Origin of the sequence: Sphingomonas sp. CFBP9019 (assembly GCF_034045155.1) — a bacterium.
Classification (GTDB): Bacteria; Pseudomonadota; Alphaproteobacteria; order Sphingomonadales; family Sphingomonadaceae; genus Sphingomonas; species Sphingomonas aerolata.
In genome coordinates this window covers 1-57030 of sequence record NZ_JAXCWK010000007.1, presented here as the reverse complement: position 1 = coordinate 57030, position 57030 = coordinate 1, and the positions used below count along the sequence as shown (strand labels likewise).

The 57030-nt window shown below is 67.8% G+C and carries 53 protein-coding genes (1 of these 53 only partly in view); 30 read left to right on the top strand and 23 right to left on the bottom strand.

The features are described 5' to 3' along the window. Positions 1-103, top strand: the 3' portion of a protein-coding gene (gene rlmB, locus SOM18_RS18230; protein WP_031440547.1) for a 23S rRNA (guanosine(2251)-2'-O)-methyltransferase RlmB. 644 nt of this gene lie to the left of the window's left edge; the window shows 103 of its 747 coding nt (coding positions 645-747); its start codon lies beyond the left edge, outside the window; the stop codon is at positions 101-103. Between the two features lie 115 nt (positions 104-218). Here the strand turns inward: rlmB and SOM18_RS18225 are convergent, their stop codons facing one another. Beyond that, positions 219-536, bottom strand: coding sequence for a 2Fe-2S iron-sulfur cluster-binding protein (locus SOM18_RS18225; RefSeq protein ID WP_031396278.1), 318 nt, complete (start codon positions 534-536; stop codon positions 219-221). A 72-nt stretch (positions 537-608) separates the two neighbouring features. Between SOM18_RS18225 and SOM18_RS18220 the strand changes: the two genes are divergently transcribed. From SOM18_RS18220 to SOM18_RS18185, 8 genes are all read left to right on the top strand, one after another. Continuing rightward, positions 609-1232: a DNA-3-methyladenine glycosylase family protein gene (locus tag SOM18_RS18220; RefSeq protein WP_031440548.1), complete on the top strand. Its 624-nt coding sequence runs from the start codon at positions 609-611 to the stop codon at positions 1230-1232. A 169-nt stretch (positions 1233-1401) separates the two neighbouring features. Next, a complete protein-coding gene (locus SOM18_RS18215) occupies positions 1402-2709 on the top strand; it encodes an Nramp family divalent metal transporter (RefSeq protein ID WP_031440549.1) in 1308 nt (435 codons plus the stop codon). A gap of 130 nt (positions 2710-2839) precedes the next feature. After that, positions 2840-5266 carry a glycogen/starch/alpha-glucan phosphorylase gene (locus SOM18_RS18210; RefSeq protein ID WP_320482123.1) on the top strand — a complete coding sequence of 809 codons (2427 nt, stop codon included), beginning with the start codon at positions 2840-2842 and terminating at the stop codon, positions 5264-5266. Beyond that, positions 5263-7425: a 1,4-alpha-glucan branching protein GlgB gene (glgB, locus tag SOM18_RS18205; protein ID WP_031440551.1), complete on the top strand. Its 2163-nt coding sequence runs from the start codon at positions 5263-5265 to the stop codon at positions 7423-7425. Before SOM18_RS18210 ends, glgB begins: the two co-directional genes overlap by 4 nt. Before the next feature lie 59 nt (positions 7426-7484). After that, on the top strand, positions 7485-8747 hold the full coding sequence (gene glgC / locus SOM18_RS18200; protein WP_031396272.1) for a glucose-1-phosphate adenylyltransferase: 1263 nt from the start codon (positions 7485-7487) through the stop codon (positions 8745-8747). A gap of 43 nt (positions 8748-8790) precedes the next feature. Further along, positions 8791-10236, top strand: coding sequence for a glycogen synthase GlgA (gene glgA, locus SOM18_RS18195; protein ID WP_031440552.1), 1446 nt, complete (start codon positions 8791-8793; stop codon positions 10234-10236). Next, positions 10233-11852: an alpha-D-glucose phosphate-specific phosphoglucomutase gene (locus tag SOM18_RS18190; protein WP_320482122.1), complete on the top strand. Its 1620-nt coding sequence runs from the start codon at positions 10233-10235 to the stop codon at positions 11850-11852. The genes glgA and SOM18_RS18190 overlap by 4 nt, the downstream gene beginning before the upstream one ends. Positions 11853-11918: 66 nt before the next feature. Then, entirely contained in the window at positions 11919-12773 is an 855-nt protein-coding gene (locus SOM18_RS18185; RefSeq protein ID WP_031440555.1) for an HpcH/HpaI aldolase/citrate lyase family protein, read from the top strand. 7 nt (positions 12774-12780) lie between these two features. On the opposite strand, the gene SOM18_RS18180 is transcribed toward SOM18_RS18185, so the two are convergent. The 4 genes from SOM18_RS18180 to SOM18_RS18165 are packed head-to-tail and all read right to left on the bottom strand — an operon-like array spanning position 12781 to position 16347. Then, positions 12781-13371, bottom strand: a complete 591-nt coding sequence (locus SOM18_RS18180; protein WP_414712142.1) for an ABC-type transport auxiliary lipoprotein family protein — start codon at positions 13369-13371, stop codon at positions 12781-12783. Positions 13372-13379: 8 nt separating this feature from the next. Next, positions 13380-14342: an MlaD family protein gene (locus SOM18_RS18175; RefSeq protein WP_031396265.1), complete on the bottom strand. Its 963-nt coding sequence runs from the start codon at positions 14340-14342 to the stop codon at positions 13380-13382. After that, positions 14342-15238: an ABC transporter ATP-binding protein gene (locus tag SOM18_RS18170; RefSeq protein ID WP_031396264.1), complete on the bottom strand. Its 897-nt coding sequence runs from the start codon at positions 15236-15238 to the stop codon at positions 14342-14344. Before SOM18_RS18170 ends, SOM18_RS18175 begins: the two co-directional genes overlap by 1 nt. Next, on the bottom strand, positions 15238-16347 hold the full coding sequence (locus SOM18_RS18165) for an ABC transporter permease (RefSeq protein ID WP_031440556.1): 1110 nt from the start codon (positions 16345-16347) through the stop codon (positions 15238-15240). The genes SOM18_RS18170 and SOM18_RS18165 overlap by 1 nt, the downstream gene beginning before the upstream one ends. 62 nt (positions 16348-16409) lie before the next feature. On the opposite strand from SOM18_RS18165, the gene SOM18_RS18160 reads away from it, so the two are divergent. Beyond that, positions 16410-17090, top strand: coding sequence for an HAD family hydrolase (locus SOM18_RS18160; RefSeq protein ID WP_031440557.1), 681 nt, complete (start codon positions 16410-16412; stop codon positions 17088-17090). Between the two features lie 9 nt (positions 17091-17099). Here the strand turns inward: SOM18_RS18160 and SOM18_RS18155 are convergent, their stop codons facing one another. From SOM18_RS18155 to SOM18_RS18145, 3 genes are read right to left on the bottom strand one after another with little or no spacing between them, the layout of a single operon-like run. Continuing rightward, the gene (locus SOM18_RS18155; protein WP_031440558.1) at positions 17100-18368 is read right to left on the bottom strand and encodes a DUF445 domain-containing protein; all 1269 of its coding nucleotides are present in this window, start codon (positions 18366-18368) and stop codon (positions 17100-17102) included. 57 nt (positions 18369-18425) lie between these two features. Then, positions 18426-21581 carry an efflux RND transporter permease subunit gene (locus SOM18_RS18150; RefSeq protein ID WP_031440559.1) on the bottom strand — a complete coding sequence of 1052 codons (3156 nt, stop codon included), beginning with the start codon at positions 21579-21581 and terminating at the stop codon, positions 18426-18428. 6 nt (positions 21582-21587) lie between these two features. After that, a complete protein-coding gene (locus tag SOM18_RS18145) occupies positions 21588-22802 on the bottom strand; it encodes an efflux RND transporter periplasmic adaptor subunit (protein WP_031440560.1) in 1215 nt (404 codons plus the stop codon). 217 nt (positions 22803-23019) lie between these two features. On the opposite strand from SOM18_RS18145, the gene SOM18_RS18140 reads away from it, so the two are divergent. Next, positions 23020-23760, top strand: a complete 741-nt coding sequence (locus SOM18_RS18140) for an SIMPL domain-containing protein (protein WP_031440561.1) — start codon at positions 23020-23022, stop codon at positions 23758-23760. 66 nt (positions 23761-23826) lie between these two features. On the opposite strand, the gene SOM18_RS18135 is transcribed toward SOM18_RS18140, so the two are convergent. The 3 genes from SOM18_RS18135 to SOM18_RS18125 all read right to left on the bottom strand — a co-directional run bounded on the left by SOM18_RS18135 (position 23827) and on the right by SOM18_RS18125 (position 24816). After that, on the bottom strand, positions 23827-24084 hold the full coding sequence (locus SOM18_RS18135) for a GlsB/YeaQ/YmgE family stress response membrane protein (protein ID WP_031393003.1): 258 nt from the start codon (positions 24082-24084) through the stop codon (positions 23827-23829). Between the two features lie 102 nt (positions 24085-24186). Further along, positions 24187-24486: a DUF1153 domain-containing protein gene (locus SOM18_RS18130; protein WP_031393004.1), complete on the bottom strand. Its 300-nt coding sequence runs from the start codon at positions 24484-24486 to the stop codon at positions 24187-24189. A gap of 102 nt (positions 24487-24588) precedes the next feature. Continuing rightward, positions 24589-24816, bottom strand: a complete 228-nt coding sequence (locus tag SOM18_RS18125; RefSeq protein ID WP_031393005.1) for a hypothetical protein — start codon at positions 24814-24816, stop codon at positions 24589-24591. A 136-nt stretch (positions 24817-24952) separates the two neighbouring features. Here SOM18_RS18125 and mnmA point away from each other — a divergent pair, with 136 nt between their 5' ends. Next, complete coding sequence (mnmA, locus tag SOM18_RS18120) at positions 24953-26077, top strand: tRNA 2-thiouridine(34) synthase MnmA (protein WP_031440562.1); 1125 nt, start codon at positions 24953-24955, stop codon at positions 26075-26077. 15 nt (positions 26078-26092) lie between these two features. After that, complete coding sequence (locus SOM18_RS18115) at positions 26093-26341, top strand: UvrB/UvrC motif-containing protein (protein WP_031440563.1); 249 nt, start codon at positions 26093-26095, stop codon at positions 26339-26341. A gap of 58 nt (positions 26342-26399) precedes the next feature. Here SOM18_RS18115 and SOM18_RS18110 read toward each other — a convergent pair whose 3' ends face one another. The 3 genes from SOM18_RS18110 to pdxH are packed head-to-tail and all read right to left on the bottom strand — an operon-like array spanning position 26400 to position 28750. After that, the gene (locus SOM18_RS18110; protein WP_031440564.1) at positions 26400-27191 is read right to left on the bottom strand and encodes a PhzF family phenazine biosynthesis protein; all 792 of its coding nucleotides are present in this window, start codon (positions 27189-27191) and stop codon (positions 26400-26402) included. 36 nt (positions 27192-27227) lie between these two features. Continuing rightward, positions 27228-28175 (bottom strand): cation diffusion facilitator family transporter, encoded by a 948-nt coding sequence (locus tag SOM18_RS18105; RefSeq protein ID WP_031440565.1) that lies wholly within the window; start codon positions 28173-28175, stop codon positions 27228-27230. Beyond that, entirely contained in the window at positions 28172-28750 is a 579-nt protein-coding gene (gene pdxH, locus SOM18_RS18100) for a pyridoxamine 5'-phosphate oxidase (protein WP_031440566.1), read from the bottom strand. Before pdxH ends, SOM18_RS18105 begins: the two co-directional genes overlap by 4 nt. Positions 28751-28863: 113 nt before the next feature. Between pdxH and SOM18_RS18095 the strand changes: the two genes are divergently transcribed. The 4 genes from SOM18_RS18095 to SOM18_RS18080 all read left to right on the top strand — a co-directional run bounded on the left by SOM18_RS18095 (position 28864) and on the right by SOM18_RS18080 (position 35978). Then, on the top strand, positions 28864-29751 hold the full coding sequence (locus SOM18_RS18095; RefSeq protein ID WP_320482120.1) for a Ku protein: 888 nt from the start codon (positions 28864-28866) through the stop codon (positions 29749-29751). Between the two features lie 65 nt (positions 29752-29816). Next, complete coding sequence (gene ligD, locus SOM18_RS18090) at positions 29817-32318, top strand: DNA ligase D (RefSeq protein WP_414712140.1); 2502 nt, start codon at positions 29817-29819, stop codon at positions 32316-32318. A gap of 253 nt (positions 32319-32571) precedes the next feature. Further along, positions 32572-35079, top strand: coding sequence for a circularly permuted type 2 ATP-grasp protein (locus tag SOM18_RS18085; protein WP_031440569.1), 2508 nt, complete (start codon positions 32572-32574; stop codon positions 35077-35079). After that, the gene (locus tag SOM18_RS18080) at positions 35076-35978 is read left to right on the top strand and encodes a transglutaminase family protein (protein WP_320482118.1); all 903 of its coding nucleotides are present in this window, start codon (positions 35076-35078) and stop codon (positions 35976-35978) included. Before SOM18_RS18085 ends, SOM18_RS18080 begins: the two co-directional genes overlap by 4 nt. Before the next feature lie 117 nt (positions 35979-36095). On the opposite strand, the gene SOM18_RS18075 is transcribed toward SOM18_RS18080, so the two are convergent. Then, positions 36096-36242, bottom strand: a complete 147-nt coding sequence (locus SOM18_RS18075; RefSeq protein ID WP_160172635.1) for a hypothetical protein — start codon at positions 36240-36242, stop codon at positions 36096-36098. Positions 36243-36337: 95 nt separating this feature from the next. On the opposite strand from SOM18_RS18075, the gene SOM18_RS18070 reads away from it, so the two are divergent. The 6 genes from SOM18_RS18070 (at position 36338) to SOM18_RS18045 (ending at position 41137) form a co-directional block, all read left to right on the top strand. After that, positions 36338-37270 (top strand): DnaJ C-terminal domain-containing protein, encoded by a 933-nt coding sequence (locus SOM18_RS18070; protein WP_031440738.1) that lies wholly within the window; start codon positions 36338-36340, stop codon positions 37268-37270. Between the two features lie 7 nt (positions 37271-37277). Then, a complete protein-coding gene (locus SOM18_RS18065) occupies positions 37278-38243 on the top strand; it encodes a YihY/virulence factor BrkB family protein (RefSeq protein WP_201302627.1) in 966 nt (321 codons plus the stop codon). Then, positions 38240-39043: an enoyl-ACP reductase FabI gene (gene fabI, locus SOM18_RS18060; protein WP_107930438.1), complete on the top strand. Its 804-nt coding sequence runs from the start codon at positions 38240-38242 to the stop codon at positions 39041-39043. The genes SOM18_RS18065 and fabI overlap by 4 nt, the downstream gene beginning before the upstream one ends. Before the next feature lie 62 nt (positions 39044-39105). After that, positions 39106-39519 carry an endonuclease domain-containing protein gene (locus tag SOM18_RS18055; protein WP_042467102.1) on the top strand — a complete coding sequence of 138 codons (414 nt, stop codon included), beginning with the start codon at positions 39106-39108 and terminating at the stop codon, positions 39517-39519. After that, positions 39516-40583: a chorismate synthase gene (gene aroC, locus SOM18_RS18050; protein ID WP_320482117.1), complete on the top strand. Its 1068-nt coding sequence runs from the start codon at positions 39516-39518 to the stop codon at positions 40581-40583. Before SOM18_RS18055 ends, aroC begins: the two co-directional genes overlap by 4 nt. A 56-nt stretch (positions 40584-40639) precedes the next feature. Next, entirely contained in the window at positions 40640-41137 is a 498-nt protein-coding gene (locus tag SOM18_RS18045; RefSeq protein ID WP_052380877.1) for a hypothetical protein, read from the top strand. A gap of 69 nt (positions 41138-41206) precedes the next feature. On the opposite strand, the gene SOM18_RS18040 is transcribed toward SOM18_RS18045, so the two are convergent. From SOM18_RS18040 to SOM18_RS18025, 4 genes are all read right to left on the bottom strand, one after another. Next, positions 41207-42496: an adenylosuccinate synthase gene (locus SOM18_RS18040; protein WP_031440105.1), complete on the bottom strand. Its 1290-nt coding sequence runs from the start codon at positions 42494-42496 to the stop codon at positions 41207-41209. A 30-nt stretch (positions 42497-42526) separates the two neighbouring features. Next, positions 42527-43627: an ATP phosphoribosyltransferase regulatory subunit gene (locus SOM18_RS18035; protein ID WP_056674010.1), complete on the bottom strand. Its 1101-nt coding sequence runs from the start codon at positions 43625-43627 to the stop codon at positions 42527-42529. 39 nt (positions 43628-43666) lie between these two features. Continuing rightward, positions 43667-45244 (bottom strand): phosphoglycerate dehydrogenase, encoded by a 1578-nt coding sequence (gene serA, locus SOM18_RS18030; protein ID WP_031439797.1) that lies wholly within the window; start codon positions 45242-45244, stop codon positions 43667-43669. A 203-nt stretch (positions 45245-45447) separates the two neighbouring features. After that, positions 45448-46602: a phosphoserine transaminase gene (locus SOM18_RS18025; RefSeq protein WP_031439796.1), complete on the bottom strand. Its 1155-nt coding sequence runs from the start codon at positions 46600-46602 to the stop codon at positions 45448-45450. 233 nt (positions 46603-46835) lie between these two features. Here SOM18_RS18025 and SOM18_RS18020 point away from each other — a divergent pair, with 233 nt between their 5' ends. Both SOM18_RS18020 and SOM18_RS18015 read left to right on the top strand, forming a co-directional pair. After that, positions 46836-47501, top strand: a complete 666-nt coding sequence (locus SOM18_RS18020) for an extensin family protein (RefSeq protein ID WP_031439795.1) — start codon at positions 46836-46838, stop codon at positions 47499-47501. Between the two features lie 46 nt (positions 47502-47547). Then, the gene (locus tag SOM18_RS18015) at positions 47548-48432 is read left to right on the top strand and encodes a TIGR00730 family Rossman fold protein (RefSeq protein WP_031439794.1); all 885 of its coding nucleotides are present in this window, start codon (positions 47548-47550) and stop codon (positions 48430-48432) included. A 105-nt stretch (positions 48433-48537) separates the two neighbouring features. Here SOM18_RS18015 and SOM18_RS18010 read toward each other — a convergent pair whose 3' ends face one another. Beyond that, positions 48538-49242 carry a c-type cytochrome gene (locus tag SOM18_RS18010; protein ID WP_031396507.1) on the bottom strand — a complete coding sequence of 235 codons (705 nt, stop codon included), beginning with the start codon at positions 49240-49242 and terminating at the stop codon, positions 48538-48540. Between the two features lie 138 nt (positions 49243-49380). Here SOM18_RS18010 and SOM18_RS18005 point away from each other — a divergent pair, with 138 nt between their 5' ends. Next, a complete protein-coding gene (locus SOM18_RS18005; RefSeq protein ID WP_037529881.1) occupies positions 49381-50283 on the top strand; it encodes a prephenate dehydratase in 903 nt (300 codons plus the stop codon). A 1-nt stretch (position 50284) separates the two neighbouring features. Here the strand turns inward: SOM18_RS18005 and nudC are convergent, their stop codons facing one another. Genes nudC through SOM18_RS17990 form a run of 3 tightly spaced genes read right to left on the bottom strand, consistent with a single transcriptional unit; the run spans position 50285 to position 53596 of the window. After that, complete coding sequence (nudC, locus tag SOM18_RS18000; protein WP_320482116.1) at positions 50285-51190, bottom strand: NAD(+) diphosphatase; 906 nt, start codon at positions 51188-51190, stop codon at positions 50285-50287. Next, the gene (locus SOM18_RS17995) at positions 51187-52554 is read right to left on the bottom strand and encodes a serine hydrolase domain-containing protein (protein WP_031439791.1); all 1368 of its coding nucleotides are present in this window, start codon (positions 52552-52554) and stop codon (positions 51187-51189) included. Before SOM18_RS17995 ends, nudC begins: the two co-directional genes overlap by 4 nt. A gap of 10 nt (positions 52555-52564) precedes the next feature. Further along, the gene (locus tag SOM18_RS17990; protein ID WP_031439790.1) at positions 52565-53596 is read right to left on the bottom strand and encodes an A/G-specific adenine glycosylase; all 1032 of its coding nucleotides are present in this window, start codon (positions 53594-53596) and stop codon (positions 52565-52567) included. A 26-nt stretch (positions 53597-53622) separates the two neighbouring features. Here SOM18_RS17990 and SOM18_RS17985 point away from each other — a divergent pair, with 26 nt between their 5' ends. The 4 genes from SOM18_RS17985 to SOM18_RS17970 all read left to right on the top strand — a co-directional run. Continuing rightward, a complete protein-coding gene (locus SOM18_RS17985; protein WP_031439789.1) occupies positions 53623-54231 on the top strand; it encodes a DUF721 domain-containing protein in 609 nt (202 codons plus the stop codon). Further along, positions 54232-54894: a DsbA family protein gene (locus SOM18_RS17980; RefSeq protein WP_042466643.1), complete on the top strand. Its 663-nt coding sequence runs from the start codon at positions 54232-54234 to the stop codon at positions 54892-54894. Positions 54895-54913: 19 nt separating this feature from the next. Further along, entirely contained in the window at positions 54914-55648 is a 735-nt protein-coding gene (locus tag SOM18_RS17975; RefSeq protein WP_031439788.1) for a thioredoxin domain-containing protein, read from the top strand. Between the two features lie 135 nt (positions 55649-55783). Next, positions 55784-57030: AAA family ATPase (locus SOM18_RS17970; RefSeq protein ID WP_320482115.1), on the top strand; the 1247-nt coding region annotated here is incomplete at its 3' end.

The following is a 57030-nucleotide window of genomic DNA, read 5'->3' as shown; positions in this document are numbered from 1 at the left end:
TCACTGCGACGAACTCGCCAAGCTCCCCATCTCGGAAAAGGTCGAGAGCCTCAACGTCTCGAACGCCGCGGCGATCGCACTCTACGCGGTGACGACGCGCTAACTATCTCCCCCTCTCCCCCGGGGGAGAGGGAAAGGGCCCGCCGCGCAGCGGTGGGAAGGGTGAGGGGCGTGGGGATCGAAACCCCCGCCCCAACCGCCCGTCCCAAGGGACCAGATCAATCCTCGGCGGCGATCCGGACCTTCAGCCCGTCGAGCGCGTCGGTCATGTCGATCTGGCACGACAGTCGCGAATAGTCGTCGCGGTCGCTGGTCGAATCGAGCAGGTCGTTCTCGTCCTCGCTCATCGGCTTGAGTTTGGCCGCAAATTCCGGGTCGACATGGACGTGGCAGGTGGCGCAGGAGCAGCAGCCGCCGCACAAAGCGAGGATCTCGTCGATCCCGGCGTCGCGGATCACTTCCATGACCGAAAGACCCGTTTCGCCCATGAGCTCGCGTTCTTCCCCGTCCCGCGTCACGACGATAAGCTTGGGCATGCTGTCCTCCGAAAAACCGTGCGCGGTCCATGCCGCGCGCCGCCGCCCCGATCAAGCTGCAAGGTTCGCGTCATGGGCCTGAACGCCGACCAGTTGCAGGCTGCCATGACCGCGCTGTGTGCGATCGAACCCGCCTTCGCGGTGGCGGTCGCGAACAAGGGCCACCCTGCCCCGCGGATCAGCGAGCGCGGCTTCGCGACCTTGCTTCGCACGATCCTCGGCCAGCAGGTCAGCGTCGCCTCCGCGCAATCGGTCTGGAACAAGCTCGACGCGCTCGTCGGCGGTGCCGCGGACCCCGCCAACATCGCCGCCGCCAGCGACGAGACGCTGCGCAGCGCGGGGCTGTCGCGGCAGAAACTCGGCTATGCCCGCAGCCTCGCCGACGAGGTGACGAGCGGCCGCCTCGACCTGACGAACCTGCCCGCCGACGACGAGGAGGCGATCGCCGCGCTGGTCCGGGTCAAGGGAATCGGCCGCTGGTCGGCGGAGATCTACCTGCTGTTCGCCGAGGGCCGCACCGACATCTGGCCCGCGGGCGACCTCGCGGTCCAGATCGAGATCGGCCGCATCCTCGGCCACGACGCCCGCCCGAGCGAGAAGATGACTCGCGAACTCGCCGAAGCCTGGCGCCCGCACCGCGGCGCGGCGGCGATCTTCCTCTGGCACCATTACCAGGCTGACATGAAGGTGATCTGAGCGCGGCCGCTCAAGCGAGGCCATGCCCGCGAGACCCCACTCGCCCCTCCCGTCATCCTGACGAAAGTCAGGATGACGGGAGCAAAAAGAGCCATGCGCCGCCCGCCCGATATCCGCCTGCCACCCGAACTGCTTGTCCCCTCCGCTCCCATCCGGCAAAGCACCCGCGATGCCGCCGCCCAGCTCCGCCCTCGCCCATTCGCTGTCCGACAGCTATCGCACCGTCGCGATCCCCGAAGGCGCGCCGTTCTGGCGGCGGCTGTTCGCGTTCGTCGGGCCGGGCTATCTCGTCGCGGTCGGCTATATGGATCCAGGCAACTGGGCGACCGACATCGCCGGCGGCTCGGCGTTTGGCTACACCCTCCTGTCGGTCGTATTGCTGTCCAACCTGATGGCGATGGTCCTCCAGGCCTTGTCCGCACGGCTCGGCATCGTCGCCGGGCTCGACCTCGCCCAGGCCTGCCGCGCGCATTATTCGAAGCGCGTTTCGGTCGTGCTCTGGTTCCTGTGCGAGATCGCGATCATCGCCTGCGATCTGGCCGAAGTGCTCGGCACCGCGATCGCGCTCAAACTGCTGTTCGGGCTGCCGCTGGTCTGGGGTGTCGTGCTGACAGCGCTCGACGTGTTCCTGATCCTCGCGCTGCAACGCTTCGGCTTCCGCAAGCTCGAGGCGTTCATCGTCGCGCTGCTGGTGATCATAGCCGGCTGCTTCATCTTCGAGCTGTTCCTTGCACGGCCCGACATGGCAGGCGTCCTCGGCGGGCTGGTGCCGACGACCGAGATCGTCACCAATCCGGCGATGCTCTACATCGCGATCGGCATCCTCGGCGCGACGGTGATGCCGCACAACCTCTATCTCCACTCGTCGATCGTCCAGACGCGCGCGTTCGCGGCGACCGAGGCGGGCAAGCGCGACGCGGTGACGATGGCGACGATCGACGGCACGATCGCGCTCGGCCTCGCCTTCTTCATCAACGCCGCGATCCTGATCCTCGCGGCTGCGACCTTCCACGTCGCCGGGCGCACCGACGTCGCCGATATCGACCAGGCGCATGCGCTGCTCGCGCCGATGCTCGGCATGGGGGCTGCGAGCGTCGTGTTCGCAGTCGCGCTGCTCGCCTCGGGCCAGAATTCGACGGTGACGGGCACGCTCGCCGGCCAGATCGTGATGGAGGGCTTCCTCGACCTGCGCATGCCCGTTTGGTTACGCCGGCTGGTGACGCGGCTGCTCGCGATTATCCCCGCGGTGTTCGTGGTCGGCGCCGCGGGCGATGCGGGCGCGACCCGGCTGCTGGTGCTGAGCCAGGTCGTGCTGAGCCTGCAGCTCCCCTTTGCGGTCGTGCCGCTCGTCAAGTTCACCGGGGACGCGCGAATCATGGGATCCCTGGTCAGCCCGGTCTGGCTGAAAACGCTCGCCTGGGTCATCGCCGCGGTCATTATCGGCCTCAACGCGACGCTGCTGATCGGCATGCTCTGAGATAAACTGACATGGATCAGGGGATGTACGGCTAACTGGCCGATCGCGTCCCGCGACCTCGCAAGTCCGCGTGACAAAGGTGTCCGCGCGGCTAGGATCACCGGTGACGACAACGAGATCCGGAATTCGCGTGACCGCAAACCCCGCCCTGCAGCGCTCCGTCCAGACGCTGGCCGATTCGATCCTCGACACGCTCGTCCACCGGATCGGCAAGGATGCGCAGGCCGCGCTTCCGCACGACTGGCTCGCGGCAACGATCCTCACCGTGCGCAACGACATCGTCGAACGCTGGATGGCGTCGACCAAGGCGGCGCATGCGGCGGGTGCCAAGCGGGTCTATTATCTCAGCCTCGAATTCCTGATCGGCCGGCTCTTGCGCGATGCGGTGACGAACCTGCAACGCAGCGGCGAGGTATCGCGGGCGCTCGCGCTGCACGGCGTCGACCTTGCCGCGCTCGAGGAGATCGAGCCCGACGCGGCACTCGGCAATGGCGGGCTCGGGCGGCTGGCGGCGTGCTTCATGGAAAGCATGGCGAGCCTCGCGCTGCCCGCTTACGGCTATGGCATCCGCTATGTGAACGGCATGTTCCGCCAGCGGATCGACGATGGCTGGCAGGTCGAGATGCCCGAAAGCTGGCTCGCGCACGGCAATCCCTGGGAGTTCGAACGCCGCGAGAGCGCCTATTTCATCGGCTTCGGCGGCGAGGTGATCGCGACCGACAGCGGCCAGGTTCACTGGAGTCCCGCCGAGGCGGTCGAGGCGATGGCGGTCGACACCCCCGTCGTCGGCTGGCGCGGCGAACACGTCAACACGCTGCGGCTGTGGACCGCGCGCGCGTTCGATCCGATCAAGCTCGACCGGTTCAACGCGGGCGACTTTTCCGGTGCGCTCGCGGACCAGCTCCGCGCCGAGACACTCACGCGCGTGCTCTATCCCAACGACTCGACCGCCGCGGGGCAGGAGCTGCGGCTGCGGCAGGAGTATTTCTTCTCGTCCGCTTCGATCCAGGACATCGTCCGTCGCCACATCCAGTATTTCGGCGACATCCGCACGCTGCCCGACAAGGCTGCGATTCAGCTGAACGACACGCACCCGGCGGTGTCGGTCGCCGAGCTGATGCGGCTGCTGATCGACCATCACGAATTTGCGTTCGACGAGGCGTGGAAGATCACGCGCGCGACCTTCGGCTACACCAACCACACGCTGCTGCCCGAGGCGCTGGAGAGCTGGCCGCTGCCGCTGTTCGAGCGCCTGCTGCCGCGCCACATGCAGATCGTCTACGCGATCAACGCAAGGCTGCTGCGCGAGGCACGCGGGGTCACAGGGATAGACGACCGCGCGATCGCCGCGATCAGCCTGATCGACGAGGGTGGCGAGCGGCGCGTGCGAATGGCCAATCTCGCCTTTGCCGGATCGCACAGCGTCAACGGCGTCGCGGCGCTGCATACGCAGCTGATGAAGAAGACGGTCTTCGCGGATCTTCACCGCCTCTATCCGACACGGATCAACAACAAGACCAACGGGATCACCCCACGCCGCTGGCTTCAACAGTGCAACCCGGGCCTCACCACGCTGATCCGCGACGCGATCGGCGACGGCTTCCTCGATGATGCCGAACGGCTGATCGATCTCGATGTTTTTGCCGACGATCCCGCGTTCAGGGAGCGGTTTTGGGCGGTGAAGCGTTCGAACAAGGTGGCACTGGCAAATCATATCAAGGACAGCTTGGGGCTGCGCATAGACCCCGACGCGCTGTTCGACGTGCAGATCAAGCGCATTCACGAATACAAGCGTCAGCTGCTCAACATCATCGAGACGGTCGCGCTGTACGACCAGATCCGCAGCCATCCCGAACGCGACTGGACGCCCCGCGTGAAGCTGTTCGCGGGTAAGGCGGCATCGAGCTATCACAATGCGAAACTCGTCATCAAACTGGCGAACGACGTCGCGCGGCGGATCAATTCTGATCCGTCGGTGGGCGGACTGCTCAAGGTCGCGTTCCTGCCCAACTATAATGTGTCGCTCGCGGAGCAGATCATCCCCGCCGCCGATCTCAGCGAACAGATCTCGACCGCGGGTCTCGAGGCGTCGGGCACCGGCAACATGAAGTTCGCAATGAACGGCGCGCTGACGATCGGCACGCTCGACGGCGCGAATATCGAGATCAAGGACCGGGTCGGCGACGACAACATCTTCATCTTCGGGATGACCGCGGACGAGGTCGAAGCGAAGCGCGCATCGGGCTATGATCCGCGCAGCGTGATCGACGGGTCGAACGAGCTCTGCCAGGCGGTCTCGGCGATCGCCTCGGGCGTGTTCTCGCCCGATGATCGTCAGCGCTACGCTGGGCTGATGGGCGGGCTGTACGAGGGCGACTGGTTCATGCTCGCCGCTGATTTCGACAGCTATGCCACCGCGCAGCACAGCGTCGACACGCGCTGGAACGATCGCGACGCGTGGGTCGCCTCGACCGTGCGCAACGTCGCGCGCGTGGGCTGGTTCTCGTCGGACCGGACGATCCGTGAATATGCCCGCGATATCTGGACGGTAATGTGAAGCCACCCGAAGGCGCCATCGTTGCCCTGCTGGAGGGGCGTCACCACGATCCCTTCTCGCTGCTCGGCGTGCATGCCGGCCCCGGCGGCACGTTCGCGCGCGCGTGGCTGCCGGGTGCGACGACCGCTGAGGCGCATGCGCTCGACGGCAAGACGCTCGGCACGCTCCCCCGGATCGACGATCGCGGCCTGTTCGAAGGGCCGATCGACGGCGATCCGCAGCCGGTGAAATATCACGCCGAGGGCGGCGGCACGGACTGGTGGGTGACCGACCCGTACAGCTTCGGCCCGGTGCTCGGCCCGATCGACGACCTGCTGATGGCGGAGGGCAATCACCACCGCCTCCATGACAAGTTGGGCGCGCACCTGATCGAGCACGAAGGCGCGCCGGGCGTGCATTTCGCGCTCTGGGCCCCCAATGCGCAGCGCGTCTCGGTGGTCGGCGACTTCAACGACTGGGATGGCCGCCGCCACGCGATGCGCAGGCGCGGCGACGTCGGCGTCTGGGAGATCTTCATCCCCGACATCGCCGAATATCGCGCCTATAAATACGAGATCGTCGGTCCCGATGGCCGGCTCCAGCCGCTGAAGGCCGATCCCTTCGCCTTTGCCAGCGAACTGCGTCCCGCGACCGCGTCGATCACCCGCACGCTCGCGCACGAATGGGCGGATACGAGCCACCGCAAACACTGGGCCTCGGTCGATCCGCGCCGCGTGCCGATCAGCATCTACGAGGTGCATGCCGGATCGTGGGACCGCGATGCCGAGGGCTGGTTCCTGACCTGGGATGCGCTCGCCGACCGGCTGATCCCGTATGTGGTCGAGATGGGCTTCACGCACATCGAGTTCATGCCGATCAGCGAACACCCCTATGATCCCAGCTGGGGCTATCAGACCACGGGGCTCTATGCGCCGTCCGCGCGGTTCGGCGATGTCGAGGGGTTCGCGCGGTTCGTCGACGGTGCGCATCTGGCGGGGATCGGCGTGCTGCTCGACTGGGTGCCTGCGCACTTCCCGACCGACGCGTTCGGGCTCGCGCATTTCGACGGTACCGCGCTCTACGAACATGAAGACCCGCGGCTCGGCTTCCACCCCGACTGGAACACCGCGATCTACAATTTCGGGCGGCGCGAGGTGTCGTCCTTCCTCGTCAACAACGCGCTGTTCTGGGCCGAGCGCTATCATATCGACGGGCTTCGCGTGGATGCGGTCGCGTCGATGCTGTACCGCGATTATTCGCGCGAGGCGGGCGAATGGATCCCCAACGACACCGGCGGGCGCGAGAACTGGGAAGCGGTCGCGTTCCTGCGCGACATGAACCGCGCGGTGTACGGGCAGCATCCCGGCACCTTCACGATCGCCGAAGAATCGACCTCCTGGCCGGGCGTCTCCGCTCCCGTCGGCGACGACGGCAAGAGCGGTGGCCTGGGCTTCGGGTTCAAGTGGAACATGGGCTTCATGCACGACACCCTCCAGTACATGGCGCGTGATCCGCTGCACCGGAAGCATCATCACGGCGAGATCAATTTCGGCCTGGTCTATGCGTTCAGCGAGAATTTCGTCCTGCCGCTCAGCCATGACGAGGTCGTCCACGGCAAGGGCTCGCTGCTGACCAAGATGCCCGGCGACGACTGGCAGCAATTCGCCAATCTGCGCGCCTATTACGCGTTCATGTGGGGCTATCCGGGCAAGAAGCTGCTCTTCATGGGGCAGGAGTTTGCGCAGCGCCGCGAATGGTCCGAAGGCCGCGCGCTCGACTGGTGCCTGCGCAACAGCCGCAGCCATGAGGGCATCCGCAACCTCGTCCGCGACCTCAACATAGTCTATCGCGACAAGCCCGCGCTCCATGCGCGCGATTGCGAGGCCGAGGGTTTCGAATGGCTGATCGCCGACGACGCCGCCAATTCGGTCTTCGCCTGGCTGCGCAAGGCACCTGGCGCGAAGCCCGTCGCCGTCATCGCCAACATGACGCCGATCGCACGCGCGCCCTACCGCATCCCGCTGCCACTCGACGGTCGCTGGTGCGAGATCATCAACAGCGACGCGCATGAATATTGGGGCAGCGGGCTCGGCAATCTCGGCGGCGTGGTCGCGGAGGACGGCGCGGCGTGGGTCACCTTGCCCCCGCTCGCGACGATCATGCTCGAGTTTGAGGGCTGAGACGGAACAAGCCGCGGGTAACGGGGCGTTATACGGCGGACGATTAGGGAGAGACGGACATGGTTGAACGGCGGGGACAGCCACTGGCGCGCGACGCAATGGCGTATGTGCTGGCCGGTGGTCGCGGCAGTCGGTTGATGGAACTGACCGATACCCGCGCAAAACCCGCGGTGTATTTCGGCGGCAAGGCGCGGATCATCGATTTCGCGCTGTCGAATGCGATCAACTCGGGCATTCGCCGGATCGGCGTCGCGACTCAGTACAAGGCGCATTCGCTGATCCGCCATCTTCAGAGCGGCTGGAACTTCCTGCGCTCCGAACGCAATGAGAGCTTCGACATCCTGCCCGCGTCGCAGCGGATCAGCGAGTTCCAATGGTATGAGGGCACCGCCGACGCGGTCTACCAGAATATCGACATCATCGAGAGCCACGCGCCCGAATACATGGTCATCCTGGCCGGCGATCACATCTACAAGATGGATTACGAGCTGATCCTGCAACAGCATTGCGAGACCGGTGCGGACGTCACGATCGCCTGCCTCGAAGTGCCGCGGATGGAGGCGGTCGGCTTCGGCGTGATGGCGGTCGACGAGCATGACAATGTCACCGCGTTCGTCGAGAAGCCGGCCGATCCGCCCGCGATCCCGGGCAACCCGGACATCGCGCTGGCGTCGATGGGGATCTACGTCTTCCACACCAAACTGCTGTTCGACGAACTGCGCCGCGATGCGGAGACGCCGGGATCCGCACGCGATTTCGGCAAGGACATCATCCCCTACCTCGTCAAGCACGGCAAGGCGGTCGCACATCGCTTCTCCGACAGCTGCGTCCGCTCGGGCAGCGAGGTCGAGGCCTATTGGCGCGACGTCGGCACGGTCGACGCCTATTGGGAGGCCAATATCGACCTCACCGACGTGGTGCCCAAGCTCGACCTCTACGACCGCAGCTGGCCGCTCTGGACCTATTCGGAGGTCACCCCGCCCGCCAAGTTCGTCCATGCCGATGACGGACGCCGCGGCGAAGCGGTGTCGAGCCTGGTTTCGGGCGACTGCATCATCTCGGGCTCGTCGATCCACCGCAGCCTGATCTTCACGGGCACGCGCGCGCACAGCTATTCGATGCTCGACCAGGCGGTGATCCTGCCACATTGCGAGATCGGCCGTGGTGCGCGCCTGTCGAAAGTCGTGGTCGATCGCGGCGTCGTCATCCCCGACGGCCTCGTCGTCGGCGAGGATGCCGAACTCGACGCGCAGCGTTTCCGCCGCACCGACAGCGGCGTGGTGCTCGTAACCAAATCCATGATCGACCGGCTGATCGCGTGAGGGTGTATACGACGCTTTCTCGATCAGGACAGGGGCCCGGCTGATGCGTGTTCTCTCGGTAGCGTCAGAAGCCTATCCGTTGATCAAGACCGGTGGCCTTGCGGATGTCGTCGGCGCGCTGCCGGCGGCGCTCGCGCATCACGGCGTCGCGATGACGACCTTCCTTCCCGGCTATCCCGCGCTCGCTGCGGTCATGCGGACGGCAAAGGTCATCCACAGCTACACCGACCTGCTCGGCGTCGAGGCGCGGATCCTCGCGGCGAGCATCGGCGACCATCCGCGGCTGATCCTCGACGCCCCCGGCCTGTTTGCGCGCGGCGGCGGTCCGTATGGCGACACGACCGGCGCCGACTGGGTCGACAACTGGCTGCGCTTTGCAGCGTTCAGCCGGGCCGCCGCCGATCTCGCCTCGGGCGTTGTCGACGGCCAGCAGTTCGACATCCTCCACGCGCATGACTGGCAGGCGGCGATGGCGCCTGCCTATCTGCGCTACGCCCCCGGTCCGGGCGCGCCGGCGAAGACGATCGTCACGATCCACAATATCGCGTTCCAGGGCCGCTATGGCGCAGAAATCTTCGCCGACCTCGCGCTGCCCGATGCGGCATTCGCGCTCGACGGGATCGAATATTATGGCGGCGTCGGTTTCCTGAAGGCCGGGCTCGAGGCTGCCGATGCGATCACCACGGTCAGCCCGACCTATGCCGCCGAGATCCGTCGCGGCGAATTCGGCATGGGGCTCGAAGGGCTGATCAACGTTCGTGCCGATCGGCTGACGGGCATCGTCAACGGCATCGATCCCGCGGTCTGGAACCCCGCCACCGATGCCGCGCTGCCGTCGCGCTACACCGCGCGCACGCTCACCCGCCGCCGCATCAACAAGCGCGCGGTCGAGACGCTGTACGGCCTCGACACCGGCGACGGCCCGATCTTCACCGTCATCAGCCGGCTCACCTGGCAAAAGGGCATGGACGTCCTCGTCGCGGCGATCGACGAGCTGGTGGCGCTCGGCGGCCGGCTCGCACTGCTCGGGTCGGGCGATAGCGGGCTGGAACACGCCTTTCTCGCCGCCGCCGAGCGGCATCCGGGCCGGGTCGGCGTTCGCATCGGCTATGACGAGCCGGTCTCTCATCTGCTTCAGGCGGGTGCCGATGCGATCCTGATCCCGTCGCGGTTCGAACCCTGCGGCCTGACTCAGCTTTACGGGCTGGCCTATGGCTGCATCCCCGTCGTCGCGCGCACCGGCGGGCTGGCCGACACGGTGATCGACGCGAACGAGGCGGCGGTCGCCGCGGGCGTCGCAACCGGTATCCAGCATGACGGCATCACGCCCGAAGCGCTCAGCCATGCGCTGCGCCGAACGATCGCGCTCTATGCACGCCCCGATCGCTGGGCCATGTTGCAGCGCAATGCGATGCGCGCGGACTTCTCGTGGGACGAGAGTGGCCGGCGTTATGCGACCCTGTATTCGAGCCTTGTGGAGCCTACATGATCCGTACCGTTACTAGCACGCCCTATACCGACCAGAAGCCGGGCACATCGGGTCTGCGCAAGAAGGTGAAGGTCTTCCAGCAGGCCAATTATGCTGAAAACTTCGTCCAGTCGGTGTTCGACGTGGTCGAGGACAAGGCCGGCGCGACGTTGGTGATTGGTGGCGACGGCCGCTTTCTCAACCGCGAGGTGATCCAGGTCGCAATCCGCATGGCCGCCGCGAACGGCTTTGGCCGCGTGATCGTCGGGCGTGGCGGCATCCTGTCGACGCCCGCCGCCAGCCACATGATCCGCAAACGTGGCGCGATCGGCGGGCTGGTTCTGTCCGCCAGCCACAATCCCGGCGGTCCCAACGAGGATTTCGGGATCAAGTACAACATCGCCAATGGCGGTCCCGCGCCTGAATCGATCACCGACGCGATCAACGCGCGCACGCTCGAGATCGACCGCTGGCTGACCGTCGACGCGGCCGACATCGATCTCGACCAGGACGGTGAGGTCATGGTCGGTGACATGCCCGTCGAGGTGGTCGATCCGGTCGAGGACTATGCCGCGCTGATGGAGACGCTGTTCGACTTCGACGCGATCCGCGCCGCCAGGCTGACGATGGCGTTCGACGCGATGAGCGCGGTCACCGGGCCCTATGCGACAGAGATCCTCGAACGCCGGCTGGGCTTTGCGGCCGGCACGGTGCGCAACGGCACCCCACTGCCCGATTTCGGCGGGCATCATCCCGACCCCAACCTCGTCCACGCGCATGAGCTGTACGAGACGATGATGGCACCCGACGCCCCCGATTTCGGTGCAGCATCGGATGGCGACGGCGACCGCAACCTGATCATCGGCCGCCACCGCTTCGTGACCCCGTCGGACAGCCTCGCGATGCTGGCGGCAAACGCGCACCTCGCCCCGGGTTATGCCGGTGGCCTCAAGGGCATCGCCCGCTCGATGCCGACCAGCGCGGCCGCCGACCGCGTTGCCGAGGCTCTGGGCATTCCCGCGTACGAGACGCCTACCGGCTGGAAGTTCTTCGGCAATCTGCTCGATGCGGGCATGGCGACGATCTGTGGTGAGGAAAGCGCCGGGACCGGGTCCGATCACGTCCGCGAGAAGGACGGGCTCTGGGCGGTGCTCCTGTGGCTCAACATCCTCGCGGTCCGCGGCGAAAGCGTTGATGCGATCGCGCGCGATCACTGGGCGAAATTCGGCCGCAACTATTACGCGCGCCACGATTACGAGGGCGTCGAGACCCCGCGCGCCGACGCGCTGATGGCCGCGCTACGTGGGAGCCTCGCGACCCTGCCCGGCAACCAGTTCGGCGACCTCACCGTCGAGACCGCGGACGAGTTCGCCTATACCGACCCGACCGACGGCTCGATCAGCCGCAACCAGGGCGTCCGCATTCTCTTCACCGGCGGCAGCCGCGTTGTGTTCCGCCTGTCGGGCACCGGCACCACCGGCGCGACGCTGCGCGTCTATCTCGAACGCTATGAGCCCGTCGGCGGTGATCTCGACCGCGAAACCGGCGACATGCTGGCGAGCATCGTCGCGGCGGCGGAATCGATTGCGGGGATCGCGCAGCACACCGGCCGCAGCGCACCCGACGTCGTCACCTGATCGCGTCACCCCGCAGCAGGCGGGCCGGGGTTCAAACCCCGGCCATAGTCTTCTAGGCTGGGCGTCATGACCCTTCGCCGTCGCCGCAGCGCGCTCTACATGCCCGCCTCCAACCCCCGCGCCATCGCCAAGGCCCGCAGTCTGGCCTGCGACGTCGTGATCCTCGACCTCGAAGATGCGGTGGCGCCCGACGAGAAGGCGGCGGCACGCAACCGTGTCGTTGCCGAGGTCGGCACGGGCGGTTTCGGTACGCGCGAGCTGGTGGTGCGGATCAACGCGCTCGATACCCCATGGGGTGCCGACGACATCGCCGCGCTACGCGGTATCGGCGTCGATGCGGTGCTCGTGCCCAAGATCTCCGGCGCCGTCGATCTTGCCGACGTCCGCGCCGCACTGGGTACCGACGGGCCACCGATCTGGGCAATGATCGAGACCTGTGGCGGCGTGCTCGAACTCCCGGCGATCGCTCGTGCGGCCGCGGGATCGCGGCTCACCGCGCTGATTGCCGGCACCAACGACCTCGCCAAGGAGCTGCGCTGCCGCCCGGGCGTCGATCGAATGCCACTCATCCCCGCGCTGATGGCGATCGTGACGGCCGCGCGCGCGGCCGGGCTGGTGGCGCTGGACGGCGTCTGCAACGCGCTCGACGATCCGGCGCGCCTCGCCGCCGAAGCCGAACAGGGCGCTGGTCTCGGCTATGACGGCAAGACGCTGATCCATCCGGCGCAGATCGCGGCGGCGAATACCGCGTTCGGCCCTACCCCCGACCAGCTCGCCTGGGCTCGGACAATAGTCGACGCGTTCGCGGACGACGCCACGGCTGACAAGGGCGCGATCCGGCTAGACGGTCAGATGGTCGAACGACTCCACCTCGCCGAAGCCGAGGCGATGCTCGCGCAGGCGGATCAGCACGAACGCTGATCCAAGCTCAGCGCGGGCGGCCGACCCAGTCCGCGACCTGCTGTGCGACGCTATTGGCCGCGGTGTTGATCCCCGCCGCCGCGGACGGCGCATTGATCGCCGCGACCGGGACGCGCGCCTCGAAGCGACGCTTCTCGACCGACTGCATCCCTGCCCGCGTCAGCGAGGCATCGAACGTCACGACCGCCTCGCGCGTCGTCGCGTCGAGGCCGAAATTGCGCAGCTCCCCGCCCAGCATTGCACTCGGATCACCGACGGCCTGGACCGTCGACAGCACGACCATCCCGTTGCGCGCCGCGACCGTGTCGGACATCAGTCGCGCGAACAGTCGCGCGGGCGGCTCGGCCCATTGCGCGTCCTTCACATAGGCGATCGACGTCGCGGTGGCCTGCACCGGCACGCGCGCGGTCGCCAGCGCTTGCGGCACGGTCGGCACCTGCAGCGTGATCGACTTCGACGTCGCCGAATTCTGGTTCTGCCCGACCGCGACCGCGGACTGCGTCGTCAGCGTCAGCAGGGTCGGCGGCGGGGCGGCACCAAAGCTGATGCAGGCGCTGAGCGGCAGCGCCGCGAGGAGGATGAACAGCGGTGTCTTCATGGCGGTCATCACTTACCCTTATAGTCCGGAAGCTTCTGCTGCCCGACGAGCGAGCCTGCCCCCTGCTGGTCGACACGTTCGGCAACCGACGACAGCGCCGCGGCGGTGGTACGCAGATCGTGGACGAGGCGGTTGGCTTCGGGAATGGTGGTCTTCGAGAAGGCCTGCAGCCCGGGCCGCGCGTCGCCGATCGCCGCGTTCAGCGTTTCGGCGCTGGTCTGTGCCGACTGGATCGCCTTGTTCAGATTGGCCATCGCCGGTTTCACGTCTTCGGAGAGCACCCCGTTGGTGGTCTGCGCGAGCACGCCGAACTGCTGCGCGGCATCGCCCGCCTGCTGGATCGCAACCCGCGTCTGTGCCAGCGTCGCGGCGATTTCCGGCCCGCGATCGGCCAGCGCATCGGTCAGGCGATTGGTGTTCTCGAGGATCCCGGCGATCGACGCCTGGTTGCGATCGGTCAGCAGCCCGGTCAGCCGCTCGGTCAGCGTCGACAGACGCTCGAGCAGCTGCGGTGCCGAATTGAGGATCGCGCCAAGGCCACCCTGCTTGGTCGGGATGACCGGCACGCCATACGGGCATGGCTGGCCGTTCGAATCGGGGCAGCCGACCGCGGGCGCACCCTTGCGCGCGCCATCGAGCGACACCTGGCTGACGCCGGTGAACCCAACGCCCGAAATCGACGCGGTCGTGCCCTGGAGCACCGGCGTCTCCTCGTTCACGCTGATGCGGACGCGGACGAACTGCGGGTCGTTCTTCCACAGCGAGATCGACTTCACCTGACCCGACGGCACACCCGAAAAGGTCACCGCGGAGCCGCGCGCCAGACCGTCGACCGACTGGCGGAAGAAGATGTCATATTCCTTCTCTTCCGTGCCACCGAGCCGCGCAATCCACACGGTGAACAGCGCGAGCATCGCCAGCAGGATCAGCACGACGGCGCCGACAAGGACATGGTTCGAACGGGTTTCCATCAGAGCGTCCTTGCTTCTTTCTCGGCATATGTCGCGTCGGCGTCGTCCGGCGCGGACTGCTTGGACTGGACTTCGGTCGGGTGGGCATCGGCAACCGCGTCGGCACTGCGATGCGCCTCCTTGGTCGCCACCGCGGCGCGGCCGCGCGGCCCCTTGAAATACTCTTCGATCCACGGATGGTCGAGCGCGAGCAGTTCGTCGATCGTGCCGACCGCGATGACCTTCTTGTCGGCGAGCACCGCGACGCGGTCGCAGATCGCGTAAAGCGTATCGAGGTCGTGCGTGATCAGGAAGACGGTCAGGCCCAGCGTCTTCTGCAACGACTGCGTCAGCGAATCGAACGCCGCCGCGCCGATCGGGTCGAGCCCGGCGGTCGGTTCGTCGAGGAACAGCAGCTCGGGGTCGAGCGCGAGCGCGCGGGCGAGCCCGGCGCGCTTCTTCATGCCGCCCGACAGTTCGGCGGGAAACTTGTTCGCGGCATCCGCGGGCAGGCCGGTCATCACGACCTTGTACGCCGCGATCTCGGCGAGCAGCGCGGGCGGCAGGTCGGGATAGAATTCGCGCAGCGGCACTTCGACATTTTCGGCGACGGTCAGCGTCGAGAACAGCGCACCGCCCTGGAACAGCACACCCCAGCGCTTGCGGATCTCGGTCGCCTCGGTCTCCTCGCGGCCGATATTCGATTCGCCGAACACCGTGATCGCGCCTTCGGCGGGCGTCTGGAGGCCGATGATCGAGCGCATCAGCACCGACTTGCCGGTCCCCGACCCGCCGACCACGCCGAGAATCTCGCCACGCCGGACGTCGAGGTCGAGGCCATCATGCACGACCGAATCGCCGAACTCGTTCCTCAGCCCCTTAACGGAGATGATGCTGTCGTCAGTCTTGCGGGCCATCAGTCCCAGCCGATCCAGGTGAAGAATACCGCGAAGAACGCGTCGAGCACGATGACGAGGAAGATGCCCTGCACCACCGCCGAGGTCGTGCGCAGCCCGACCTGTTCGGCGTCAGCCTCGACCTGCATGCCCTGGAAACAACCCGCGACCGCGATGATCGCGCCGAAGACCGGGGCCTTGATCAGTGCGATGTACAGATCGGTGATCGGCACGACTTCGCGGATCCGGGCGATGAAGGTGACGGGCGGGATGCCGAGCTGGATCCAGCACAGCAGCCCACCGCCGATGATCGCGATCAGCGACGCGTAGAAGGCGAGCAGCGGCATCATCACGATCGCCGCCAGCACGCGCGGCAGGACCAGCGCCTCCATCGGCGACACCCCGATCGTCCGCATCGCGTCGATCTCTTCGGTCAGCTTCATCGTGCCGAGCTGCGCGGCAAAGGCGGAGCCCGACCGGCCCGCGACCATGATCGCGGTCATCAGCACGCCGAGTTCGCGCAGCGTCAGCCGCCCGACCAGATTGATCGTGAACACCTCTGCCCCGAACTGGCGGAGCTGGACCGCGCCCTGCTGCGCGATGACGACGCCGATCAGGAAGCTCATCAGCCCGACGATGCCGAGTGCGGCGATGCCCACGACCTCGAAGCGCTGGACGACCGCGTTGAAGCGGAAGCGCTTGGGGTGGCGAATGACGCTGCCAAAGGCGATCGTCGTCGCGCCCAGAAAGGCGAGCAGGCCAAGCATCGTCCGGCCGGTCAGGACGACCGCGTCGCCGATCTCGCCCAGCACGCGCTTTACCGAACCGACCGGCTTGCCGCGTGCCGCCAGCGGCTGATCGGAGGCGACGACCTGATCGAAGAGATTCTGACCGTCAGCATTGAGCCCGTCGATCGTCGCGTCGTTGCGTGCGGCGAAGCGGTGGACGATCCAGGCGCCTATCGTGTCGATCCGGTCGACCTGGCTCAGATCGACTCGTTTGATCGACGCGGCATCAACCGCCTCGAGCCGATCGGGAAGATTTCCGATGTTGGCGAGCGACAGATCGCCGGTGAAGCGAAGCGTACCCGTGTCGGCACCGTCCTGCTGAAAATCGGCCATCGCGCTCATCGGCGGCACCTTTGCGGCAAACGGACTGGATCGGCAAGACGAATGCTGTGTAAGCCGGCCCAATGACCCAGCTTCTCGCCATCTACGACATGGACAAGACGATCACCCACGCGCCGACCTGGACGCCGTTCCTGATCCACACCACGCGCACCGGCGGCGCGCCGTGGCGACTCGCGCTGGTGCCGGTCGCGGCGCTTGCGGCGGCGGGATATCTCGCCAAGCTGATGAGCCGCGGCCGCCTGAAGCACATCATGCAGCGGATGATGCTCGGCAAGACGCTGACCCCGGCGCAGGAGCGTCGCGCCGCCGAGGCGTTTGCCGACCGCGTGATGCGCGACGGGGTCTTCGCGGCCGCGCTCCGCCAGATCGAGGCGGATCGCGCGGCGGGATACAGGCTGGTGATGGCGACCGCCTCCTACCGCTTCTACGTCGAGTCGATCGCCGAACGGCTCGGCTTCGATGCGGTGATCGGTACCGAGAGCCTGCGCGACGCGAACGGCCATCTGCTCGCCGGGATCGACGGCGAGAATTGCTACGGCCCCGCCAAGCTCGCGATGATCGAGCGCTGGATGGCGCGTGAGGGGATCGCGCGACACGATGCGCATGTCCGCTTCTATTCGGACCATGTCTCCGATGCGCCGACCTTTGCCTGGGCCGACGAGCCGTTCGCGGTCAACGCGCACGGTCCGCTCCGCCTTCTGGCAAAGGCGAAGGGCTGGCCGATGCCCGACTGGGAGCGATAACCGGGGCGACTAGAGGATCCGGTCGACCGTGTGGATCACCAGGCCGACGAGCCCGCCGACGATCGTGCCATTGACGCGGATATATTGCAGGTCGCGACCGACCGCATTCTCCAGCCGGCTGGTGATCGTATCGGCATCCCAGCCGCGCACCGTCTCCGACACGAGCCGGACGATACCGTCGCCATAGTCCGCCGCGATGCCGACGACCGCGCGGCGGACGAACCGGTTGATCGTATGCGACAGCCGCGGATCGTGGAGCAGCGTCTCGCCAAGCTGGCGCAGCACGTCGCCCAGCTTGCCCGCCATCGCCCGCTCCGGATCGCGCGCGATCGCCAGCAGCGCGCCGCGCGCCTGCTCCCACAAACCGTCAAGCCAGCGCTGCATCGCTGGGTTGTCGAGCAGGTCGTTCTTCATCGCCTCGACCCGCTCGCGCATGCGGCGGTCATATTGCAGGTCCCAGGCCAGCCGCTCGAGCGCTTCCTCCGCCTTCAGCCGCAACGGGTGCTGCGGATCCTCTGCCATCTCCGCGAGCAGGCGGTCGAACCCGTTGATCAGCTTGTCCGCGACCGTAGTGTCGAGTCCCGTCCAGCGCAGGATCGAACCCGACTTCTCGTGCACCATTGCGCGGACGAGATGGTCGTTCGCGGCGAGCGTGACCGATGCCCAGCGGATCGCCGCCTCGAGCAGCGGGGCGTGACGACGCTCGGCGATCGCGGCCTTGAGCAACTGGCCGAGGATCGGCGATATCTCGGTCTGGCGCAGCCTCGCGCGGATGCCGGCCTTCACCATGCCGCCGAGCCGCGCGGGGTCGAGGCCTTCGAGAATCTGCGCGACCAGCTTCGACGCACCCGACCGGAACCGCCCCCCTGCCCCTTCGGGCGGATCGGTCAGCCAGTGTGCGATCGCGCCCGCGACGTCGAGCCGCCGCATCCGGCGCGAGATGACCGAGGGCAGCAGGAAATTGTCGCGCAGGAATATCGCGAGCGTGTCACCGATCCGATCCTTGTTCCGCGGGATGATCGCGGTGTGCGGGATCGGCAGCCCGAGCGGATGGCGGAACAGCGCGGTGACCGCAAACCAGTCCGCCAGTCCGCCGACCATCGCCGCCTCGGCAAAGGCCCGGACGAAGCCGATTGCGGGGTGCCGGTCGACCAGCGCGCGGCTGACCAGGAACACGACCGCCATCAGCACCAGCAGCCCAGTCGCGACGATCCGCATGCGAATGAGAGCCGGGTTGGTCGCTTCCTTGGCCAGGCGCACGCGGGAATTCGATGTCATGCCCGAAACAATCCCCGAGCGCAGGGATAGTTCACCCGTGCGGTGTCACGCCGGCGATCATTCCGCCGGCTGTGTCCCGCCATCGCCGTCGCGAAAGCCGATCTTGGGCGATGCCGGCCCGAGCGCCGGCGCGTTGGGGCCGGCGATCCCGACCACTTCCGCGCCGTCGTCGCCGGGCCGGAAGGTGAGCAGGCGGCGACCCAGTCGTGGCCCTGCCCAGCGCTCGATCCCGACCGCGATGCTGAACGTCGCCGGCACGATCAGCAGCGTCAGCACGGTCGACATCACCAGACCACCGATCACGGTGATGCCCATCGGCGCGCGGAACGATCCGTCGCCGCCGATCGACAGCGCGGTCGGCACCATGCCCGCGACCATCGCGACCGTGGTCATGACTATCGGCTGCGCGCGCTTGTGCCCGGCATCGACGATCGCGGTCCAGATATCGACGCCCTTGCCCATCTCCTCAAGCGCGAAGTCGATCAGCAGGATCGAGTTCTTCGCGACGATCCCGAGCAGCATCAGCAGCCCGATATAGACCGGCATCGAGATAGGATGCCCCGTCACCCACAAGGCGAGCAGTCCGCCGAGCGGCGCGAGGATCAGCGAGCCCATGTTGACGAACGGCGGCAACAGCCGGCGATAGAGCAGCACGAGCACCGCGAAGACGAGCAGCACGCCCGCCACCACCGCGACGATGAAGTTGCTGATCATCTCGGCCTGCCACTTGGCCTGGCCGAGCACGAGTTCGCTTACCCCGATCGGCAGCGCGTTCATCGTCGGCAGCGCATGGATCTGCTTCTGCGCATCGCCGCTGATCACGCCGGGCGCGAGATCCGCACCGATCGACAGCTGGCGCTGCTGGTTGACGCGGTCGATCTTGGTCGGCCCCGAGCCCAGCCCGATATCCGCGACGAGGCTGAGCGGCACCGATCCGCCCGTCGCGGTGGCGACCGGCAGGTTCTGGATCGTCGCAAGGCTCGTCCGCGCATTCTGATCGAGCGCGACGCGGATCGGGATCTGGCGATCGCTGAGCGAGAAGCGCGCGCTGTTCTGGTCGATATCGCCCAGCGTCGCGATGCGGATCGCACTCGACAGGCCCTGCGTCGTCACGCCGAGATTGGCGGCGAGATCGAGCCGCGGGCGGATGACGATTTCAGGCCGCTGCAGATTGCCCGCGACGCGCGGCGCGACGAGCGACGGCAGCTTCGCCATCTCGGTCACGATCTTCTGCGCGGTCGCGTCGAGCTTGACCGGGTCGTCGCCGCCCAGCGTGATCGTCACGTCGCGATTGCTGCCGCCCCAGCCGAACTGCGACCGGAACGACACGCGCGCATCGGGGATCGCCGCGAGCTGCGGCGCGAGGCTCCGCTCGAACGCGGTGCTCTTCATCGAGCGATCGTCCTTGAGCGTCGCGGTGACGCGGCCATTGCCGACCGCGGTGCGGGCATAGACCGATGCGACATCGGGTTGCGCCTGGAGGATGCTCGCGACCCGGGTCACGACCGCCTGGGTCTGCGCCAGCGTCGTGCCGGGGACCATGTCGATCGTCGCGGTGCTGGTGTCGCTGTCGCGCGGCGGCTGGAAGGTCGAGGGCAGGACGAAGAACATCGCGATCGTGATCGCGGTCGCGGCCGCACCCGCCACGACCGGCAGCCAGCGGTGCCGCAGCGTGAACCGCAGCGACGCCATGTACCAGTCCATCAGCTTGCCTTCGCCGTGGCTGGCGGTGCCGTGCGCCTTCAGGAAATAGGCCGCGATCATCGGCGTGATCAGACGCGCGACCGCGAGGCTCATCAGCACCGAGGCGACCACGGTCAGACCGAAATTCTTGAAGAACTGGCCCGAGATACCCGGCATCAGCCCGACCGGCAGGAAGACCGCGACGATCGACATCGTCGTCGCCAGCACTGCCAGCCCGATCTCGTCGGCGGCGTCGATCGACGCCTGATAGGCGGATTTGCCCATCCGCATGTGCCGGACGATGTTCTCGATCTCGACGATCGCGTCATCGACCAGCACGCCCGCGACCAGGCTGAGCGCGAGCAGCGTCATCTGGTTCAACGTGAAGCCGAGCAGGTCCATGAACCAGAAAGCGGGAATCGCCGACAGCGGAATGGCGAGCGCGGAGATGATCGTCGCGCGCCAGTCGCGCAGGAACAGGAACACCACGATCACCGCGAGCACCGCGCCCTCGATCATCGCGTCGATCGCGCTGTGATATTGCTCCTCGGTATATTTGACGCTGTTCGAGCGCAGCACGAAATGCACCGCCGGGTTGCGCTTCTCCAGCGCCTCGAGCTTCTTGACCGCATCGTTGAACACGGTTACGTCGGACGCGCCCTTGGCACGCTGGAAGTCGAAGCTGATGACCTGGCGACCGTTGATCGCCGCCGCGGTCCGCTGCTCGGCATAGAGGTCGCGGACCTGCGCGATGTCCGCCAGCCGTACGGTCCGCCCGCCGACCGAGATCTGCGTCTGGCCAAGGTCATAGGCGTTCTTGGCATTGCCGAGCACGCGCACCGACTGTTCGGATCCGGCGATCTCCGCGCGGCCGCCCGCCGCGTTCAGATTGACCTGGCGCAGCTGCGCGTTGACCTGGCTCGCGGTCAGGCCCTGGCTCTGCAGCTTGACGGGATCGAGGATCACGCGAATCTCGCGGCTCACCCCGCCATTGCGGTTGACCGCGGCAAGCCCCGATACCGACAGCAGCTCCTTCGCCACGGTATTGTCGATGTACCAGCTCAGCTGTTCGACCGTCATGTCGCTGGCGATCGCGGAGTAGCTCGCAATATCCTCGTCGGTGGTGTTGGCGCGGAACACCTGCGGCTCGAGGATCCCCTCGGGCAGGTCGCCGCGGATTTGCGCGATCGCGTCGCGCACGTCGTTGACAGCGCGGTCGATCGGCGTGCCGATATTGAGCTGGATGACCGTCTGCGACGTACCTTCGGTGACCGTTGAGCTGATCTGGTCGATGCCCTGCAGCGTCCGCACCGCCGCCTCGACCCGCTGCGTGACCTGGGTTTCTAGTTCGGTGGGCGCCGCACCCGGCTGGCTGATGACGACGATCGCGATCGGGAAGTCGATATCCGGATCGTTGTTCACGTCCATCCGCATGAAGCTGACGATTCCCGCCAGCGTCAGTGCGAGGAACAGCACGATCGGCGGTACCGGGTTGCGGATCGCCCAGGCCGAGATGTTGCGGAAACCCATGGTGCGTCAGCCCCGTTTGCTACTGGTGGGTGTCGTCGTCGCGCTGGTGGTCGCCTTGGTCACGGGCTTGACCTTCTGCCCCGGTGCGAGGAACCCGCCCGCCGATTGGACGACGCGTTCGTTGCCCTGCAGCCCGCCTGCGATCGTCACCGCACTGTCGGAAACCTGGCCGATCTTCACGTCGCGGCGCACCACCTTGTCGTCGGGACCGACAACATACACGAAACTGCCCTTGTCGTCGCTCTGCAACGCCGAGTCGGGAAGCTGCGGTGCGACCGTCGCGCCACCGACGATCGACGCCGCGGCGAACCCGCCCGGACGCAGCGCGGGATCATAGGCGAGCGCGATTCGCGCGACGCCCTGGCGTGTCTGCGGGTCGATCACCGGCGACACCTGCCAGACCTCGCCCTTATACCCCTTGGCCGAACCGACCGGGGTCACCGTCGCCCGCGCGCCGACCGGCAGGCCGAGCAGATCGCTTTCGGCCAGCGCCGCGCGCATTTCCATCTGTCCGCCCATCGCCATGCGGAACAGCACGCCGGTCCCCGAGCTGACGATCTGCCCGGGCTCGACGCCGCGGGTCAGCACGAGGCCGGCGGCCGGTGCACGGATGTCGAGTCGCCCGTTGCGCGCGCGGGCCTCGCCGAGCGACGCCTGCGCCACCTTCACGCGCGCCGCCGCCGCATCGCGCGTCGCCGCCTTGCGCTGGAGATCCGCCTTCGAGATGAACCCGCGATCGACCAGCTGCTGCGCACGGTCGAGCTCCGCCTGTGCGATCGTCTCGTCCGACCGCGCCACGGTTACGGATGCCGACAGCGATGCCGCGGTCTCGGTCTGGACCGAGCGGTCGACCGTCGCAAGCACCTGCCCCGCCGCGACCCACTGGCCCGGCTCGACCAGCACGCGCGTGATCATGCCGCCCTCGCCCGCGACGCCGACGGGCATTTCGCGGCGCGCGGCCAACGTACCGGTCGCGGCGATCACGCGGTCGACGGTCTGGCGACCGGGCACGATGACGGTGACGCTCGGAATCTGCTCGGTCGGCGCACCGGGCGCCGCTGCATCCTTCTTGCCCGATCCGAACGCGAACCAGGCGATGGCCAGCGCCGCGAGGATGACGACCACCGCGATGATGATGTTGCGACGGGTATGCGACGGCGGCGTCTGATCCGTCAGCACCTGCTGCGGCTCGCCGCCGATCGTCCTGGCTTCGTAGTTCATGCGCGCGCTATCCCCGTCCCGACCCGAATCCGCCGGACCACTCGCCAGCTGTATTATATAAATAGATCACCGTGCTCAAGCCCCCCGGCACGCCGCGCAGCCAAATGTCAGACATGACCAGGATCGCACCTGTCTGCAAGCTGCACGCGATGTTCAGCCTGCGTTGACCCGGCTTCGATCAATCGCGAAAGCAGGCTGACTTACAGGGAGACACGATATGACCAGGCTCACCATGATCGCGACGCTGGCGGCGGTTCCGCTCGCCGCCGCGATCCCCGCCGCCGCTTCGGCGCAGGCGCAGGCGTCGACGGTCGAACCGATGGTCCCCGCGACCGGGACCGTGCTCGACGTCAGCGCCGAGGGCCGCACCACGCGCGTGCCCGATGTCGCGACGATCCGTGCGGGTGTCGTCTCGCAGGCGACGACCGCCGCGGCTGCGCTGGCGGACAATGGGCAGCGGATGAATCGCGTGCTCGCAGCGTTGAAGAAGGCCGGGGTCGCGCCGCGCGACATCGCCACCGCGACGGTCGGGCTCGCGCCGCAATATCGCTATGCCGACAACCAGCCGCCGGCGGTCACCGGCTATCAGGCGACCAACAGCGTTTCGATCCGCTTCCGCGACGTGGCGAAGTCGGGCGCGATCCTCGATGCGCTGGTCGCCGAAGGTGCGAACCAGATCGACGGGCCCAATCTGTCGATCGACCAGCCCGATGCGGCGCTGGACGAGGCGCGGGCCGATGCGGTCAAGCGCGCGCGTGCCCGCGCCGATATCTATGCGCGGTCCGCCGGGATGCGCGTCTCGCGGATCGTCTCGATCACCGAGAATGGCGAGAATGCCGGCAATCCGAACCCGCCGGTGTTCATGGCCCGCGCGGCGATGGCCAAGGACAGCACGCAGATCGTCGCGGGCGAGAAGGACGTCACCGTTTCGGTCTCGGTCCGCTTCCTGCTAAACTGAGCGCATAGAAAAAGGGCCGCCCGGTCGCCCGGACGGCCCTTTTTCAACGCTGTGTAGCGACCGCTCTTAGCGGACGCTGCCGCGGCGCACGAGGTTGACGATCGCGAGCAGCACGATCGCGCCAAGCAGCGACACGATGAAGGAGGTCAGCGTCAGCGGTGCGCTGTTGATCGAGCCACCCGACAGGATCAGGCCGCCGATGAAGGCGCCGACGATGCCGACGATGATGTTCAGGAAGATGCCCTGCTGCGCATCCGTGCGCATGATCATGCTGGCAATCCAGCCGATGACGCCGCCGATGATCAGCCAAAGAATGATACCCATTTTACTTTCCCTCCGTTGTTCCCGTAGCCGGGCGATGGCGGAAAGACGTGCGAGCACGGACGTTTGTTCCGCCCGCGTTTTGATTATGTAGGCTGATTCGGGTCAGTATTTTTGCTGCCTTTCGTACAGCGACTTATAGTGCTGGATCCGCGTCACGCGCAGGCCCGGCATCCCCGACCGGTCGATCGCGCGCTGCCATCCGGCAAATTCCTCGACCGTCAGTCCATAGCGGTCGCAGACCTCGTCGACCGACAACAGACCGCCATTGACCGCGGCGACGACCTCGGCCTTGCGGCGTACGACCCACCGCGTCGTGCTGGGCGGCGGCAGCGAATCCAGCGTCAATTGCTCGCCAAGCGGTCCGATGACCTTGGCAGGGCGGAACTTCTGGTTCTCGATCATTTACAACCTCTGATCGGGGCGGGGGCCCCCTCTCGATACGTGGCTACGACCCGTAGCCAAGGGAGTTGAAGAATGGCTAAAACGCCGCGGTAAACGCCGCGGTCATTCCTGTTTCCATCGCGTCAAGGCATCCGCCATTGGCCCATTGAACGCCCCGTGGACGGGGGCGAACAGCTTGGGATCGATCGCACCCCGCGAAAACCCGGCCTGAACCGCCGCGGTCGGGCTCGCCGCCTGACGCGCGGCGATCCCGACGATCAACACCGCCAGGTCACCGGGCAGAACGGTCAGCTCGGCCTCTCGATCGAAACGGGGGAAGCTCAGATCCAACGCGACACTCGCAAAACACCAACTAGAGGTTCCGTCTAAACGCCGGGGAATGAAAACGAGGTAAAGTTCGGGACAAAGAGTTGTCGCGCCTGTCGCTTTTTTTGCAACGCCTCGTCGCAGAGACTATGGTGTACCGATGGAACAGGCGGATTTTCAGCTCGGCGGCGCGACACCAGGGTCGGGGTCGCTGGCCGGTCGACGGATCGTCGTCGCGATGTCGGGCGGGGTCGACAGCTCGGTCGTCGCGGCGCTCGCGCATGCGACCGGCGCGGAGACGATCGGCGTGACGCTGCAGCTCTACGATCACGGCGAGGCGGTCGGCCGCGCGGGCTCGTGCTGCGCGGGCCGCGACATTCGCGACGCGCGCGCGGTCTGCGACCGGCTGGGCATCGCGCATTACGTCTTCGACCATGAATCGAGCTTTCGCGAACAGGTCGTCGACACCTTTGCCGACGCTTATCTCGCGGGGCGCACGCCGATTCCGTGCGTCCAGTGCAACATGGGGCCCAAGTTCACCGACCTGCTGAAGCTCGCGCGCGATCTCGGCGCCGATTGCCTGGCGACCGGCCATTATGTCCGCCGCGTCGAGGGCGCGCACGGCGCCGAACTCCACCGCGGCGCGGATCCTGCCCGCGACCAGAGCTATTTCCTGTTCGCGACGACGCAGGCGCAGCTCGACTATCTGCGCTTCCCGCTCGGCGGCCTGCCCAAGGCGCGCGTGCGTGAGATCGCGGCCGAACTCGGCCTAGGCGTCGCGGCCAAGCCTGACAGCCAGGATATCTGCTTCGTCCCCGACGGCGATTACGCCGGACTGGTCAAGAAGCTGCGCCCGGAGGCGGATACCGCGGGCGATATCGTCGATATCGGCGGCATGAAGCTCGGCGAGCATCGCGGGCTGATCCACTTCACCGTCGGCCAGCGTCGCGGGCTCGAGATCGGCGGCAGCCCGGAGCCGCTCTACGTCGTGCGCGTCGAGCCCGACACAAGGCGCGTCGTGGTCGGCCCACGCCGGGCGCTCGCGGTTTCGGCGGCGCAGCTGAGCGACATCAACTGGCTCGGCGACGATTTCACCGGGCCGCTCACCGCCAAGGTGCGCTCGATGGCCAAGCCCGTCCCGGCCCGCCTGATCGGCGACCGCGTCGTGTTCGACGCACCCGAATATGGCGTCGCACCGGGACAGGCGACCGTCCTCTATGCCGGCGACCGCGTGCTCGGCGGCGGCTGGATCGCGTCGACCGAGGCGGCACTCGCCGCCGCCTGACGCGTTGGGCGTGGCATGGATATCGACGACCTGCGCCGCCAGATGGAAGCCGCCGCCGCGGCGATGGACTTCGAGACCGCGGGGCGGCTGCGCGACCAGATCAGCCTGCTCCGCGGCGGCGGCACCGTCGCCGACACCGCGGGACTCACCCGCCAGCAACCCGGCGCGATGGGTCTCGGCACCAGCCAGCAACGCCTGACCCCGCCGCCCGGCTGGGTGAAACCGAAAAAGCCCGATCCGATGACCAAGGGACGCAAGCGGTAACGCCCCCCCCACCCGTCATCCTGACGGACGTCAGGACGACGGCCGCATCAGACGCCCCTCACGGCAGCAGGAACGTGCCCTCGATCACCGTCACGCACGCACCGCCAAGCACCACCCGGTCGCCTTCGAGCCGGCACGTCAGCCGCCCCCCGCGCGCGCTCGCCTGGAACGCGGTGAAACTGTCGCCCAGCGTCTGCGCCCAGTACGGCACCATCACCGCATGCGCCGACCCCGTCACCGGATCCTCGTTGATCGCATAATAAGGCGTGAAGACGCGGCTGACGATTGCGGTCGCGGACCCCTTCGCCGCGACGATCGCGACGATCGGAAACTTCGCCAGCGCGACGAAATCGGGCTTCAGGTTGCGGACGATCGCCTCGTCCTCGACGATCACCAGCGCATAGCCCTTGTCGTGCCACAAGGTCTCGACCGGCGAATCGATCGTCAGTGCCGCGACGATCTCCGGCATTGCCTTTGGCGCGGGCGCCCAGGCCGGAAGCTCGAGCGTGTATCCGCCATCCGCGCAGGCGACCTCGAGGATCCCGGCCTGCCGCGTCGCGAACCGGACCCGGTCGCGCGCACTATCCGACGACAGCACGAAATGCCCGCTCGCCAGCGTCGCATGCCCGCACAGCGCGACCTCTGCGCCCGGCGTGAACCAGCGCAGGTCGAAATCGACGCCCTCTTCGGCGGAGGGGACGATGAACGCGGTCTCGCTCAGGTTGTTCTCCTGCGCGATATCCAGCAGCACAGCATCGTCGAGCCACGCCGACAACGGCATCACCGCCGCCGGATTGCCCGCAAAGGCCGTGTCGGCGAACGCATCGATCTGCGCGAACGGTATTCTCATGCTGCTGGCCCTCTGCCCGTTGTCGATCGCCGCAGGTTAAACCCGCTTGCCAAACCAATGCGGCGTCACGTCCGCCTCGACCAGCGGATTGTCGGTATCGACATGCCCCTCGGGATCGAGGTGGATCAGCACCTCGACCTTCGGAAACGCGGTGCGAAGGTTGCGCTCGACCGCCTCGACGATGTCGTGGGCATGCGCGACGGTCAGGTCGCGCGCGACCTCCATGTGGAACTGCGCAAAATCATGGCTGCCCGACCGGCGGGTGCGGAAGTCATGGATGCCGCGGATGCCGGGCTGACGCGCCGCCACGTCGAGGAACTGCGCACGCAGATCCTCGGGCCATTCCTTGTCCATCAACTGGTCGATCGCGTTCGACGATGCCGAGAAGGCACCCCAGGCGAGCCACAAGGCGATGACGATGCCGAAGATCGGATCCGCCCCGCTCCACCCCATATACTGGTCGAGCACCAATGCGACGATCACCGACCCGTTCAGCAGCACGTCCGACTGGTAATGGACATTGTCAGCAAGAATCGCGACCGATCCGGTCTGGCGGATGATCCGGCGCTGATAGGCGAGCAGGAACACCGTCGCGACGATCGCGACGACCGACACGCCGATGCCGAAATCGGCGCCCGTGGTCGGCTGCGGATCGTTGAACGCGAGGATCGCGCGCCAGGCGATGCCCGCCGCCGACGCGGTGATCAGCATCACCTGGAACAGCGCGGCGAGCGCCTCCGCCTTGCCGTGGCCGAAACGGTGGTCGTGATCGGCCGGCGTCGCCGCCAGCCGCACGCCGTACAGCGTGACGAGGCTCGCGAGCAGGTCGAGCGCGGTGTCGGCGAGCGAGCCGAGCATCGCGACCGATCCGGTCGTCCACGCCGCAAAGCCCTTCAGCAGCAGCAGGAAACACGCCATCGCGACGCTGGCGAGCGCCGCGCGCGTCGCCAGCGGGATCACCCTGCGGCGTTCGTCCTGGGTCATGGGAACAGCAATCCTTCGGTCCAGCCTTCACCGTCGCGCACGAACAGTCGCCGCTCATGTAGGCGGTGTTCGCGGTCCTGCCACAGCTCGATGCGATCGGGCGCGATCCGGTACCCGCCCCAATGCGGCGGCCGCGGCACGTCGCCACCCTCGAACCGCGCCTGCGCCTCGGCAAAACGGCGTTCGAACGTGTCGCGCGTGTCGAGCGGGCGCGATTGTTCCGACGCCCATGCCCCGAGTTGCGAATCACGGCCGCGCGTCGCGAAATAGGCGTCCGATTCCGCATCGCTCACAAGGCTGACGCGCCCCTCGATCCGGACCTGCCGGCGCAGCGACTTCCAGTGGAAGAGCAACGCCGCATGCGCGTTCGCGGTCAGCTCGCCCGCCTTGCGGCTCTCGCGGTTGGTGTAGATGACGAAACCATCGGGGCCATGCCCTTTCAGCAGCACCATCCGCACCGACGGACGTCCCTGTGCATCCGCAGTGGCGAGGGCTACAGCGTTGGAGTCGTTGATTTCTGTCTGCCTGGCCTCGGCGTACCAGGCCTCGAACAGCGTGATCGGGTTATCGGACATGGCAGCGCCATAGCGAAACTTGGCGGGCCGCGAAACAGCGCACGGCACGGCGCTCACGGAACGACTCGCCACGCCGACGATTGAATCGGTTTCGCAACGAAGGAAACCGCACCGTGGCAGCGCGCGCCTATTGGCAGGGACAGATCCGGCTCGCGCTGGTCTCGATCCCGGTCGAAATCTACTCCGCCACCAAATCGGGTGCGGCCGTCTCGTTCAAGCAGATCCACGAACCCTCGGGCCAGCCGATCCATTACGATAAGGTCGTCACCGGCGTCGGCCCGGTCGATGCGGACGAGATCATGAAGGGCTATGAGATCGAAAAGGGCGAATATGTCCTGCTCGACCAGGACGAGATCGACGCGGTGAAGCTCGAATCGAAGAAGACGCTCGAACTGACCCAGTTCGTCGATGCGAGCGACATCGACGTGCTCTATTATGAAAAGCCCTATTTCGTCGTCCCTGCGGACGATCTGGCGGAGGAGGCGTTCATCGTCCTGCGCGAGGCGCTCCGGCGGACCAAGAAGGTCGGGCTCGGCCAGCTCGCGATGCGAGGCCGTGAATATGTCGTCAGCCTCAAGCCGTGCGGGCGCGGCTTGGTGCTCGAGACGCTGCGCTACGCGGACGAGGTGCACAAGGCGCAGGGCTATTTCCGCGACATCCCCGACGACAAGCCGTCCGAGGAACTGCTCGAACTCGCCGAGGCGCTGATCGAGAAGCGCAGCGGCGACTTCCACCCGCAGGATTTCCACGACCGCTATGTCGACGCGCTGAAGGACCTGATCGAACGCAAGCGCAAGGCCAACGGCAAGACGATCATCGACGACAAGGACAGCGGCGAGAGCAAGGGGTCGAACGTCGTCGACCTGATGGCGGCGCTGAAGAAGTCGATGGAGAAATCGGGCGGCACGGCTGCGGCTGCGAAGAAGGCGCCCGCCAAGAAAGCCCCGGCCAAGACCGCGACGAAGACCACGGCCAAGTCTCCGGCCAAGAAACGTGCGTAATGCTCCCTGTTGTGGTCCTGCGAAGGCGGGGACCCAGCCTCGGCTCCCGCATTCGCGGGAGACCGATGGTGGCTGACACCCCAGACCCCCTCGCGCTCTACAATGCCAAGCGGGACTTCGCGAAGACCGCCGAACCCGCCGGCACGCTAACCCCCGGCAACGGCAACAGCTTCATGGTCCAGAAGCACGACGCCACCCGCCTCCACTGGGACCTGCGCCTCGAGATCGACGGCGTCCTCAAAAGCTGGGCGGTCACCCGCGGCCCCAGCCTCGACCCGGACGAAAAGCGCCTCGCGGTCCGCACCGAGGACCATCCCTTGAGCTACGCCACGTTCGAAGGCGCGATCCCCGCAGGAGAATATGGCGGCGGCACGGTGATGCTGTGGGACCGCGGCACCTGGGCACCGATCAAGGGCAAGTCGGCCAAGGACCTCGACAAGGGCCATCTCCACTTCGTCCTGGATGGCGAGCGGATGAAGGGCGAATGGCTGCTGATCCGCCTGAAACCCCGCGCGAAGGAAAAGCGCGAGAACTGGCTGCTCCGCAAGATCGACGACGCCGCGGCGGGCGGCACCGACACGCTGGTCGACGAAGCGCTGACGAGCGTCTCGACCGGGCGCACGATGGCGGAGATTGCCGAGGGGAAGAAGCCGGCACGCGCGAGCAAACCCGCCCCTCCCCCGTCATCTAGGCGAAAGCCGGGATCCAGAGCCAAAAGCGTCGCGGCCCATACTCTGGATCCTGGCCTTCGCCAGCATGACGGCACGCTTCCCGAATTCCGCGACCCCCAGCTCTGCACGCTCGTCGACGCCGTCCCCACCGGCACCGCGTGGCTGCACGAGGTCAAATATGACGGCTACCGCGCGCTCGTCGCGGTCGCGAACGGCAAGGCCAAGGTCTTCACCCGCACCGGGCTCGACTGGACCGACAAGTTCGCGAGGATCGCCGCCGCCGCCGCGAAGCTCCCCGTAAAATCGGCGCTGATCGACGGCGAGATCGTCGCCTTCAAGAACGGCCACCCCGATTTCTCGACGCTGAAGGACGCGATCTCCAGCGGCGGAGACATGACCTTGTTCGCGTTCGACCTGCTCGAAGTCGACGGTGAGGACCTGACCGGCCTGTCCAATCTCGACCGCAAGGCCCGCCTCGAACCGCTGATCCCGGGCGATGACGACCGCCTGCGCTATTCGGACCACGTCATCGGCGCGGGCGAGCAATTGTTCGAGACGATGTGCCGCGAGGGCCTCGAAGGCATCGTCTCGAAACGCGCCGACGCGCCCTATCAGGGCAAGCGGACCAAGGCGTGGCTCAAGGTCAAATGCACGCACCGTCAGGAATTCGTCATCGTCGGCTGGCTCCCGTCCGACAAGAAGCGCGGCTTCAAGTCGCTGCTGCTCGGCGTCCGCGAGGGCAAGACCTATCGCTATGCGGGCAAGGTCGGCACCGGCTTCGACTTGGCGCTGATGGACGAGCTGCGCGAGAAACTCGATGCGCTCGACCGCAAGACGCCGACCGTCGAGGCCCCGAAGGCCGCGGTCCGCGGCGCGCACTGGGTAACGCCCAAGCTCGTCGCCGAGATCGCCTTTGCCGAAACCACCCCCGACGGCGTGCTGCGCCATTCGAGCTTCATCGCTCTGCGCGAGGACAAGGCGGCCAAGGACGTCGTCGCCGAAACCCCCGCCCCGCTCCCCGATGCCGCGCCTGAGACTAAGATCAAGATCACCAACCGCGACCGCGTCATCTTCGACGACTCCGACGTCACCAAGGGCGATCTCGCCGATTATTACGCCGCGCTGTCGGGCCTCATCCTCCCCTTCGCGGGCAACCGCCCGATCAGCCTCGTCCGCTGTCCGCAAGGCCGGTCGCGCGCCTGCTTCTTCCAGAAACATGACGCCGGCAGCTTCGGCGACGCGGTCCATCAGGTGCCGATCCGCGAAAAGGACGGATCGACCGAGGACTATCTCTATGTCGACGATGCCGACGGGCTGGTCGCCTGCGTCCAGATGGGGACGATCGAATTCCACGGCTGGGGATCCTCCAACGAGACGCTCGAAAAGCCTGACCGGCTCGTCTTCGATCTCGACCCCGACGAGGGGCTCGACTTCGACGATACCAAGAAGGCCGCAGAGTTTCTGAAGACGCAGCTCGCCGAACTAGGGCTCGTCAGCTTCGCGATGCTGTCTGGCGGCAAGGGCGTCCATGTCGTCGTCCCGCTCACCCCCAAGGCGGAATGGCCCGCGGTCAAGGATTTCGCCGACCGTTTCGCGCGGGCGCTGGCAAGTGCCGAGCCCGACCGGTTCGTGGCATCGATGGCCAAGGCCAAGCGCAAGGGCCGGATCTTCATCGACTGGCTGCGCAACCAGCGCGGCAGCACCGCGGTGATGCCCTATTCCGCCCGCGCCCGCGCCGGCGCGCCTGTCGCCGCGCCCGTGTCGTGGAGCGAATTGCGCGATATCGACACCGCCGCCCGCTGGGGTGTGCGCGACGCCGAAGACCTGATCGCACGCGCCGGCTCGCGCGGGTTGAAGGGCTGGGGCGTGGCGGACCAGGTCCTGCCGGATTTCTGAGGGTCGCGCGCCTCTATATGGCTCGTTCCCCGGCGAAGGCCGGGGCCCAGTTGGGGAACAGTCGCAAAGGATATGCAGCGCAAGGTTACGACCACCTTCCCACCTGGGCCCCGGCCTCCGCCGGGGAACGGCCAGCCCGGGAAAGTCCTGTTCCCCCTCCCCGACCTACCCCACGCCCGACAATTTAGGTTGCGCCGCACCAGCGAAAGGTGAAACACCCGCCGCCACTATTCGAAGGCATCAAGGCATGGAGATGGCGACGCAATCCACGCCCCCGACCGATACGGCGCAATCGAGCGCCTATGACGCGACACGCCATGCCGAGCGCTGGATCGCCGACTATTGCGCGCGCAGTACCGCCGCCGACATGCTCTGCCCCGCCGCCGACGGCAGCATCGACCCCGCCTGGACCGCGACCTTCGCCGAGCTCGCGATGGTCGCCTCGGACGATCTCGGCCATGTCCGCGAACGCGTCCAGCGTCACGCGGTCGATATCGGCACCGGCTTCCGCATCGCCGACGAACCCGACGAGCGCCCCTGGCCCGTCTCCCCCGTCCCGCTGCTGATCGAGGCGGACGCCTGGGCGCGGATCGCCGCGGGCGTGGTCCAGCGCGCGACGCTGATGGAAACGGTGATCGCCGATCTGTACGGCGAGGGAAAGCTGGTCGCGGACGGCCATATCCCCGCCGCGCTCGTCACCGGCAGCCCGTTCTTCTTGCGGCCGATGGTCGGGCTCGATCCGCCCGGCGGCCGCCATCTCGATTTCATCGCGATCGATCTCGGCCGCGGTCCGAGCGGCGAATGGCGCGTGCTCGCCGATCATCTGCGCGCACCCGCGGGCGCGGGCTATGCGCTCGAGAACCGGCTCGCGGTCGGCCGCACGCTCGGCGGGTTACAGGCGCGGTTGAACGTTCAGCGCCACGCGCCCTTCTTTGCCGCGTTCCGCGCGGGGCTGGCGGCGATGTGCAAGCGCACCGATCCCCGCATCGGGCTGCTCACCCCCGGCCGGTTCAACCCGAGCTATCCCGAACAGGCGCATCTCGCGCGCTATCTGGGGCTGCTGCTCGTCGAGGGCGCGGATCTCGCCGCGCTCGAGGACAAGCTCTATGTCCGCACGATCGGCGGGCTGAAGCGGATCGACGCGCTGTGGCGGCGGCTCGATCCCCGGCTGCTCGATCCGCTGGCGTTTGACACGCATTCGCAGATCGGCGTGCCCGGCCTGATCGACGCCTATGCCGCCGGCAATGTCGTGCTGTCGAACGCGCCCGGCTCCGCGGTGCTCGAGGCGCCCGCCTTCTCCGCCTTCCTGCCGCAACTCGCGCGCACGATCCTCGGCGAGGACCTGCTGCTCCCCAACATCGCGACCTGGTGGTGCGGGCAGGACGCGGCGCGGACCGCGGTCGAGGCCGATCTCGACCGGCTGCTGATCGCCCCCGCCTATCACACCCGCCCGCTCGGCTTGCCGAACGGCGCGACCGCGGGCGCCGACATCACCGGCGCCGACCGTGCCGCGCTGCTCGCCGACATGGCGCGCCGCCCGCAGGATTATGTCGGGCAGGAGATCGTCCGCCTCTCGACTATGCCCGTCGTCGTTGGCGACACGCTCGAGCCGCGCCCGTTCACGCTGCGCGTCTTTGCAGCACGCGGCGGCGACGGCGAATGGACCGTGCTGCCCGGCGGGTTCGCGCGGATCGGCGAGCACCCCGACGCGCGCGCCGCGGTGATGGGCGAAGGCATCTGGTCCGCCGATGTCTGCGTCTATGGGCCGGAGCCGGTCGCACCCGTCTCGCTGCTCACCGCGCCCGATTCGCTCCACGTCCGGCGCAATCCCGGCACGCTGCCCAGCCGAGTCGCGGACAATTTCTACTGGCTCGGCCGCTATCTCGAGCGCGGCGAGGCATTGCTCGCGGCGATCCGCGTGATGCTCGGCAATTCGATCGACGCGGACGGCGGCGCGGTGCTGTCGTCGCAGACCGTCGGCAAGCTCGTCGGGCTGATCGTCGGCAGCGGTGCCGCACCGCATCCCCCCGCGCTGCGCCGCGCCGACCTGACCGCGTTCGCGCGCACCGCAATGGAGGACGAGGGTTGGCAGTCGGTCGCGACGATCAACCGCCATGCGCGTGCGATCGGCGAGGGATCGCGCGACCGGCTGTCCTCGGACATGGTCCGGCTGCTCGAGGCGCCCTTCCCGACGCATCGCGGGATGCTCGAACGCGCCGGTTCGCTCCAGCGCCGCTATGCCGCGATTGCCGGGCTGTCCGCCGAGCATATGGGACGGACCGCGGCATGGCGGTTCCACGATCTCGGCCGCCGGATCGAGCGCGCGATGGCGATGGCGCGCGCGATCCGGCTGTTCGGCATGCCCGGCGCCTCGCCCGACGACCTGTCGGTGCTGCTCGACCTCGCTGACAGCCAGATCACCTATCGCCAGCGCTATCCCACGGGAATCGCGCGCGTGCCGGTCATGGATCTCGTCGCGCTCGACCCCGGCAACCCGCGCAGCCTCGCCTTCTCCGCCGACCGCATCGCCGCCCGGCTCGCCGAACTGCCGGTGCTGAGCGACGACGAGATGGCCGAACCGCAACAGGCCCAGGCGACCGCGCTCATGGCGATCGTGATGACCGCAACCGCCGCCGAGCTGGACGCGGATACGCTGGGCGACGTCGAACGCCGGCTGGCGGGCGTGTCCGACGCGCTGGCGAGACGCTATTTCCTGCAGGGCGCAGAACCGCTCCGCACCAGCGAACTGACGCTCGCATGATATACGACATCCGTCACGTCACCACCTTCGACTATGGCGCGAGCGTCAAGTTCGCGCGCTGCAACCTCCGGCTGAAACCGATCGACTGGCCGGGCCAGCATCTCGACGCCTACACGCTCTCGGTCCATCCCGCGGGACGCGTCAGCCCCGCGCGCGCCGAGGCGGGGCTCGCCAACGTCACCCGGCTGGTGGTCGACAGCCCGGTACGCCACCTGACGATCGAAAGCCGGTCGCGGATCACGGTCGACCGGCTCGTCCCCGTCCCCGCCGCCGGCGACCCGACGCTCGCCGAGATCGCGGCGCTGGCACGCGCCAGCACCGACCTCTCCGCGGCGAGCCCCGCCACCTATCTCTATCCCTCGCCGCTGATCCCGCTCGACCATGCGATCGCCGATTATTGCGCGACCGATCTCGACCCCGCGCGTGGCGCGCTGGAGGCGGGGATCGCACTCGCCCGCCGCATCCAGCGCGAGTTCGTGTTCGATGCGGATGCGACGCTGGTCGACACTCCGCCGCACGAGGCGTTCCTCCACCGCAAGGGCGTGTGCCAGGATTTCGCGCAGATCATGATCACCGGCCTGCGCGCCGCCGGCCTGCCCGCCGCCTATGCGTCTGGCTATATCCGCACCATCCCGCCCGCGGGCCAGCCGCGGCTGGTCGGCGCGGACGCGACGCATGCCTGGGTGCTGCTGTGGTGCGGGCCGGTGCATGGCTGGGTCGGGATGGATCCGACCAACGGCATCTGGATGGCGAGCGACCATATCGTCATAGCGGTCGGCCGCGATTATGCCGAGATCGCACCGGTCGACGGCGTGGTGCTGGGCTCGGGCGCACAGAGCATGGACGTCAGCGTCGACGTCGCTCCGCTCGACGAGGCACCGGTCCGGGTCGCCGGGTAGCCTGCTCCACGGTCGTCATCCCCGCGGAGGCGGGGACCCATATACTCGTACGGTTGCGATACTCTCGCGGGATTGCCGGTATGGATTCCCGCCTTCGCGGGAATGACGAGACGCGCGTCAGTCCTTCCCCTCATGCGGGTTCGGATAGGACCCGCCGCCACTCTCGCCGCCCGTGTCCTTGGCCGGCGCGTCGTTCACCCCGTCCTTCTGCTTGGCACCATCATCGCCCTCGGGCACGCCCTGCATCGGTTGCTTGTCAGCCATCATCGTCTCCTCTCGCCCGCCAAACGCACGGCACGGGAATTGCGTTGCGCCCGCGGCGGCCCCACATAGACCCGCAAGACAGAGTGGGGACCTAAGTGGCCGATCCGTACAAGACCCTGGGCGTTGCCCGCGACGCGAACGAAGCCGACATCAAGAAGGCGTATCGCAAGCTCGCCAAGGAGCTTCATCCCGATCGCAACAAGGACAATCCGAAGGCATCGGAGAAGTTCAGCCAGGTCACCAACGCGTACGATCTGCTGAACGACAAGGACAAGCGCGCGCGCTTCGATCGCGGCGAGATCGATGGCGACGGAAACCCCGCCGCGCCGTTCGGTTTCGGCGGAGGCGGCGGCGGACGTCCTCAGCCCGGCGGCGGCTTTCGCAGCGAAGGCTATGAGAGCGGCGGCCCCGACATGAGCGATATCTTCGAGGGGCTGTTCGGTGGCGCCCAGCGCGGCGGTGGCGGTGGGTTCGCGAGCGGCTTCGGCCGGCGCCCGCAGCCCAAGGGCGAAAACGTCGCCTATCGCCTGCAGGTCCCGTTCGTCGACGCGGCGACGCTCGAGCCCCAGCGCGTCACACTCTCCGATGGCAAGACGCTCGATCTGAAACTGCCCGCAGGCGTCGAGAGCGGCACGCAGATGAAGCTCGCAGGCAAGGGCGAGCAGGGCCCGGGCGGCGCGGGCGACGCGATCCTGACGATCGATGTCCAGCCCCACCGCTTCTTCACGCGCGACGGCGATGACGTTCGCATCGACCTGCCGATCAGCCTTGCCGAGGCGGTGCTCGGCGGCTCGATCAAGGTGCCGACGGTCGAAAAGCCGGTGATGCTGACGATCCCCAAGGGCACGACCTCGGGCAAGACGCTGCGCCTCAAGGGCAAGGGCTTCCACAAGAAAACCGGTGGCCGCGGCGATCAGCTCGTCACGTTGATGATCGACATTCCGGCCGACAACAAGGCTCTTGCCGACTTCGTCGAGGGCTGGGCGAAGAGCAATACCGGGAACCCGCGGGGGGCCATGGGCGTCTGAACGCCTTGTGAACGACAGCAATCTTACGCCCGAGGCGCGTGCCCACGACCACGGCGGCACGCGCCGGCGCCTCAATCGCGGCATGGCGAAGGTCAAGCCGGGCAGCCATGCGTTCGAGGTCGTCAAGCGCGCCGCGGTCGGCGTGTTCAACGACGGCTTCATCCACGCGGGCAACCTCGCCTATCTTGCGCTGATGACGGTCTTTCCGTTCTTCATCGTGGCGGCTGCTATCCTGTCGCTGTTCGGCCAGAGCACCGAGACGATCCGTGCGGTCGAATCCTTCCTGAACGTCCTGCCACCCAACGTCGCCGACCTGTTGCGCAAGCCGATCGCCGACGTGCTGGCGGCGCGTACCGGGTCGTTGCTGTGGCTCGGCGCGCTGGTCGGGCTGTGGACCGTCGGCAGCTTTGTCGAGACGATCCGCGACATCTTCCACCGCGCCTACGGGATCAAGGCCACCGCCCCCTTCTGGAAATCGCGGCTCGGATCGTCCGCGGTGATCGTCGGCTCGGTGATCATGGCGCTGCTCTCCTTCCTAGTGCAGGGCATCCTGACCGCGGCCGAACAGTTCATCTACCGCCTCGTTCCCTTCGCGCAGGACGCCGCCGGATGGGTCGGCCTGTCCCGCCTGATTCCCGGTCTGCTGATGTTCGGCGCGCTGTATTTGCTGTTCTACTCGGTAACGCCGTCGCGCTATCGCTATTCGAAATGCCGCAAATGGCCCGGCGCGCTCTTCACCGCCGTCTGGTGGATCAGCGCGACCGCATTGCTGCCGATCGTCCTGTCGAGCCTGGGTGGCTATGACCTGACCTATGGCAGCCTGGCGGGCGTCGTCATCATGCTGCTGTTCTTCTACGTCATCGGTCTGGGGCTGGTATTCGGGGCGCATTTGAACGCGGCACTGGCGGAACCCCTCGAAACAGCGCTAGAGCAACCGGCTGACGAGGTAGAGGCGAAGGCGAGAACGGCGTGAACGGTTTGATGGCGGGCAAGCGTGGGTTGATCATGGGGCTGGCGAACGACAAGTCGCTGGCCTGGGGAATCGCCAAGAAGCTGTCCGAGGCCGGCGCGGAGCTCGCGTTCAGTTATCAGGGCGAGACGATGGAGAAGCGCGTCCGCCCACTTGCCGAGCAATTGGGCGTCGCGCGGCTGTTCGACTGCGACGTCTCCGACATGGGTGCGCTCGACGCGACCTTCGCCAAGCTGGCAGAGGAATGGCCGACGATCGATTTCGTCGTCCATGCGATCGGCTTTTCGGACAAGAACGAGCTGCGCGGGCGGTTCGTCGACACGAGCCTCGACAATTTCCTGATGACGATGAACATCAGCGTCTATTCGTTCGTCGCGGTCGCGCAGCGCGCGGCCAAGATGATGAACCCGGGCGGCTCGATGCTGACGCTCAGCTATTACGGCGCCGAGAAGGTCATCCCGCATTACAACGTGATGGGCGTCGCCAAGGCCGCGCTCGAGACGAGCGTGCAGTATCTCGCGGTCGATCTCGGCCGCGACAATATCCGCGTCAACGCGATCTCGGCCGGCCCGATCAAGACGCTGGCCGCGAGCGGGATCGGCGACTTCCGCCTGATCCTGAAGTGGAACGAGCTGAACTCGCCGCTCAAGCGCAACGTGACGATCGACGATGTCGGCGGCGCGGGGCTGTACCTGCTCAGCGACCTTGCATCGGGCGTCACGGGCGAAACCCACCATGTCGACGCCGGCTACAACGTGATCGGCATGAAAGCCGAGGACGCCCCCGACATCGCTCTGGTGTAAATACCCTCTCCCCTGCGGGGAGAGGGAGGGGCCCATGCGCAGCATGGGAGGGTGAGGGCACGGTGAGGCAGAAGGACGGCACCGAAGCCCTCAACCGCGCGCGGAAGCTGCGTCGCGACGCCACCGAGGCGGAAACCCGTTTATGGCAGAACCTCCGCAGCCGCCGCCTCGCCGACTTCAAGTTCCGCCGCCAGGTGTGGATCGGCCCGTTCATCGCCGACTTTCTGTGCATGGACGCCATGCTCGTCGTCGAGGTAGACGGCAGCCAGCATATCGGCGACGCGGCCTATGATGCCGACAGAAGTGCCTACCTCGCGAACAAGGGATACCGTGTGATCCGTGTCTGGAACAACGACGTGATGCAGCGGATGGACGACGTGCTTGCCGCGATCCTGTCCGCGCTTACAGACGTGCCCTCACCCTCCCATGCTGCGCATGGGCCCCTCCCTCTCCCCGTCGGGGAGAGGGCCAAGTGAGCGTCAACAGCTTCGGGCGGATGTTCCGCTTCACCACCTGGGGCGAGTCCCACGGACCCGCGCTCGGCGCGGTGGTCGACGGCTGCCCCCCCGGCATCCCCCTCACTGAAGCGGATATCCAGCCCTGGCTCGACAAGCGCCGTCCCGGCACCTCGCGCTTCACCACGCAGCGGCGCGAGCCCGATGCCGTGCGCATCCTCTCGGGCGTGTTCGACGGCCGCACCACCGGCACGCCGATCAGCCTGATGATCGAGAATGTCGACCAGCGCTCGAAGGACTATTCGGACGTCGCCAAGGCCTATCGTCCCGGCCATGCCGACTATGCCTATGACGCCAAATACGGCTTTCGCGACTATCGCGGCGGCGGCCGGTCGTCGGCGCGCGAGACCGCGGCGCGCGTCGCCGCCGGTGCGGTGGCGCGGCTCGTCGTGCCCCAAGTCCGCGTCCGCGCCTGGGTCGAGGCGATTGGCGGCGACGCGATCGACCCTGCCAACTTCGACGACGCACAGATCGACCAAAACCCGTTCTTCTGCCCCGACGCCACGGCTGCGCTGCGCTGGGAGGCGCTGGTCGACGCCGCGCGCAAGGCGGGATCGTCGCTCGGTGCGGTGATCGCGTGCGAGGCGACCGGCGTCCCCGCAGGCTGGGGCGCGCCGCTCTATGCCAAGCTCGACGCCGAACTCGCCTCGGCCTGCATGAGCATCAACGCGGTCAAGGGGATCGAGATCGGCGACGGGTTCGCTGCTGCCGCGCTCTCGGGCGAGGCCAATGCCGACCCCATGCGACCGGGCGCAGAAGGCCCCGAATTCCTGGCCAACCATGCCGGCGGGATTGCCGGCGGGATCGCCACCGGCCAGCCGATCCGCCTGCGCGTCGCGTTCAAGCCGACCAGCTCGATCCTCACCCCCGTCGAGACGATCAGTCCGTCCGGCGAGGCCGCGACGATCGCCACCAAGGGCCGCCACGACCCCTGCGTCGGCATCCGCGGAGTCCCCGTGGTCGAGGCGATGGTCGCACTTGTCCTTGCCGATCAGGCGCTGCTCCACCGCGGCCAATGCGGCTGACGGGGGAACATAAGTCGAACCGGAACGCTGTGTCTCCAACACGATAGGAGAGAAACATGCGTATTCTGACCTCGATCGCAGCGGCAGCCCTGATCCTTCCGGCCGCCGCCATGGCCCAGACCACCGGCGGTACCGCAGGTGGCACCATGGGCGGTACGATGGGCGGCGGCACGACTGGTGGCACCATGGGCGGTACCATGGGTGGCGGCACCACCGGCGGCGCGATGGGCGGCATGTCCACGGGTTCGACGGCGCAGTCGGGCACCACGGCCACCGATTCCGCGACCCAGACCCGCACGCAGCGCGGTACCCGCGCCCGTAGCCGCACGCGCGGCACGACGGGTACGACGACCGGTACGACCACGGGTCCCGATACGGTGACGGGCACCGGCACCACGACCGGCACGACCTCCGGTTCGATGTCGACCGGCAGCACCGGCCCGGGCACCATGGGTGGAACGATGGGCGGCACGGCCGCAGGTGGCACGATGGGCGGCACCATGGGCGGGACTGCAACGACCGGCGGTACCGTGGGCGGCACGCCGCCACGCTGAGCCACACAGGCTGATCCAAAAAAAAGGCCGGGCAATCGCCCGGCCTTTTTCATGTCAGCGCCTGTTGCCTCAGTCCGAGAACGGATCCCTTACCAGGATCGTGTCCGCCCGCTCCGGGCTGGTCGAGACCAGCGCCACCGGGCAACGGATCAGCTCCTCGATACGCCGGATATACTTGATCGCCTGTGCCGGCAGGTCGGCCCAGCTACGCGCACCGGCAGTGGTTTCCTGCCAGCCTTCCATCGTCTCGTAGATCGGCTCGACGAGCGCCTGGTCGGCGGCATGCGCCGGAAAGTAATCAAGCGTCTCGCCGCGCAGACGATAGCCGGTGCAGATCGACACCGTCTCGAACCCGTCGAGCACGTCGATCTTGGTCAGTGCGATCCCGGTGATGCCGCCGACCGCCGCCGACTGGCGCACCAGCACCGCGTCGAACCAGCCGCAGCGGCGCTTGCGTCCGGTGACGGTGCCGAACTCATGCCCGCGCACACCGAGCCGCTCGCCGGTCTCGTTCTCGAGCTCGGTCGGGAACGGCCCCGACCCGACGCGCGTCGTGTACGCCTTGGCGATCCCGAGCACGAACCCGACCGCGCTTGGCCCCAGGCCCGAACCGCCCGCCGCAGCGCCCGCAATCGTGTTCGACGAGGTGACGAACGGATAGGTGCCGTGATCGACGTCGAGCAGCACGCCCTGCGCGCCCTCGAACAGGATCCGCTTGCCGGCCGAGCGCGCCGCGTTCAGGTCGCGCCACACGGGCTTGGCGAACGGCAGCACGAAGCCGGCAATCTCGCGCAGCTCGGCGATCAGCGCCGCACGGTCGATCGGCGGCTCGCCGAACCCGGCGCGCAGCGCGTCGTGATGCGCGGTCAGACGGTCGAGCTGCGGCCCCAGATCGTCGAGATGCGCCAGATCGCACACCCGGATCGCACGGCGACCGACCTTGTCCTCATAGGCCGGGCCGATGCCGCGCCGCGTCGTGCCGATCTTGCCCGCGCCGCTCGCATCCTCGCGCAGACCGTCGAGATCGCGGTGGAACGGCAGGATCAGCGCGCAGGTATCGGCGATGCGCAGCGTCTCGGGCGTCGCGACGACACCCTGCGCGCCCAGCCGCGCAATCTCGTCCTTGAGCGCCCAGGGATCGAGCACGACGCCGTTGCCGATGAACGACGGCGTGCCGCGGACGATGCCCGAGGGCAGCAGCGACAGCTTGTACACATTCTCGCCGACGACGAGCGTGTGGCCGGCATTGTGGCCGCCCTGGAACCGCACGACCATGTCGGCACGCTCGGCGAGCCAGTCGACGATCTTGCCCTTGCCTTCGTCGCCCCATTGCGCGCCGATGACTGCTACGTTGGCCAAACTCTATCTCCTGAGAATTACCCGCAGCGCCTACAGCGCGCGGGGCGCATCCGCCACCCAAAGATGCGTGCAGACCTGCGCTTCGGGGGTATCGCCCGCGTCGAGCGCGGCGACCGTGACCCAGCCCTGCGCCCGCATCGCCGCACCGTCGGCCGCCGGCGTACCCAGCGGCAGGAACAGCCGACGGCGATCAACGCTGACGACCCGGTCGACCAGCGGGTCGGCAAACAGCGAGAAGCCCGTCGCGGCTTCCTCGGCACCGCTTTCATGCACCACGGTATAGGTGCCGCCACGCCCGACCTCGCGCGCGCTGCCATCCGCGAACAGCGAGAAGCCGAGCCAGGTCTGATATTCGAACCCGTGCCGCTCGGTCGGGTCGAGCGTCAGCGCGACGCGGCCGTCGAGCGCCGCGGCGATCCGCGTGAGCGCGTCGAGCCGCGACGCGAGCGCGCCCGTCGTATCGAACATCCGCAGCCGCTCCATCGCCGGCGCGAACGGCCCCGCCGCCTCGATCAGCGGCAGATAGGCGGGCGCAAGCGCGGCGACCGCGCCGGCATCCTTGGCATCGAGCCGGTCGCGCAACGTCGCGACCTGATCGGGCGCGACCGGCAGCGGGCCCGCCGCAAGCGTCGACACCAGATCGGGCAGCGTGAAGTCGATCGACGCGCCGCGGACCTCGGCCGCGCCGAGCATGTCGACCGCGACCGCGACGACCTCCTGCGCGGCGGCGACCGAATCAAGCCCGATCAGCTCGCAACCGATCTGCCGCGTCTCGCGCGCGGGCGCGAGCTGCGACGCGCGCAGCTTGAGCACGGAGCCGGCATAGCTCAGCCGCACCGGCCGCGGGTGATGCCCCATCCGCGTGGCCGCGATCCGCGCGACCTGCGCGGTGATGTCGGGCCGGATCGCGAGCGTACGCTGCGACACCGGATCGACAAACCGCACCGCATCGTGCAGGCCGCCGGCCTTCAACCGCATCTCTAGCCCGTCGGCAAATTCGGCCAGCGGCGGATCGACGCGCTCATAGCCGTGCAGGCGTGCAGCCTCGAGCACACGCGCTTCGAGCGCGGCTGCCGAATCGGCGAAAGGGGGCAGGCGGTCTCGAAAACCTTCGGGGAGCAAAGCAGTCATGCGCGTGCCTCTAACCACTTCGCCCCCCGTTCGCGAGCCTTAGAAGTTGAGACCCATCGCGGTCTTAACCCCCGGCAGCGCGCGCACCTTCGTCAGCAGCTCCGGCGTCACCGCCTCGTCGACCGACAGCAGCAGCACCGCCTCGCCGCCCGCCTGGCGGCGGCCGAGATGGAAGGTGCCGATATTGACCCCCGCCTCGCCCAATGCCGTCCCGAGACGACCGATGAACCCCGGCGCATCCTCGTTGACGACATAGAGCATCGGCCCCGCCAGATCCGCCTCGATCTTGATCCCGAGCAGCTCGACCAGACGCGGCGCCGAATCGCCGAACAGCGTGCCCGCGACCGAGCGCTCGCCATCCTCGGTCCTGACCGAGACACGCAGCAGCGTGTGGTAATCCGCCTCGCGCTCGGTCCGCACCTCACGCACCTCGAGCCCGCGTTCGCGCGCCAGTACGGGGGCATTGACCATGTTGACGGTGGCGGTCTGCGTCTGGAGATAGCCCGCCAGCACCGCGCTGGTGATCGGCTTGGGGTTCAGTTCGGCCGCCGCGCCCTCGGTGTGCACCGAGATTCGCGTCACCGCGCCATGCGTCAGCTGCCCGACCAGCGCACCAAGCTTTTCCGCCAGCGCCATGTACGGCTTCAGCTTGGGCGCTTCCTCCGCCGACAGCGACGGCATGTTGAGCGCGTTGGTGACGCCGCCCGACATCAGGAAATCGGCCATTTGCTCGGCGACCTGGATCGCGACATTGACCTGCGCCTCGGTCGTCGACGCGCCAAGATGCGGCGTGCTGATGAAGTTCGGCGTGTTGAACAAGGGCGAAGCCTTGGCGGGCTCCTCGACGAACACGTCGAGCGCCGCGCCACCGACCTGGCCCGAATCGAGCGCCGCCTTCAGCGCGACCTCGTCGATCAGGCCACCGCGCGCGCAGTTGATGATCCGCACGCCCTTCTTGGTCTTGGCGAGCGCCTCGGCCGAGAGGATGTTGCGCGTCTGATCGGTCAGCGGCGTGTGCAGCGTGATGAAATCGGCACGTGCGAGCAGCTCGTCGAGCGTGACCTTCTCGACGCCGATCTCGATCGCGCGCTCGGGCGTCAGGAACGGATCGAATGCGACGACCTTCATCTTGAGCCCGCGCGCACGGTCGGCGACGATCGAGCCGATATTGCCCGCGCCGATCAGGCCGAGCGTCTTCGACGTCAGCTCGACACCCATGAAGCGGTTCTTCTCCCACTTGCCCGCCTGGGTCGAGGCGTCGGCCTCGGGCAGCTGGCGGGCGAGCGCGAACATCAGCGCGATCGCATGCTCGGCGGTGGTGATCGAGTTGCCGAACGGCGTGTTCATCACGACCACGCCCTTCGCCGAGGCGGCGGGGATGTCGACATTATCGACGCCGATGCCCGCGCGGCCGACGACCTTGAGGTTGGTCGCGTGCTCGAGGATCTCCTTGGTGACCTTGGTCGAGCTGCGGATCGCGAGACCGTCATACTCGCCGATCATCGCCATCAGTTCGGCGGGCGTCTTGCCGGTGATCTCGTCGACCTCGACGCCGCGCTCGCGGAAGATCTGGGCGGCGCGGGGATCCATTTTGTCGGAAATGAGGACTTTTGGCATGGGATTGCTCCTGGGAATGTCGGGGGAACGGAGGTGCGCGCTCGGTTTTGAAAGTCCGTCCTCACCCTGTCCCGTCACCCCGGCGGACGCCGGGGCCCATGGTTGCGGTCCGCCTAGTGAGCGGATGCTCCGTGTCCATGGGTCCCGGCGTTCGCCGGGATGACGGAAAAGGGCGGTGGGAAAAAGGGCGGCAGTAGCGAGTTTTAGGCAGCCTTGGCGGTCGCGTAGGCCCAGTCGAGCCAGGGCCCGAGCGCCACAATATCGGCGGTGTCGACGGTCGCGCCGCACCAGATGCGGAGGCCCGGCGGTGCGTCGCGGTAGCCCGCGACGTCATACGCAGCACCGGCCTTTTCGAGCGCCGACGCCATCGCCTTGATCATCGCCTCGTCCGCACCCTCGACCGTCAGGCAGACGCTGGTGCGCGACCGCGTCGCCGGATCGGCGGCAAGATGGCCAAGCCAGTCGCGTTCCGCCACGATCTTGTCCAGAGCCGCAGCATTCGCGTCAGACCGCGCGATCAGCCCGTCCTTACCCAGCGACTTCGCCCATTCGAGGCTGAAGATCGCGTCCTCGACGGCCAGCATCGACGGCGTGTTGATCGTCTCGCCCTTGAACACGCCCTCGGCGAGCTTGCCCTTCGAAACGAGCCGGAACACCTTCGGCAGCGGCCAGGCGGGGGTGTAGCTCTCGAGCCGCTCGACCGCGCGCGGGCCGAGGATCAGCACGCCGTGCGCGCCCTCGCCGCCGAGCACCTTCTGCCATGAGAAGGTCGCGACATCGATCTTGGTCCAGTCGATGTCATAGGCGAACACGCCCGACGTCGCATCGGCGAACGACAGGCCTTCGCGGTCGTCGGGGATCCAGTCCGCGTTGGGCACGCGCACGCCGCTGGTGGTGCCGTTCCAGGTGAACAGCACGTCGTTCGACCAGTCGACCGAGTCCAGATCGGGCAGCTGGCCGTAATCGGCGCGCACCACGGTGGGGTCGATCTTGAGCTGCTTGACCGCATCGGTCACCCAGCCCTCGCCGAAGCTTTCCCAGGCGAGTGCGGTAACGGGCTTGGCGCCCAGCATCGTCCACATCGCCATCTCATACGCGCCGGTGTCCGAGCCGGGGACGATGCCGATGCGGTGCGTGCTCGGAAGCTTCAGCAGTTCGCGCATCAGGTCGATGCTGTACTGGAGGCGGGTCTTGCCGATCTTCGAGCGATGCGAGCGGCCGAGCGAATCGGTGGCGAGCTTGTCCGCGGACCAGCCCGGAGGCTTCGCGCAGGGACCGCTGGAGAAAAAGGGGCGTGCCGGCTTGGTTGCAGGCAGCACAGGCGCACCTGTGGCGGTGGCATAGGTCGTATCAGTCATGTATCTCTCCTCACAGAGAGCACGCGCGGCGTTGGGACCGCGTGGCCCGTCGCCGGCCCTAACGACGTGGCGCGGTGAGTCAACCATGTCCGCGCATGCGCTCCCGTCGCCACGCTCCCCCATTCGCCCCGAGTGAAGTCGAAGAGCAGCGCCGCACACGCCCACGCCTCGACTCGCCGCAACGCCGCCCCGCAACGCGTGACAAGCCGGTGTCACGCGGGGATGATGGCCCCATGTACCGCGTCCTTTACCCTGTCCTGCTCTCGCTCGCGCCCATTCTCGCGCTTGCCGCCTGCGGCCGCGCCGATCGCCCCGCCGCGCCGCAACAGACCCGCCCCAACCTCTCGGTCCCGAGCAATCGCGAGACCGCGCAATGCCTCGCCGACCTGCGCCAGCTCCACGTCTCGTTCCAACTCCTGCCCGACCGCGAGACCGGTCCCGGCTGCGGGCTCGCGGGCACCGTCAAGCTGGTCGATATCGGCGTCCCGGTCGCCAACCTCACCGCGGTCCGCTGCGGCGCGGCGCGCGCGCTGATCGGCTGGACGCGCAACGCGGTCGCCCCCGCCGCCTATCAGATGCTCGGCAGCGAACTCGCGCGGATCGACAGCATGGGCAGCTATGCATGCCGCAACGTCGTCGGCTCGGCCCGCAACGCGAGCCGCCGCTCGGGCCATGCGGTCGCCAACGCGGTCGATATCGGCGGGTTCGTGCTTAAGGACGGGCGACGGATCAGCATCCTGAACGACTGGACCTCGCCCGACCCGCAGGTTCGCCAATTCCTCCAGACGATCCGCGCCTCGGCCTGCAAGCGGTTCGGGACGGTGCTCAGCCCCGACTATAACGCCGCGCACCGCAACCACCTCCATCTCGAGGACGATCGCGCGAATTTCTGCCGCTAGTACACCGGTCTAGCCCTGCGCACGGCTTTCGACTAAATCCGCCGAAATGACAGATACCCGCATTCCCTCACGCGTTTTCGCGAACGCCAGCCAGGACGCTGAAACCGCCCGCGAGATCGTTTCCACGCCGCAGACCCAGCATCCGCATTACCGGCTCGCCTTCCAGGACATGGACTTCCTGCTCCGCGAAGACCTTCGCCCGGTGCGCTTCCAGCTCGAGCTGCTCAAGACCGAACTGGTGCTCGAGGAAGCGAAGATCGCCTCGACCTTCGTCTTCTACGGCTCGGCGCGCATTCCCGAGCCCGCCAAGGCACAGGCGCTGCTCGAACTCGCCAGCGACGAGAAGTCGAAGAAGATCGCCGAGCGGCTAGTCGAGAAGTCGAAATATTACGACGTCGCGCGCGAGCTCGCCGCCAAGGTCAGCGTCCTGCCCCGCGACGAGCGCGGCTGGCGTCAGTTCGTGGTGTGCTCGGGCGGCGGCCCGTCGATCATGGAAGCAGCGAACCGCGGCGCGACCGATGTCGGCGCCGAATCGATCGGGCTGAACATCGTCCTGCCGCATGAGCAGGCCCCCAACCCGTACGTCACCCCGTCGCTGTCGGTGCAGTTCCACTATTTCGCGCTGCGCAAGATGCACTTCCTGCTCCACGCCCGCGCGCTGGCGGCGTTCCCGGGCGGGTTCGGCACGTTCGACGAGCTGTTCGAACTGCTGACGCTGATCCAGACGGGCAAGATCCAGCCGATCCCCGTGCTGCTGTTCGGTCGCCAGTTCTGGGAGCGCGTGGTGAATTTCGACGCGCTGGTCGAGGAAGGCGTGGTCAGCGAAAAGGACCTGTCGATCTTCCGCTATGTCGAGACTGCCGATGAAGCCTGGGCCGCGGTCCAGTCCTTCTACCGCGAGCGCGCTGCGGCCGAAGCCGCAGAGGCCTGATCTTCTGCCCCCTCTCCCCTCGGGGGAGAGGGCCGGGGTGAGGGGCCGCTAGGCAGCGCACACCCCGAAACAGCCCCTCTCCTCACCGAGGAGAGGGAGCCGCGATTACTGCTCCGTCCGCGCACCCTTGCGTGCGGCTTCCGGATCGACCGATGGCGCACCCGAGGCGGCCGTGCCGGTGTTCGCGATATCGGCGGTATCGCCGCCGTTCTCGACCGCAGCCTCGGCGGCGTTGGCGGTCGCAGGCTGATCTCCAGCGGCGGCGGGTTCTGCACCGGCGGCAGGCGCTGCCGGCAAGGGCAGGTTCGACCCCTGCTGGTTGAGATACAGGATCACGTTCGCGCGGTCCTCGGCACTGCCCAATCCGGCAAAGGTCATCTTGGTGCCCGGCGCGAACTTGCGCGGGCTGGTCAGCCACGCGTTCATCTTATCGAAGTCCCACTTGCCGCCGACGCCCTTCAGCGCGTCGGTGAAGGCATAGCCGCCCTTGCCCTGCGCGATCCCCTCGCCCAGCGTCGCATACAGGTTCGGACCGATCCCGTTCGCGCCGCCCTGGTTGATCGTGTGGCACGCGGCGCACTTCTTGAAGACCTCGGCGCCCTTGGCAGCATCGGCGGTCGGCAGCAGCGACGCGATCGCCACCTCGGCAGCGCCACCGCCGGCACCCTCTTCGACGACGCCCTCGATCGCATAGCCCATCTTCTCGGGGCGCTCGCCGTGGAACAACATGCCCCCCACGATCGACAGCCCAAGCGCCGCACCACAACCTGCGAGCACCCAGCCGGCGATCGTATTGGTCCTGTCGTCCATAAAGCGCACCCACCCCTATTTGATTTAGGACAGCCATAGAAAAGCCTGACCGACACCGCAAGCAAACGCTGCGCCCCGTCTTGCGCGGGCGCCGCGCGCCCTTGATTGCATCCGGCCCGCTGGCTACGCGCCGTGGCGATGGAAAACTTCGCCGCCCCCGCCCGTCCGATCGTCGCGCGGATGACCCAAGCCGCGATGGCGGAGCCCGCGCGCGCGGTCGCGTTTCAGGGCGCGCCCGGCGCCAACAGCCATGTCGCGGCGACCGAGGCATTTCCGGACGGCCTGCCGCTGCCCTGTTTCGACTTTGCCGATGCGATCGACGCGGTGAAGGACGGCCGCGCCGACTGCGCGATCATTCCGATCGAGAATTCTCTCCACGGCCGCGTCGCCGATATCCATTTCCTGCTCCCGGAATCGGGGCTGGTGATCACGGGCGAGCATTTCCTGCCGATCCGCCACGCGCTGATGGGGATCGGACCGCGCGATGGTATCCGCCAGGCGATGAGCCATCCGCAGGCGCTCGGCCAGTGCCGCCACTGGCTCAAGGCGCACGGGATCGAGCCGGTGAGCTATCCCGACACCGCGGGCGCCGCGGCCAAGGTCGCCGAGCTTGCCGACCCGACGATCGCCGCGCTCGCGCCGCCCGCCGCCGCTGCGCTCTACGGGCTCGATCTGCTTGCGACCGACATTGCCGATGCCGATCACAACACGACCCGCTTCGTCACGCTCGCGCGCGGCGGCAAGCCACCGGCGGCGCAGGAGCCGGCGGGCGGCGACTGGATGACGACGCTGATCTTCGAGGTCCGCAACGTCCCCGCCGCGCTCTACAAGGCGATGGGCGGCTTCGCGACCAACGGCGTCAACATGACGAAGCTGGAAAGCTACCAGCGCAACGGCAGCTTTGCCGCGACCGAATTCTACGCCGATGTCGTCGGCAAGCCGGGCGACGCCAATCTCGACCACGCGCTAGAGGAACTCGGCTTCCATTCGAAATGGCTCCGCGTGCTGGGCACCTACCGCCAGGCGCGCACGCGCGGCTGAGTCACCCCTTCGCCCAGACGGTCAGCAGCGTGTGCGCGATCGCATAGGGCGGCGGCGGCAGGAAAGGTCCCTCCTCGCCGCGCAGCACCGCGCGCACCATCTCGCGCGGCACCCACATCGCATCCTCCAGCTCGTTCACGTCGAGCGTGATCGCGTCGTCGACGGCCTCCGCGACGCACGCGATCATCAGCGACGAGGGGAAGGGCCAGGGCTGGCTCGCGACATAGCGGACGCGGCCGACGCGCACGCCCGATTCCTCGGCGATCTCGCGCGCGACCGCCTCCTCGATCGATTCACCGGGCTCGAGAAACCCCGCAAGCGCCGAATAGCGCCCCGGCGGCCAGCCCTTGCCTCGCCCGAGCAGCGCGCGCCCGTCATGCTCGGCGATCATGATGACGACGGGATCGACCCGCGGGAAATGCTCGGTCGCGCAATTGGGGCATTTGCGCGCCCAGCCCGCGCGGAACATCGCGGTCGCGGTCCCGCATTTCGCGCAGAAGCGGTGCCGGACATGCCAGTCGAGGACGCTGCGCGCCGCGGCATAGGTCGCCGCCTCGCCCGGCGCGAGGCTGCCCAGCACCGCCATCAGCGCGGGCGAGCGCATCGCCGGGGCGTTGTCGACCCCCATGCCCGCCAGCAACGCGGTGAAATGCGGCCGCCCGCTCTCGTCGAGCCCGAGCAGGATCGGTTCGGCATCGTCGGGCAAGTCCGCCATCGACGTCCATTCGAGCCGCCCCTCGCCCGTCACGGCGGGCAACAGACCGTCGAGCGCGAGCAGCCGCGCCCGCCAGTCGCCCTGCGCCGCCGCCAGCGCCTCCACATCGTGGCGCAGTGCGTCGGCACGATCGAGCGTCCCGCCGGTAAAACCCGGTGCGACATCGGGCAGGAGATCCGCGGTCAAGCTCATCGGCGCACGCCCCCCGCGGATCCGCTTCGCGCGACATCGGCGACCAGCGCGCCGACCACCTCTTTCCGCAACGGCCATTTCTCACCGGGGAAATAATTGACCATCACCGTGCTCCGGACATGACGGACCGGATCGACCCAGGCGAACGTCCCCGCCGCGCCGCCCCAGCCATAGGTGCCCTTCGATGCGCCGCCCGGCACGTCGGCCAGATAGACCGACCCGCCCGCGCCGAACCCCATTGCGTTGCCGGCAGCCGCCGCACCGGTCCCGGTGCCGATCCCGCCGAACGACACCCCCTTGGGCATCAGGTTCGACATGCCGAGCGCGACCGTCTCGGGCTTCATCACCCGCACGCCGCCCAGCGTCCCGCCATTCTGTAGCATGTGCAGGAACCGATCATAATCGCGCGCCGACATCACCAGCCCCGCGCCGCCATAGGGAAAGCTCGGCCGCTCCGCGAACACCGACGTCGCCGCGGGGTCGAGCGGGGTACGGTTGTCGCCGACGAACGCATAGTTGGTCGCCAGCCGCTTCACCTGATCCTGCGGCACCATGAAGAAGGTCGAATTCATCTTGAGCGGCGTAAACATCCGCGTCTGCAGGAACCGCTCGAACGACATCCCGCTCGCCACCTCGATCACCCGGCCCATCACGTCGAGCCCGATCGAATAGCTCCATTTGGTACCCGGCTCCGCGACCAGCGGCAGCGTCGCTGCACGGTTCGCGAAGTCCTCGAGCGAGGTCGGGCGGACCTTGGCCATCTGCGTTTCCATCTGCGCATTGACCGACATCGGCAGCACGCCGCGTTGCTCATATTCCTTGAGCAGCGGACCCTTCACATTGATGCTGTAGCCGAGCCCCGCGGTATGCGTCAGCAGCATGCGGATCGTGATCGGCGTCTTCGCGGGCCGCGTTGCCAGCGACGTATCGGGGTTGGTCGCGACCGTCATCGTCTTGAACGCGGGGATGTATTTGCTCAGCGGATCGTCGAGGTTCAGCCGACCGTCCTCGACCAGCATCATCGCCGCCATACCGGTGATCGGCTTGGTCATCGAATAGACCCGCCACAGCGAATCGGCGTCGGCGAACGGCCGCCCCGGCTCGTCGCCGATTTTGCCGCTCGCCAGGAACAGGGTCGGCCGGTCACCCAGACCGAACGCGCCGACGATACCGGGCATCTTGTTGTCGCGGACATAGCCGTCGAACAGCCGTTCGAGGCTCGGCAAGGCGGCGCGTGCGGGATCGCCCGCGCGTTCGGTGACGGCGATAGGGCCGGGCGCGGCCTGTCGCTGCGCCTGCCCCAAGGCTGCGGTCGTTGCCAGTGCGGCAATCACGCCGGTCGAAATCCAGTGTGCACGCGTCATGCAGGCCTCCCTATCGCGCCCGTATAGCCTGGGCGGCCTTGGCGAAAACGGTCGGCAGCCCGGCGGTATCCAGGGTCTCGACGGGCCACCATTCGCCGGGTTGATGCGCCTCCACCCGCGCCACCGCAAGACCGAGTTCGAGGTCGAAATGCGTGAAGCCATGCGTGACGCGGTCGTCGAGCATCTGCCAGTCGGCCTGTGCCGGTGCGGCCTCGAACCCCGGCAGCTGGTCGGTCCAGGGCCCGGTCGGCAGCGCGCGCATGCCGCCGAGCAGCCCGGTGTCGGGGCGACGCACCAGCAGCACCTGTCCGTCGCGCTCGAGCCAGAAGATCGTCCCGTGACGCTGCGGCTTGGCGGCCTTCTTCGCCTTGACCGGCAGCCGTTCGGGCTCCCCTTGCGCAAAGCCGTCGCAGTCGGGGCGAAGCGGACACAACAGGCATTTGGGACTGCGCGTCGTGCAGATCGACGATCCCAGATCCATCATCGCCTGCGCGAAATCGCCCGCTCGCATGTCGGGCGTGATGGTGTCCGCGGCCGCCCGGATCGCCGGACGCGCGGCGGGGAGCGGCGTCGTGATCGCGAACAGCCGCGCGACGACACGCTCGACATTGGCATCGACCACCACCGCCCGCTCGCCGAACGCGATCGCCGCCACCGCCGCCGCGGTATAGGCGCCGAGCCCGGGGAGCGTCCGCAGCTCGGCCTCGGTGCGCGGAAACACGCCATCATGCTCCGCGACCACGACCTTCGCCGCCTTCACCAGGTTGCGCGCGCGGGCATAATAGCCGAGCCCCGCCCAGGCGGCCATCACATCGGCATCGTCCGCCGCGGCGAGGCTTTCGAAATCGGGCCAGCGCGCGGTCCAGGCGAGGAAGCGCGGGGTGACCGCGGCGACCGTGGTCTGCTGCAGCATCACCTCCGACAGCCAGACGCGATAGGGATCGACCGTCTCGCCCGGCCGGGCGCGCCACGGCAGCACGCGGCGATGCGCGTCATACCAGTCGAGCAGGGCGACGGGGACCGAAGAGCGCTTGGCGTTCACGCGCCGCCTATGGCATGGGTGGCGCGATGAGCAACCCGCCCGGTATCACCACCGAACAAAAGTCCGCGACCGCGGCCAGCGCGACGGACGTTCCGCCCGCGCGCAAGACCGCCGTCCGCAAAGCTGCTGCCCGCAAGCCCAAAGTCGACGCCGATGCGCCGCGCGCCAACCGGTCGCGCGCCGTCGCCGAGCTGCTCCCCGCGATCGGCGGCGCGGCGTTCCGGCGCTTCGGCTTCATCCAGTCCTCGGTCGTCAGCCGCTGGCCCGAGATCGTCGGCGAACGCTTTTCCGGCGTCAGCACGCCCGAATCGATCCGCTTCCCGATGGGACAGAAACAGGATGGCGTCCTGACGCTGACCGTGCGCGGCGCGCATGCGCCGATGATGCAGCACGTCATTCCCGAGATCACCGAGCGCGTGAACCGCTTCTTCGGCTATGCCGCGGTCGCGCGCATCACTATCCGCCAGGGCGAGGTCGCCAAGCCACGCGTCAAGGCGGCGCCGCCCCCGCTCCGCACCGTTCCCGCCGAGCTCGGTCTCAGCCTGAAGGGCATCGCCGATCCCGAACTGCGTGCGGTCCTCGAATCCCTCGCCGCCGGCGTCGCCTCGACGAGCGGCCTTCCCAGGATCAGCTGAATGCGTCTGTTCTTTGCGTTGTTCGGTCTCGCGCTGCTCACCGCGGCCGCGCCCGCCCCGAAGCCCGTGCCCGTCACCCGCACGGCGAGCGGCACCTACGTACTCGGCAGCCCCGCAGCCCGGGTCAAACTCGTCGAATATGCCAGCTACACCTGCTCGCATTGTGCCGATTTCTCGACCCAGTCGCAGGCGGTGCTGAAGGGCAAGATGATCGCGTCGGGATCGACCAGCCTCGAATTCCGCCACATGATCCGTGACCGGCTCGATCTCGCTGCGGCGGTGCTCGCCCGCTGCACCGGGCCGCGTGGCTTCTTCCCGACATCGGCGGCGATCTTCGCGGCGCAGCCCGCCTGGCTCGAAAAGGGGATCGAGTTCCAGCAGGTCAACGCCGCGCGCATCAACCTCTATCCGCGGCCGGCGCAGCTCAAGGCCTATGCCGATGGCGCGGGGCTGACCGATCTGGTCAAGGCGCGCGGGCTGTCCGCCGCCGCGATCGACGCGTGCTTCGCGGATACGGCGGAGATCGACCGGATCCTCGCCATCACCGCGGCGGCACCGCCCGAAGTCGATTCGACGCCGTCCTTCTTCATCAACGGCAAGGTCATGCCGCATGGCGGCTGGGCCCAGCTCGAACCCGCGCTGCGCACTGCCGGCGCCCGCTAATTTCGTTGGAGTATCCCGCATGAAGTTCGTCACTGCCATCGCCGTCCTGCCGCTCGCGCTCGCTGCCTGTTCGGGGGGCGATTCGTCGAACACGACCCAGGCCGCAGCACCTGTCGCCGCGGCGACCGCACCCGCCGGTCAGAACTGGACCGAAACCGTCGTCAAAACCGACGAGGGCTATCTGATGGGCAACCCCAATGCCCCGATCAAGCTGGTCGAATATGGCGCGCGCTCCTGCCCGACCTGCGGCGCGTTCGGCCGCGAGGCGTTCAAGCCGCTGACCGACAATTACGTCTCGACCGGCAAGGTCAGCTTCGAATTCCGCGACTTCCTCGTCCACGGCGCGCCCGACGTCGCGCTGACGCTGCTCGGCCAGTGCGGCGGGACCGCGCCGTTCTTCCCGATCCTCGAGCAGATGTACCAGAACCAGAACGCCTTCCTCGACAAGCTCCAGACGATGCCCCCGGCGATGCAGCAGAGCCTTGCCAATCTCGCCCCGACCGCGGTCGCCACCAAGCTCGCCGAGCACATGGGGGCGATCGACTTCGTCAAGCAGCGCGGCATCCCCGAGGCCAAGGCGCGTGCCTGCCTCGCCGACCAGAAGCAGCTCGAGATCATGGCCAAGCCGACCGAAAACGCGATGCAGTCGGGCACCGTCACCGGCACGCCGACCTTCCTGCTGAACGGCAAGAAGATGGAAAACGTGCTGTCGTGGAGCGAGATGGAAAAGGCGCTGAAGGCCGCCGGCGCGTAAGCCGCATCCCGTCCGGCGGGCATTTGTCAGCCCGGAGTGTGCCCCTGCGAAGGCGGGGACCCGGTCCGGGCTGCCGCCTTCGCGGAAGAGCAGGAGCGCGCTACGCTCGCCAATCGTGAAGGGAGAGCGCGCGCCATGCAGATCAAACGCCTCCGCATCACCGGGTTCAAGAGCTTCGTCGAACCCGCCGACCTGGTGATCGAACCCGGGCTGACCGGCGTGGTCGGCCCCAATGGCTGCGGCAAGTCGAACCTGCTCGAGGCGCTGCGCTGGACGATGGGCGAGGCCAGCGCCAAGTCGCTGCGCGGTGCCGGCATGGACGACGTGATCTTTGCGGGGACCGCGACCCGCCCCGCGCGCGATTTCGCCGAAGTGTCGATCCTCGCCGAGATCGCCGGCCCCGACGGCGCCGACGAACGCGAGATCGTCCGCCGGATCGAACGCGGCGCAGGGTCCGCCTACCGGATCGACGGCCGCGAGGTCCGCGCGAAGGATGTCGGGCTCCTCTTCGCCGACGCCGCGACCGGGGCGCATAGCCCCGCACTGGTCAGCCAGGGGCGGATCGGCGCGGTCATCGCCGCCAAGCCCGCCGACCGCCGCGCGATGCTCGAGGATGCCGCCGGGATCGCCGGACTCCATGTCCGCCGCAAGGATGCCGAGGCGCGGCTGCGCGCGACCGAGGCCAATCTGGCCCGGCTCGACGCCGTAATCGCCGATCAGGACGCGCGCGCCGCCGCGCTCAGACGCCAGGCGCGCGCCGCCGAACGCTATCGCCTGTTGTCGAACCAGATCCGCGTCGCGGAGGCACGGACGATTTTCGCACGCTGGCGCGACGCCGCTGCCGCCGCCGAGTCGGCGACCGCCGACGCCGCGCGGGCCGAGGCGCGAGTGGCCGCTGCCGCCGCCGCCGAATCCCTTACCGCGAAGGCGCAACACGACGCCGCCGCCGCGGTCGCCACCGCTCGCGCCGCCGCGCTCGCCGCGCGCGACCATGCCGCCGAAACCGGCCACACGCTGTCCGGCCTGCGGACCGAACGCACCGCGCTCGACCGCCGCCTCGCCGATCTCGCCGACTCGCGCCGCCGTATCGCCGAGGACCGGCTGCGCGAGGGCAGCCTCGCCAGCGACGCCGCTGACGCGCTCGCCCGCCTCGCGACCGAGATCGCCGCGCTCGATGCCGCGATCGCCACCGCCACCGCCGCGCTTCCCGCGCTCGACGCCGCGCAGGCCGAGGCCGAACGCGCCGCGCGCGACGTCGAGGTCGCGCTGGCGCAGGCGATGACCCGCCATGCGAGCGACGTCGCCGAGGCGCGGGTCGCCGCCGCCGCGCTCGCTGCCGCGCGCACCCGCGCCGGTCGCGCCGCACGCGACGCGGCGCAGGG

Bases quoted from the DNA above. Each gene is read 5' to 3' on its own strand.
- SOM18_RS18075 (WP_160172635.1), bottom strand. From the start codon at position 36,242: ATGGCTGACAAGCAACCGATGCAGGGCGTGCCCGAGGGCGATGATGGT.
- SOM18_RS18130 (WP_031393004.1), bottom strand. From the start codon at position 24,486: ATGATCGAGAACCAGAAGTTCCGCCCTGCCAAGGTCATCGGACCGCTT.
- SOM18_RS18170 (WP_031396264.1), bottom strand. From the start codon at position 15,238: ATGGCCCGCAAGACTGACGACAGCATCATCTCCGTTAAGGGGCTGAGG.
- SOM18_RS17985 (WP_031439789.1), top strand. From the start codon at position 53,623: ATGAGCAACCCGCCCGGTATCACCACCGAACAAAAGTCCGCGACCGCG.
- SOM18_RS18155 (WP_031440558.1), bottom strand. From the start codon at position 18,368: ATGACATCGAATTCCCGCGTGCGCCTGGCCAAGGAAGCGACCAACCCG.
- SOM18_RS18025 (WP_031439796.1), bottom strand. From the start codon at position 46,602: ATGACTGATACGACCTATGCCACCGCCACAGGTGCGCCTGTGCTGCCT.
- SOM18_RS18115 (WP_031440563.1), top strand. From the start codon at position 26,093: ATGGATATCGACGACCTGCGCCGCCAGATGGAAGCCGCCGCCGCGGCG.
- SOM18_RS18015 (WP_031439794.1), top strand. From the start codon at position 47,548: ATGACAGATACCCGCATTCCCTCACGCGTTTTCGCGAACGCCAGCCAG.
- SOM18_RS18085 (WP_031440569.1), top strand. From the start codon at position 32,572: ATGGCGACGCAATCCACGCCCCCGACCGATACGGCGCAATCGAGCGCC.
- pdxH (WP_031440566.1), bottom strand. From the start codon at position 28,750: ATGTCCGATAACCCGATCACGCTGTTCGAGGCCTGGTACGCCGAGGCC.
- SOM18_RS18135 (WP_031393003.1), bottom strand. From the start codon at position 24,084: ATGGGTATCATTCTTTGGCTGATCATCGGCGGCGTCATCGGCTGGATT.
- SOM18_RS18220 (WP_031440548.1), top strand. From the start codon at position 609: ATGGGCCTGAACGCCGACCAGTTGCAGGCTGCCATGACCGCGCTGTGT.
- nudC (WP_320482116.1), bottom strand. From the start codon at position 51,190: ATGAGCTTGACCGCGGATCTCCTGCCCGATGTCGCACCGGGTTTTACC.
- SOM18_RS18180 (WP_414712142.1), bottom strand. From the start codon at position 13,371: ATGAAGACACCGCTGTTCATCCTCCTCGCGGCGCTGCCGCTCAGCGCC.
- SOM18_RS18150 (WP_031440559.1), bottom strand. From the start codon at position 21,581: ATGGGTTTCCGCAACATCTCGGCCTGGGCGATCCGCAACCCGGTACCG.
- SOM18_RS17980 (WP_042466643.1), top strand. From the start codon at position 54,232: ATGCGTCTGTTCTTTGCGTTGTTCGGTCTCGCGCTGCTCACCGCGGCC.
- SOM18_RS18140 (WP_031440561.1), top strand. From the start codon at position 23,020: ATGACCAGGCTCACCATGATCGCGACGCTGGCGGCGGTTCCGCTCGCC.
- mnmA (WP_031440562.1), top strand. From the start codon at position 24,953: ATGGAACAGGCGGATTTTCAGCTCGGCGGCGCGACACCAGGGTCGGGG.
- SOM18_RS18105 (WP_031440565.1), bottom strand. From the start codon at position 28,175: ATGACCCAGGACGAACGCCGCAGGGTGATCCCGCTGGCGACGCGCGCG.
- SOM18_RS18020 (WP_031439795.1), top strand. From the start codon at position 46,836: ATGTACCGCGTCCTTTACCCTGTCCTGCTCTCGCTCGCGCCCATTCTC.
- SOM18_RS18160 (WP_031440557.1), top strand. From the start codon at position 16,410: ATGACCCAGCTTCTCGCCATCTACGACATGGACAAGACGATCACCCAC.
- glgA (WP_031440552.1), top strand. From the start codon at position 8,791: ATGCGTGTTCTCTCGGTAGCGTCAGAAGCCTATCCGTTGATCAAGACC.
- SOM18_RS18165 (WP_031440556.1), bottom strand. From the start codon at position 16,347: ATGAGCGCGATGGCCGATTTTCAGCAGGACGGTGCCGACACGGGTACG.
- SOM18_RS18035 (WP_056674010.1), bottom strand. From the start codon at position 43,627: ATGACTGCTTTGCTCCCCGAAGGTTTTCGAGACCGCCTGCCCCCTTTC.
- SOM18_RS18225 (WP_031396278.1), bottom strand. From the start codon at position 536: ATGCCCAAGCTTATCGTCGTGACGCGGGACGGGGAAGAACGCGAGCTC.
- SOM18_RS18145 (WP_031440560.1), bottom strand. From the start codon at position 22,802: ATGAACTACGAAGCCAGGACGATCGGCGGCGAGCCGCAGCAGGTGCTG.
- SOM18_RS18045 (WP_052380877.1), top strand. From the start codon at position 40,640: ATGCGTATTCTGACCTCGATCGCAGCGGCAGCCCTGATCCTTCCGGCC.
- SOM18_RS17995 (WP_031439791.1), bottom strand. From the start codon at position 52,554: ATGACGCGTGCACACTGGATTTCGACCGGCGTGATTGCCGCACTGGCA.
- SOM18_RS18110 (WP_031440564.1), bottom strand. From the start codon at position 27,191: ATGAGAATACCGTTCGCGCAGATCGATGCGTTCGCCGACACGGCCTTT.
- SOM18_RS18185 (WP_031440555.1), top strand. From the start codon at position 11,919: ATGACCCTTCGCCGTCGCCGCAGCGCGCTCTACATGCCCGCCTCCAAC.
- SOM18_RS18080 (WP_320482118.1), top strand. From the start codon at position 35,076: ATGATATACGACATCCGTCACGTCACCACCTTCGACTATGGCGCGAGC.
- SOM18_RS18175 (WP_031396265.1), bottom strand. From the start codon at position 14,342: ATGGAAACCCGTTCGAACCATGTCCTTGTCGGCGCCGTCGTGCTGATC.
- serA (WP_031439797.1), bottom strand. From the start codon at position 45,244: ATGCCAAAAGTCCTCATTTCCGACAAAATGGATCCCCGCGCCGCCCAG.
- SOM18_RS18190 (WP_320482122.1), top strand. From the start codon at position 10,233: ATGATCCGTACCGTTACTAGCACGCCCTATACCGACCAGAAGCCGGGC.
- glgC (WP_031396272.1), top strand. From the start codon at position 7,485: ATGGTTGAACGGCGGGGACAGCCACTGGCGCGCGACGCAATGGCGTAT.
- SOM18_RS18215 (WP_031440549.1), top strand. From the start codon at position 1,402: ATGCCGCCGCCCAGCTCCGCCCTCGCCCATTCGCTGTCCGACAGCTAT.
- SOM18_RS17975 (WP_031439788.1), top strand. From the start codon at position 54,914: ATGAAGTTCGTCACTGCCATCGCCGTCCTGCCGCTCGCGCTCGCTGCC.
- SOM18_RS18005 (WP_037529881.1), top strand. From the start codon at position 49,381: ATGGAAAACTTCGCCGCCCCCGCCCGTCCGATCGTCGCGCGGATGACC.
- ligD (WP_414712140.1), top strand. From the start codon at position 29,817: ATGGTGGCTGACACCCCAGACCCCCTCGCGCTCTACAATGCCAAGCGG.
- SOM18_RS18010 (WP_031396507.1), bottom strand. From the start codon at position 49,242: ATGGACGACAGGACCAATACGATCGCCGGCTGGGTGCTCGCAGGTTGT.